This window comes from Geomesophilobacter sediminis, from assembly GCF_016458275.1.
In the GTDB taxonomy this organism is placed as follows: domain Bacteria; phylum Desulfobacterota; class Desulfuromonadia; order Geobacterales; family Geobacteraceae; genus Geomesophilobacter; species Geomesophilobacter sediminis.
This window is the reverse complement of record NZ_JAEMHM010000002.1, coordinates 1-57,671: the sequence shown is the minus strand read 5'-3', so window position 1 is coordinate 57,671 and position 57,671 is coordinate 1. Positions and strand designations below refer to the sequence as shown.

Annotated in this window: 45 protein-coding genes (1 of these 45 running past the window's edge); 11 read left to right on the top strand and 34 right to left on the bottom strand. The window is 61.4% G+C overall.

All coding sequences use genetic code 11. From position 1 onward, the window contains the following. The 9 genes from tsaB to rpsB all read right to left on the bottom strand — a co-directional run. On the bottom strand, positions 1-436 hold the 5' portion of the coding sequence (gene tsaB / locus JFN93_RS02025) for a tRNA (adenosine(37)-N6)-threonylcarbamoyltransferase complex dimerization subunit type 1 TsaB (protein WP_199382324.1). It extends 269 nt beyond the left edge of the window; 436 of the gene's 705 nt are visible here — the first part of the coding sequence; the start codon lies at positions 434-436; the stop codon falls past the left edge of the window. 161 nt (positions 437-597) lie between these two features. Continuing rightward, positions 598-1,662 (bottom strand): RIP metalloprotease RseP, encoded by a 1,065-nt coding sequence (gene rseP / locus JFN93_RS02020; RefSeq protein ID WP_199382323.1) that lies wholly within the window; start codon positions 1,660-1,662, stop codon positions 598-600. Positions 1,663-1,934: 272 nt separating this feature from the next. Beyond that, positions 1,935-3,089 carry a 1-deoxy-D-xylulose-5-phosphate reductoisomerase gene (locus tag JFN93_RS02015; RefSeq protein WP_199382322.1) on the bottom strand — a complete coding sequence of 385 codons (1,155 nt, stop codon included), beginning with the start codon at positions 3,087-3,089 and terminating at the stop codon, positions 1,935-1,937. Positions 3,090-3,189: 100 nt separating this feature from the next. Next, entirely contained in the window at positions 3,190-3,996 is an 807-nt protein-coding gene (locus JFN93_RS02010; protein WP_199382586.1) for a phosphatidate cytidylyltransferase, read from the bottom strand. Between the two features lie 24 nt (positions 3,997-4,020). Then, positions 4,021-4,761: an isoprenyl transferase gene (locus tag JFN93_RS02005; protein WP_199382321.1), complete on the bottom strand. Its 741-nt coding sequence runs from the start codon at positions 4,759-4,761 to the stop codon at positions 4,021-4,023. A gap of 106 nt (positions 4,762-4,867) precedes the next feature. Then, positions 4,868-5,425 carry a ribosome recycling factor gene (gene frr, locus JFN93_RS02000; RefSeq protein WP_199382320.1) on the bottom strand — a complete coding sequence of 186 codons (558 nt, stop codon included), beginning with the start codon at positions 5,423-5,425 and terminating at the stop codon, positions 4,868-4,870. 1 nt (position 5,426) lies between these two features. Then, positions 5,427-6,146 carry a UMP kinase gene (pyrH, locus tag JFN93_RS01995; protein ID WP_199382319.1) on the bottom strand — a complete coding sequence of 240 codons (720 nt, stop codon included), beginning with the start codon at positions 6,144-6,146 and terminating at the stop codon, positions 5,427-5,429. Positions 6,147-6,401: 255 nt separating this feature from the next. Next, the gene (gene tsf / locus JFN93_RS01990) at positions 6,402-7,052 is read right to left on the bottom strand and encodes a translation elongation factor Ts (RefSeq protein ID WP_199382318.1); all 651 of its coding nucleotides are present in this window, start codon (positions 7,050-7,052) and stop codon (positions 6,402-6,404) included. Between the two features lie 106 nt (positions 7,053-7,158). Then, entirely contained in the window at positions 7,159-7,929 is a 771-nt protein-coding gene (gene rpsB / locus JFN93_RS01985) for a 30S ribosomal protein S2 (protein WP_199382317.1), read from the bottom strand. A gap of 420 nt (positions 7,930-8,349) precedes the next feature. Between rpsB and JFN93_RS01980 the strand changes: the two genes are divergently transcribed. After that, positions 8,350-9,144: a DNA-binding protein gene (locus tag JFN93_RS01980; protein ID WP_199382316.1), complete on the top strand. Its 795-nt coding sequence runs from the start codon at positions 8,350-8,352 to the stop codon at positions 9,142-9,144. A 254-nt stretch (positions 9,145-9,398) separates the two neighbouring features. On the opposite strand, the gene JFN93_RS01975 is transcribed toward JFN93_RS01980, so the two are convergent. The 10 genes from JFN93_RS01975 to JFN93_RS01930 all read right to left on the bottom strand — a co-directional run bounded on the left by JFN93_RS01975 (position 9,399) and on the right by JFN93_RS01930 (position 18,101). After that, the gene (locus tag JFN93_RS01975) at positions 9,399-11,486 is read right to left on the bottom strand and encodes a methyl-accepting chemotaxis protein (protein WP_199382315.1); all 2,088 of its coding nucleotides are present in this window, start codon (positions 11,484-11,486) and stop codon (positions 9,399-9,401) included. Between the two features lie 246 nt (positions 11,487-11,732). Further along, on the bottom strand, positions 11,733-12,113 hold the full coding sequence (locus JFN93_RS01970) for a hypothetical protein (RefSeq protein ID WP_199382314.1): 381 nt from the start codon (positions 12,111-12,113) through the stop codon (positions 11,733-11,735). 75 nt (positions 12,114-12,188) lie between these two features. Then, a complete protein-coding gene (gene rplI / locus JFN93_RS01965) occupies positions 12,189-12,635 on the bottom strand; it encodes a 50S ribosomal protein L9 (protein ID WP_199382313.1) in 447 nt (148 codons plus the stop codon). 22 nt (positions 12,636-12,657) lie between these two features. After that, on the bottom strand, positions 12,658-13,596 hold the full coding sequence (locus JFN93_RS01960; protein WP_199382312.1) for a YybS family protein: 939 nt from the start codon (positions 13,594-13,596) through the stop codon (positions 12,658-12,660). A 24-nt stretch (positions 13,597-13,620) separates the two neighbouring features. Next, positions 13,621-13,902: a 30S ribosomal protein S18 gene (rpsR, locus tag JFN93_RS01955; protein ID WP_199382311.1), complete on the bottom strand. Its 282-nt coding sequence runs from the start codon at positions 13,900-13,902 to the stop codon at positions 13,621-13,623. A 2-nt stretch (positions 13,903-13,904) separates the two neighbouring features. Further along, positions 13,905-14,303: a 30S ribosomal protein S6 gene (rpsF, locus tag JFN93_RS01950; RefSeq protein WP_199382310.1), complete on the bottom strand. Its 399-nt coding sequence runs from the start codon at positions 14,301-14,303 to the stop codon at positions 13,905-13,907. A gap of 245 nt (positions 14,304-14,548) precedes the next feature. Then, entirely contained in the window at positions 14,549-15,643 is a 1,095-nt protein-coding gene (gene ychF / locus JFN93_RS01945) for a redox-regulated ATPase YchF (RefSeq protein ID WP_199382309.1), read from the bottom strand. A gap of 282 nt (positions 15,644-15,925) precedes the next feature. Beyond that, the gene (gene pth, locus JFN93_RS01940) at positions 15,926-16,498 is read right to left on the bottom strand and encodes an aminoacyl-tRNA hydrolase (protein ID WP_199382308.1); all 573 of its coding nucleotides are present in this window, start codon (positions 16,496-16,498) and stop codon (positions 15,926-15,928) included. 9 nt (positions 16,499-16,507) lie between these two features. Then, the gene (locus JFN93_RS01935) at positions 16,508-17,101 is read right to left on the bottom strand and encodes a 50S ribosomal protein L25 (protein WP_199382307.1); all 594 of its coding nucleotides are present in this window, start codon (positions 17,099-17,101) and stop codon (positions 16,508-16,510) included. 49 nt (positions 17,102-17,150) lie between these two features. After that, the gene (locus tag JFN93_RS01930; protein WP_199382306.1) at positions 17,151-18,101 is read right to left on the bottom strand and encodes a ribose-phosphate pyrophosphokinase; all 951 of its coding nucleotides are present in this window, start codon (positions 18,099-18,101) and stop codon (positions 17,151-17,153) included. A 391-nt stretch (positions 18,102-18,492) separates the two neighbouring features. Between JFN93_RS01930 and JFN93_RS01925 the strand changes: the two genes are divergently transcribed. Both JFN93_RS01925 and flgM read left to right on the top strand, forming a co-directional pair. Then, positions 18,493-18,873, top strand: a complete 381-nt coding sequence (locus JFN93_RS01925; protein WP_199382305.1) for a PilZ domain-containing protein — start codon at positions 18,493-18,495, stop codon at positions 18,871-18,873. A gap of 182 nt (positions 18,874-19,055) precedes the next feature. Further along, entirely contained in the window at positions 19,056-19,340 is a 285-nt protein-coding gene (flgM, locus tag JFN93_RS01920; RefSeq protein WP_199382304.1) for a flagellar biosynthesis anti-sigma factor FlgM, read from the top strand. Between the two features lie 9 nt (positions 19,341-19,349). Here flgM and JFN93_RS01915 read toward each other — a convergent pair whose 3' ends face one another. After that, positions 19,350-19,508 (bottom strand): hypothetical protein, encoded by a 159-nt coding sequence (locus JFN93_RS01915; protein WP_199382303.1) that lies wholly within the window; start codon positions 19,506-19,508, stop codon positions 19,350-19,352. Positions 19,509-20,566: 1,058 nt separating this feature from the next. Between JFN93_RS01915 and JFN93_RS01910 the strand changes: the two genes are divergently transcribed. Continuing rightward, a complete protein-coding gene (locus JFN93_RS01910; RefSeq protein ID WP_199382302.1) occupies positions 20,567-21,184 on the top strand; it encodes an ACT domain-containing protein in 618 nt (205 codons plus the stop codon). A 183-nt stretch (positions 21,185-21,367) separates the two neighbouring features. On the opposite strand, the gene pbpC is transcribed toward JFN93_RS01910, so the two are convergent. The 6 genes from pbpC to JFN93_RS01880 all read right to left on the bottom strand — a co-directional run bounded on the left by pbpC (position 21,368) and on the right by JFN93_RS01880 (position 34,205). Beyond that, positions 21,368-23,452 (bottom strand): penicillin-binding protein 1C, encoded by a 2,085-nt coding sequence (gene pbpC, locus JFN93_RS01905; RefSeq protein WP_199382301.1) that lies wholly within the window; start codon positions 23,450-23,452, stop codon positions 21,368-21,370. A gap of 169 nt (positions 23,453-23,621) precedes the next feature. Continuing rightward, on the bottom strand, positions 23,622-29,378 hold the full coding sequence (locus tag JFN93_RS01900; protein ID WP_199382300.1) for an alpha-2-macroglobulin family protein: 5,757 nt from the start codon (positions 29,376-29,378) through the stop codon (positions 23,622-23,624). 287 nt (positions 29,379-29,665) lie between these two features. Further along, positions 29,666-30,568, bottom strand: a complete 903-nt coding sequence (locus JFN93_RS01895; RefSeq protein ID WP_199382299.1) for a DUF6599 family protein — start codon at positions 30,566-30,568, stop codon at positions 29,666-29,668. Between the two features lie 6 nt (positions 30,569-30,574). Further along, the gene (locus JFN93_RS01890; protein ID WP_199382298.1) at positions 30,575-31,753 is read right to left on the bottom strand and encodes an aldo/keto reductase; all 1,179 of its coding nucleotides are present in this window, start codon (positions 31,751-31,753) and stop codon (positions 30,575-30,577) included. A gap of 269 nt (positions 31,754-32,022) precedes the next feature. Continuing rightward, a complete protein-coding gene (locus JFN93_RS01885; protein WP_199382297.1) occupies positions 32,023-32,511 on the bottom strand; it encodes an Hsp20/alpha crystallin family protein in 489 nt (162 codons plus the stop codon). Positions 32,512-32,672: 161 nt separating this feature from the next. Further along, positions 32,673-34,205, bottom strand: a complete 1,533-nt coding sequence (locus JFN93_RS01880) for a hypothetical protein (RefSeq protein ID WP_199382296.1) — start codon at positions 34,203-34,205, stop codon at positions 32,673-32,675. 1,054 nt (positions 34,206-35,259) lie between these two features. Here JFN93_RS01880 and JFN93_RS01875 point away from each other — a divergent pair. The 4 genes from JFN93_RS01875 (at position 35,260) to JFN93_RS01860 (ending at position 36,805) form a co-directional block, all read left to right on the top strand. Continuing rightward, positions 35,260-35,622 carry a DUF2750 domain-containing protein gene (locus tag JFN93_RS01875; protein WP_199382295.1) on the top strand — a complete coding sequence of 121 codons (363 nt, stop codon included), beginning with the start codon at positions 35,260-35,262 and terminating at the stop codon, positions 35,620-35,622. Between the two features lie 214 nt (positions 35,623-35,836). Further along, complete coding sequence (locus tag JFN93_RS01870; protein WP_199382294.1) at positions 35,837-36,286, top strand: SseB family protein; 450 nt, start codon at positions 35,837-35,839, stop codon at positions 36,284-36,286. Positions 36,287-36,417: 131 nt separating this feature from the next. Further along, positions 36,418-36,606: a hypothetical protein gene (locus tag JFN93_RS01865; protein ID WP_199382293.1), complete on the top strand. Its 189-nt coding sequence runs from the start codon at positions 36,418-36,420 to the stop codon at positions 36,604-36,606. Between the two features lie 49 nt (positions 36,607-36,655). Then, the gene (locus JFN93_RS01860; protein ID WP_199382292.1) at positions 36,656-36,805 is read left to right on the top strand and encodes a hypothetical protein; all 150 of its coding nucleotides are present in this window, start codon (positions 36,656-36,658) and stop codon (positions 36,803-36,805) included. A 215-nt stretch (positions 36,806-37,020) separates the two neighbouring features. Here the strand turns inward: JFN93_RS01860 and JFN93_RS01855 are convergent, their stop codons facing one another. From JFN93_RS01855 to JFN93_RS01820, 8 genes are all read right to left on the bottom strand, one after another. Beyond that, positions 37,021-38,502 carry a trypsin-like serine peptidase gene (locus JFN93_RS01855; protein ID WP_199382291.1) on the bottom strand — a complete coding sequence of 494 codons (1,482 nt, stop codon included), beginning with the start codon at positions 38,500-38,502 and terminating at the stop codon, positions 37,021-37,023. A 238-nt stretch (positions 38,503-38,740) separates the two neighbouring features. After that, on the bottom strand, positions 38,741-39,694 hold the full coding sequence (sppA, locus tag JFN93_RS01850) for a signal peptide peptidase SppA (RefSeq protein ID WP_199382290.1): 954 nt from the start codon (positions 39,692-39,694) through the stop codon (positions 38,741-38,743). Between the two features lie 155 nt (positions 39,695-39,849). Then, positions 39,850-40,692: an acid phosphatase gene (locus JFN93_RS01845; RefSeq protein ID WP_199382289.1), complete on the bottom strand. Its 843-nt coding sequence runs from the start codon at positions 40,690-40,692 to the stop codon at positions 39,850-39,852. A gap of 50 nt (positions 40,693-40,742) precedes the next feature. Next, entirely contained in the window at positions 40,743-41,879 is a 1,137-nt protein-coding gene (locus JFN93_RS01840; RefSeq protein WP_199382288.1) for an immunoglobulin domain-containing family protein, read from the bottom strand. 179 nt (positions 41,880-42,058) lie between these two features. Then, positions 42,059-42,502, bottom strand: coding sequence for a hypothetical protein (locus JFN93_RS01835; RefSeq protein ID WP_328753384.1), 444 nt, complete (start codon positions 42,500-42,502; stop codon positions 42,059-42,061). 137 nt (positions 42,503-42,639) lie between these two features. Then, on the bottom strand, positions 42,640-45,090 hold the full coding sequence (locus JFN93_RS01830; protein ID WP_199382287.1) for an AAA family ATPase: 2,451 nt from the start codon (positions 45,088-45,090) through the stop codon (positions 42,640-42,642). A 1,159-nt stretch (positions 45,091-46,249) separates the two neighbouring features. Beyond that, positions 46,250-46,498, bottom strand: a complete 249-nt coding sequence (locus tag JFN93_RS01825) for a hypothetical protein (RefSeq protein WP_199382286.1) — start codon at positions 46,496-46,498, stop codon at positions 46,250-46,252. A 180-nt stretch (positions 46,499-46,678) separates the two neighbouring features. Then, positions 46,679-48,703: an SPFH domain-containing protein gene (locus tag JFN93_RS01820; protein WP_236021495.1), complete on the bottom strand. Its 2,025-nt coding sequence runs from the start codon at positions 48,701-48,703 to the stop codon at positions 46,679-46,681. Between the two features lie 675 nt (positions 48,704-49,378). On the opposite strand from JFN93_RS01820, the gene JFN93_RS01815 reads away from it, so the two are divergent. The 3 genes from JFN93_RS01815 to JFN93_RS01805 form a co-directional block, all read left to right on the top strand. Then, positions 49,379-51,286 carry a tetratricopeptide repeat protein gene (locus JFN93_RS01815; protein ID WP_199382285.1) on the top strand — a complete coding sequence of 636 codons (1,908 nt, stop codon included), beginning with the start codon at positions 49,379-49,381 and terminating at the stop codon, positions 51,284-51,286. 21 nt (positions 51,287-51,307) lie between these two features. Beyond that, the gene (locus JFN93_RS01810) at positions 51,308-52,690 is read left to right on the top strand and encodes a hypothetical protein (protein WP_199382284.1); all 1,383 of its coding nucleotides are present in this window, start codon (positions 51,308-51,310) and stop codon (positions 52,688-52,690) included. Positions 52,691-53,476: 786 nt separating this feature from the next. Beyond that, on the top strand, positions 53,477-57,671 hold a 4,195-nt coding region (locus JFN93_RS01805; protein WP_199382283.1), incomplete at its 3' end, for a putative Ig domain-containing protein.

The window sequence follows — 57,671 nt, the reverse complement described above, 5'->3', positions numbered from 1 at the left end:
AGCTTTCCGGAGCGAGGACCGCGTCTTCGCGCAGCGGCTCCGGCAGATCGGTGACGCGGTAGAGGCCGGCGTAGACCTCCTTTTTCCTCGCGTCGAAAAGCGGCGCCACCGGAAATCCGCAGTAGGGGCTGTTCAGGGCGAGCATGGCCAGGGAGGAAAAACCGACCGCCGGCTTGGCGGCGGCCAGGGCGAGCCCCTTGACGGTGGCGATCCCGACGCGAACCCCGGTGAAGGAGCCCGGGCCGATGGCGACCGCGAAGGCGTCGAGGTCGGTGGGGGCAAGCCGCGCCGACTCCAGGAGCTTCGCGATCGAGGCGAACAGCCGCCCGGAGTTAAGGCGGTCCTCGCCGAGGAGGTACTCCCCCAAAAGAGAAGCGCCGTCCGAGAGGGCGACGCTGGAACAGTTACTCGAGGTATCGACGGTTAGTATCTTCAATTGCCGCTCTTCTATCCGCTTCAATGCTCCCCTTACGTCCCCTCCCCTTCAAGGGGAGGGACAGGGTGAGGATGGGGTTCTTTTCCGTGATCACCTAACAGTGAACGGTGGAACAATTCATGTCAGAGGGGGACTGGCACCTTGCGGAGCCAGTCCCCGGCTCAGTTCTTCGGCAGCATCCGCATGATGTCGTTGTAGAAGGCGAGCATCATCAGGCTGATCAGGACCATCATCCCGATCTGCTGGGCGATCTCCCGGCTCCGCTTGCTCACCGGCCGCCCGATCACCAGCTCGATCAGGAAGAAAACCAGGTGCCCGCCGTCCAAAATCGGAACCGGCAAAAGGTTCAGCACCCCGAGGTTGACCGACAAAAGCGCGACGAACGCGAGAAAGCTCACTCCCCCGGCCTGCGCCTGCTGGCCGGCCATCTTCACGATCATGATCGGACCGCCGATGGAATCGAGCGGCAACGCGCGCTGCACCAGACGCACCAGGGAGAGGTAGGTCACCTTGATCACGTTCCAGCACTGGGCGCTCCCGCGGACGAAGGCTTCCCCGGGAGGAAACCGGTCGATGAAGGTGTCGCCGGCAGCCACCACCCCGATCACCGGCGTGGTGACGGTGTCGCCGAGGAGGTTTTTGGCGGTGCGGGGCTCCGGGGTCATGGTGAAGGTCAGCGCCTTGCCGGCACGGTTCACCGTTACCTGGACCGGGGCCGCCTTACCCTGGGCAATGATCTTGGCGAAATCTTCCCAGCGCCCGACCGCCTTCCCGTTCACCGAGGCGATCAGGTCGCCGGCCACGATCCCCGCGCGGGCGGCCGGTTTGTTCGGCACCACCTCGCCGACCTTGGTGGTTACCGAGGGGACGCCGACCATGAACAGGATGATGAAGATGACGTAGGCGGAAAGAAGATTGAACAGCGGACCGGCGACGACGATGCCGATGCGCTGCAACGGCGGCTTGTGGGAGAAGGAAACCTTCTTTTCCTCTTCGGTCAGCTCGGTTTCCCCGTCCACCTCGCCGACCATCTTGACGTAGCCCCCCAGGGGGAGCGCGGAAAGGAGGTACTCGGTCTCGCCGATCTTCTTGCCGATCACCTTCGGGCCGAAGCCGAGGGAGAACTTCTCGACGCCGACGCCGAACGCCTTCGCGAACAGGAAGTGGCCGAATTCATGAACGAATATGAGTGCCCCGAGGGCGATTATGGCGAACAGTATGCTCATCGAATTCCCCTCCGGAAGCCAAGAACGACGGCAGGATAGGTTGGGGTGAATGCCTCATTATACTGCAGGCCGCAGAAACCTAACATTCTTACGTTGCCAGCGGGCACAACAACTGCTCCACACGGCATATTCCCTCCCCCTTCAAGGGGGAGGTCAGGAGGATGGGGTTAAGTGCCCCCAGAACCCCATCCTCACCCGGTCCGTCGCAAGCCGTGCTTGCGCACGCGACCCTTGAAGGAGCGGGGACGCAAGGATCGGCCGGGTTTATCGGTTTAGGCGATCCCCAACACCTCGCGGGCGGTCCGGCGGCCCCACAGATCCGCCTCCAGCACCTCCTCGATCGAGGTCAGGTTGTGCGCAACGTGGCGGTTCATGGTCTTTTCGATCGACTCGGCGATGGTCATGAAAGAGATCTTCCCTTCCAGGAAGGCCTCGACCGCGATCTCGTTGGCCGCGTTCATCACCGCCGGCATGCTCTCGCCGGCCTTGGCCGCCTGGTAGGCAAGCCCCAGTGCCGGGAAGCGCTCCAGGTCCGGGTTGAAGAAGGTCAGCCCGGAAAGAAGCGTCAGGTCGAGCGGCTTCACCCCGCTGGGCACCCGCTGCGGGTAGGTGAGCGCGTAGGCGATAGGCCCCTTCATGTCGGGCACGCCAAGCTGCGCCATCACGCTGCCGTCCACGTACTCGACCATGGAGTGGATGATGCTCTGCGGATGGATGTTGACCGCGATCCGGTCCACCTCGATGTCGAAGAGCCAGCGCGCCTCGATGACCTCCAGCCCCTTGTTCATCATGGTGGCGGAATCGATGGTGATCTTCTTCCCCATGCTCCAGTTCGGGTGATTGAGCGCGTCCTTGATGGTCGCCTGGGAAAGCTGCTCCTTGGTCCACTTCAGGAAGGGGCCACCGGACGCGGTAAGGATGACGCGGGCGACGTCCTCGTTGCGGTGGCCGACCATGGACTGGAACACCGCGCAGTGCTCGCTGTCCACCGGATAGAGGTTGACGTCGTGCTTCTTGACCAGGTCCATGACCAGGTGCCCGGCGGTGACCAGGGTCTCCTTGTTGGCAAGAGCCACGTCCTTGCCGGCCATGATGGCGGCCGCGGTGGGAGCAAGACCGGCCGCACCGACAATGGCGGCAACCACCATGGTGGTGTCGGCGGCGGTCGCGGCGGCGATCATCCCTTCCACACCGTGCAGGATCTGCGGCTTTTTGCCGGCGAGCATCCGGTCCAGTTTCTTGGCGTCGTCAGCGGAGACCACCGCGACCAGTTGCGGGGAGAAAGCCTCGATCTGCTTTTTGAGCAGGGTGAGATTGGAGCCCGCGGTCAGGGCCACGACCTCGAACTTGTCGCGATGAGCGGCGACGACATCAAGCGTGCTGACCCCGATGGAGCCGGTGGAACCAAGTATGGTGAGCTTCTTCATCGAAAACCCTCGTGAAACTTAATGGCACTTACATCGCCGAAAGGATCCGACCGATCAGTCGGATCCGACCGATCAGTCCGATCGGTCCGGTGCGGGCAGACTACCCTCCGCAGCACCCCTTGAAGAAAAACCAGGAATAGTAAAAAGCCGCCGGAGCGGCAAACAGGATGCTGTCCAGCCGGTCCAAAACCCCGCCGTGCCCCGGGAAGATCACCCCGGAATCCTTGACTCCGCAGCTCCGCTTGATCAGCGACTCGAACAGGTCGCCCAGTTGCCCGAGGACCCCGAAGATGAGTGCGGTCGCCACGCAATCGGCGATGGCAAGCTCGGGGAAAAAAGTAGCCCGGGCGATGAGCGCGCCGATGATGCTGCCGGCCAGGCCGCCGATCGAGCCTTCCACGCTTTTTTTCGGGCTGACTGCCGGATAGATCCGGTGCTTGCCGATGGTGGAGCCGACATAGTAGGCGGCGCTGTCGCCGGCCATGACGATGACCATGATGAGGAACAGCCACGCCACGCCGTGCGGCTGCATTCGGACCAGTACCAGGTGGGAGAGCAGGAGCGGGACGTAGAGAAAACCCATCAGGACCAGGGCGATGTCGGGGGCCGCCTGCTTGATGTCCTGGAGGCGGAACAACGCGATCAGGGTAAAAAGGAGCACCAATCCGGTAAGGGCGAAAAGCGGCAGGATCGGATTGGTAGCGAAGACGGTGAAGACCGAAGCAGCGCCGCAGATGGCGGCAAGCCACCCCTCCCCCCGGCGCCCCGGGAGAGTCATCCGGTAGAACTCGTCCAGACCGAGCAGCGCCAAAAGGGCGACCAGCAGCGCGAACTGGAACGGGGAACTTTTCAAAATGAAGATGATGACCAGCGGCAACAGCACCGCTGCGGTAGCTAGACGTTTGATAGAACCCCCAGAAGCCGTTCGGGTTTAAAACTCGCTTTTCAGCTGTTCGCTGGTCCGCCCGAACCGCCGCTCGCGGGCATGATAGCTGCGAAACGCTTTGGCAAGCTCGTCGCGGTCGAAATCGGGCCAGTTGACGTCGGTGAAATAGAGTTCGGTGTAGGCAAGCTGCCAGAGCAGGAAGTTGCTGATCCGCATCTCCCCGCTGGTCCGGATCAAAAGGTCCGGGTCCGGAATGTCCGCGGTAAAAAGCGACCGGCCGAACAGGTTCTCGTCGATCGCCTCGGCATCGAGCCGCCCGGCGGCAACCTCACCGGCCAGATGTTTCACCGCCGAGACCATCTCCTGCCGCGCCCCGTAGGAAAGGGCAAGGGTCAGGAGCATGCCGCGGTTGGCCGAGGTCTTTGCTATGGCAGCGTCGATCTCCCGGTTCACGTCTTCGGGAAGGTCGGCCCGGTTGCCGATCACGTTGAAGCGGATGTCGTTTTGCATCATCCGCGGGACTTCGGCCCGGATGTACTGCTTGAGAAGCGCCATCAGCGCCTTCACCTCGGTTTTGGGCCTAAGCCAGTTTTCCGCGGAAAAGGCGAACAGGGTGAGGTAGCCGATCCCGAGCCGGGAGCACTCCTCGACTATCACCCGGACCGTCTCCACACCCTTCTGGTGGCCGACGATACGGCGCAGCATCCTCTTCTTGGCCCAGCGCCCGTTGCCGTCCATGATAACGGCAAGGTGAACGGGGAGGTTCCCCGGCTGCAACGTTTTCATAAACACCCTAAAAACAAAAAATCCCCTTCAAGTGGGGGTCGCGACCCAGCGGGAGCTGTCGCCGGAGAGGTAACCGGGGGGCGTGCGCCCCCCGACCATCGGGTCCTTAGACCTCCATGACCTCTTTTTCCTTGTGCGCGAGGACCTCGTCCACCTTGGCCGTGTGGCTGTTGGTGAAGTCCTGGACCTCTTTCTCGGCGCGCTTCAGATCGTCTTCGGAGATCTGCTTATCCTTCTCCAGCTTCTTGAGTCCGTCCATCGCTTCGCGGCGGATGTTGCGCAGCGCCACCTTGGCTTCTTCGGCCTCGCGCTTGAGCTGCTTCACGATGTCCTTGCGGCGCTCCTCGGTCAGCGGCGGGAGATTCAGGCGGATCATCTTGCCGTCGTTGCTCGGGGTGAGCCCGAGGTTCGAGTTGAGGATCGCCTTCTCGATCACCGGGATCATCTTCGCTTCCCAGGGCTGGATGGTGATGGTGCGGGCCTCCGGCACGGCGAGGGTCGCGACGTTGGTCAGCGGGCCCAGCGAGCCGTAGTAGTCGACCTTAACCTCGTCGAGAAGGGAGGTCGAGGCACGCCCGGTGCGGACTTTCTGGTAGTCCTTGCGCAGCGACTCTACGCTCTTGTCCATGCGGACGTTCATGTCGGCAATGACGTCTTTGATCATGCTACTCTCCTTTCACGATGGTGCCGATCCTCTCGCCGTTGATGACCCGCACCACGTTGCCGTCGGTCGTCACGTCGAAGACGATGATCGGGAGATTGTTGTCCATGCAGAGCGAGGTCGCGGTCGCGTCCATCACCTGGAGCCCCTTCTTGAGAACTTCAAGATAGGTCAGGCTCTGGTATTTGACGGCGGAGGCGTCCTTTTTCGGATCGGCGGAGTAGACGCCGTCGACCTTGGTCCCCTTGAGGATCACGTCGGCCCCGATTTCCATCGCCCGCAGGCTGGCCGCGGTGTCGGTGGTGAAGTACGGGTTGCCGGTGCCGGCGCCGAAGATGACCACGCGCCCCTTCTCGAGATGGCGAATGGCGCGGCGGCGTATGTACGGCTCGGCCACTTCCTGCATCGCGATCGCGGACTGAACCCGGGTGTCGACGCCGACCTTCTCCAGGGCGTCCTGCATGGCCAGGGAGTTGATCATGGTGGCGAGCATCCCCATGTAGTCGGCGCTGGCGCGATCCATCCCCTTGGAGGAGGCGGCCAGACCGCGGAAGATGTTGCCGCCGCCGATGACCAGCGAAAGCTGCACACCAAGGTCGATGACCGACTTCACCTCGCGGGCGATGGTGGTGATGGTCTCCGGGTCGATGCCGTAGCCCTGGTTTCCGGCCAACGCCTCACCGGAAAGCTTCAGAAGTACACGTTTGTAGTAAGGTTCTGCCATCGTTTTCACCTTAGGGCTTTCGATCGCCGAACTTCGTAGGCGAGGCCACATCATCGTGGCGGCGGTACGGGCCGCCGAGAACAGGCAGAAATCGCGGCAGGGATGCCGCGCGGGTCGATTTCAGCTCGGTTAGCGGCACCATGTCTCTCGCCTGCCCAAAGGCCTGGGAATGCGGAGTCCGGTATCAGGTTGTCGGTTGAGAAATGGGTAAAAAAAGAGCCGCCCATTTGCATGGCCGGCTCTGTCGGGACTGCCTTAAGCGCCGACCGCCGCGGCTACTTCCGCCGCGAAATCGGATTCCTTCTTGGCCAGCCCCTCACCGAGGACGTACTTGGTGAAGCGCCGGATGCTGATGTTCTCGCCGATGGTGGCGATGGTCTCGTTCAGGTAGGTCTGGACGGTCTTGTCCGGATCCTTGACGTAAGCCTGCTCGAGGAGGCAGATGTCACCGTAGAACTTGTTGACCTGGCCTTCGATGATCTTCTCGACGATGTTGTCCGGCTTGCCGCTTTCTTTGGCCTTGGCGCGGTAGATTTCCTTCTCGCGCTCGAGGAGCTCGGCCGAGACTTCTTCGCGACGGACGCAGGTCGGGTTGGCCGCGGCGATGTGCATCGCGATGTCCTTCACGAAAGCCTGGAAGTTCTCGTTTTTGGCGACGAAGTCGGTCTCGCAGTTGACTTCGACGAGGACGCCGATTTTGCCGCCGGCGTGGATGTAGGAGCCGACCAGACCTTCGCTGGCCGTACGGCCTGCTTTTTTGGAAGCAGCGGCAAGGCCCTTCTTACGAAGGTAATCGATCGCTTTTTCGTGGTCGCCGTTGGTTTCGGTGAGGGCCTTCTTGCAATCCATAAGGCCGGCACCAGTGGCTTTTCTCAGTTCGTTTACCTGTGCAGCGGTTACGCTCACGTCATTCCTCCGCGTTGCCCCCGCCCGAAGGCGGGGACCACATATATTTTTTTGTTACTGAAAGATGCAAGCTTTCCGAATTCGACGTCGCACGTCGAACGGGTTGTTACGCTTCGCCGGCAGTCTCTTCCTCGACGACAGCTTCCTCACCGGCCGCGAACTCTTCCTCGGCGCCGGTCTGGAGGCGAGCCTGACGAGCCTGGACCCCTTCGAGGATCGCGTCGGCCATCTTGCTGGTCAGCAGGCGGATGGCGCGGATCGCGTCGTCGTTGCCCGGGATGACGTAGTTGATGTCGTCCGGATCGCAGTTGGTGTCGACGATGGCGACGACCGGGATACCGAGCTTCTTGGCTTCGGAAACGGCGATTTCTTCGTTTTTCGGGTCGACGACGAACAGCATGCCGGGGAGTTTGCCCATCCCTTTGATGCCGCCCAGGGTCTTCTCGAGTTTCTCACGCTCTTTGCCCAGCTTCAGAGCTTCCTTCTTGGTGTATGCCTCGATGGAGCCGTCGGCGAACATGGAATCGAGACGCTTGAGACGATCGATGCTCTGCTTGACGGTCGAGAAGTTGGTGAGCATGCCGCCCAGCCAACGGTCGTTGACGTAGAACATGTTGCAGCGCTGTGCCTCTTCGGCAACCGAATCCTGGGCCTGCTTCTTGGTGCCGACGAAGAGGATGGACTCGCCGGCCTGGGCCGACTCAGTCACGAAGCTGTAAGCGCTTTTGAAGAGACGAACGGTCTTCTGCAGGTCGATGATGTAGATACCGTTACGGGCGCCGAAGATGTACGGCTTCATCTTCGGGTTCCATCTCTTGGTCTGGTGTCCGAAGTGGACGCCGGCTTCCAGCAGTTCTTTCATGGTGATGTTGGACATGCGTTTCTCCTTTGGTTTTGCCTCCGCCGCCCGATCTGACGGAACCCACGTACTGTGGGCACCACCGGCAGGATGAAGACGGCGTGCGAATTTTAAACAGCAAATCTGTATAGCACAGCACTCAGTCATTGGCAAGGCAAAATCCAGCCCGACACAGTACCTGCTTCTTTAGATAGTAATGAGCTGAGGGGGAAATGACAATGAATATGGCTTAAGGATGAGAGCGGGGGGGCGGGGTCGGGGGCCACCCTTTTCTTCCGATCGCGCCGGCCGGTCGAGTTCCCCCTCAAGTTGTCCTGCTTCCTGCCGAAATAAAACAAAATGCTTGTCAATATCTCGCCAAGACAGTAGTCTGGCGTAGCCGCCGAAACCGGCCTGCCGGAGACCGCGGTCAAGTCCTCTTTAAGGAGCGTCGCCTTTATGACCCGTTCGTTTCTCGCCGTTGTTTTCATTGCTTGCCTTGCCGTGGTGTCAGTCGGTCACAGTGCCAGCGCCGCTTCGGACACCGCAGCCCCGAAACCGAAAGCTACCACCCTCTCCGGCAAGGTCGTCGAGACGATGGACGGTGGCGGCTACACCTACGTGCTGATCTCCGCCGGCGGCGAAAAGAAATGGGTCGCCGCACCGCTGATGAAAGTAACCGTCGGGCAGCAGGCATCGTTCATTCCGGGCTACGAAATGACCAATTTCACCAGCAAAGCCCTCAAGCGGACCTTCGACAAGGTGTACTTCAGCGCCGGTCTGGTAAATGACAAGCGCGAACTGGGGATGAGCGAAGAGGCGATCAAGAAATCGCACAAAAACGTCTCTCCCGACGTGATGAACCTGGCGATCAAGAAGAACGAAGATGCCGCGGCAAAGAAAGGCGGGAAGGACCAGCCGGCCAAAGTCGGCAAGGTGACCAAGGCCAAAGGGGCCAATGCCTACACCGTGGCCGAACTGTTCGCCAAGCGGAAGAGCCTGAACAAGAAGACGGTCGTGGTGCGCGGCACCGTGGTCAAAGTCTCCACCGGGATCATGAAACGGGCCTGGGTGCATATCCAGGACGGCACCGGCAAGGCGAAGAAGAAAAACAACGAACTCGTGATCACCTCCACCGAGACCCCCAAAGAGGGGGACGTGGTGACCGCCAAAGGAGTTCTCGCCAACAACAAGGACTTCGGCGCCGGTTACAAGTACGACGTCATCATCGAAGAGGCGAAGTTCTCGCACTAATTAAGGTCTACGCACCACAAAGGAAAAGCCCTTTCTCCGCCGGGAGAAAGGGCTTTTTTTATTTCGGGCTGACCGGCGCAGCATGCTGCGCCCCTACGCAGGTAATCGCGGCTCGGTGCAGGAGCGACATTGCGGTCGCGATTAAAGACCGTACGCGCCGGGAGAGGCGCTCCCACATGAGGCCACGATAGCCCCCTCACCGCCCCGCACCCGGAGGGGCAAGAAAGCCCAAGCCACCCGCTCATTGCTCATTGCTACAGGACGTACCCTACCCGGAACGCCCCCCAGTGCCGTCCCTGGACGTACACCGGCGAGGCGATGGCCCAGACCTTCTCCCCGGTGTCGCGCTGGTGGATCTGGATCAGCAGCGGCTCGGAAGTATTGCGCGCCGCCGCCATCTCGTCCGGATCGTCGAAGAACCGCTTGGTCCGGTTCCCGGCACGATCCTGCTCCGCGTCCCCGGTCAGCTCCTGCTGGTACTTGGAGTTGTGGGTCGGGCAGTAACTGTTGCGATCGACCAGGATGGCGTAGATGCAGTTCTTGTCCCGCTCCAGGATCTGGTCCTCATAGGTGACGATCCGTTCGTCAAGCAGGCGGTCGTACTTGGTGTGGTACTTCTGCGGCGTGGTACCGGGGATCGGCTCGTAGTTCTCGTCGAAAAGCTCATCGAGGGTGATGTCGCCGCTGGTCACCATTTCGGTCAGCATCTGCTCCATCAGCTTGGCCCCCCGGAGGGCGTCCGCCTTCCCTTTGGAACGGACCTCCTCCTCGATCATCTCCTTCAAATCGCCGGTCAACTCCCTGAGCTCGGCCACCGCCTGTTCGGTCGCCTGGGCGCCCGAGGCCACCTGCCGGGCGACGTCACGCACCTCGCCCATCGTTTCCGCCATCTCCTGGCAGGCGGTGGTCTGATGCTGCGTGGAGAGACTGATCTCCTTCGCGGCCCAGGCGGTCTTGTCCACCATGTCGATGATGGTGCCGAAGGAGCTTTGCACCTTGTCCACCATGGAGGCCGCATAATCGGCAGCCTTGGTTCCTTCTTCGGTCACCATGATGGTGGAATTGGTCGATTTCTGGATTTCTTCAATCAAACCGCTGATCTGGCGCGTCGCCGCGACGGTCCGTTCCGCCAGGCGCCGGACTTCCTGGGCGACGACGTTGAACCGCTTCCCGTATTCACCGGCACCGGCCGCCTCGATGGCGGCGTTGAGCGCCAGCAGATTGGTCTGCTCACTGATCTCGTCGATGATCTCGACGATGCCGCCGATCTTCTGGCTGTTATCCCCAAGATGCACCATCGCCCGGGCGATCCCCTGGACCTGAGATTTGAGCTGCACCACACCGGCGGCCGCATCGGCCACGTCATTGGTACCGGACTGGCAGCTCTTGCTGCTTTGCTGGGCCAGCGACTCGACGATCTGGGCATTTTCCATGATCAGGCGGGCGGTGACGGCGATCTCGTGCGAGGTGGTGGAGACTTCCTGCACCGCGCTCGCCTGCTGCGCCGATCCGGAAGACTGCTCGGTGCTGATCGCCATCAGATGGCTCGCCGAACCGGAAAGGTGGGTGATGGCACCCCGGATGGAGGAGAACAGGCGGCTGCTCTTGTCCACCTCATCGCGCAGGTTTTTGGCGATGACGCCGGTCATCTTGTTGAAGGCGTCCGCCAGAAGGGCGATCTCCCCATCCCCGCTCACCGGCACCCGCTCGTTGAGGGCGCCTACCGAGATGCGGTTGGCGGTTTTGGCCACTTCACGCAGCGGCCGGGAGATACTGCGGATGATGAAGAAACTCGCCAGCGCAAAGAGCGCCATGATGACGATGCCGCAGGTAAGGTTCCACTTCAGGAGGCTCTTGTTGAGCTGGGCGAAATAGTCCGCCTCGTTCACCCCGGGGACCACCCACACCCCCCACGGGTCGATGTAGCGGTACGCCGCGATCTTCTTCTGCTTGGTGGTCGTGGAGACGTATTCGATGACCCCGTTCCCCCGGTGGGAGCGGATGGCATCGATATGCTTCTCCCCGGCGAGGTTCGCCCCCTCCTTGGAAGGATGGACGATAAGGGTGCCGGATTCGTCGAGGAGGTAGACGTAGCCGCTCTCCCCGATCTTGACGCTGTTGATATAGCGCTTGAAGGAAGGGTCCTTGTACCCTTGCGGATGCCGTTCGGCGATGTATTCGAGCGTCTTTTCCAAGGCGTCGGCGGTGCCGCAGATATCCGCCTTCATGATGGAGCGGATTTCGTTTCGGGCCAGCAGGGAGGAGACCCCGACCGAGACCATGAGCGCGCAAAGCCCGAGTACCGAAAAAAGCAGTAATTTTGACCGGATCGTGGTGAACATTTGGTCCGCCTACCCTGTGGGAATTTGTGCCATGGTTATAATGTGAAGGGAGGGGAAAGTCAATTAATGATAAGGGGTTCCGGGTGATATGACCGCGGGGACGGCGACGGTGGGAGCGGTCGGCACCGAGGGGAGAGCATTACCTGGGGGAGCGCCTATCCGGGCGCAAATAGCTTTGATGATCGCGCCGGAAAAGGCGCGCCCACCTTTTTGGCAGAAGAAACGAAGAGAACGCCCCCCCGCCCCTTACTCCGGGGTGCGGACGCTGGTGTTGAAGCGGAGCATGTCCGGGGTCAGGGTGCCGGAAACCTGCTGGTATTCGTCGATGGCGCGGCCGAGCAGGAACACGGCATCCTGGTACGGGTCCATGTGCACCAGTTCCTCGTCCTCGAAGTTGAAGTGGCGGTCGTGATCCCGGTTGCGCTTGATGCGGAGGATTTCGAAGATGGAGGTGAAGGCCCGCTTGATACCGGCGGGGCCGCCCCCCGGGAGCTGGGCGAGGATCTCCTCGGCGGCAGCGGCCAAGGTGATGACGGAGAAGAGGTCCCCCTGGGCGAAAAAGATGCCGAGGGCGGTCTCGATCTGTTTGAGGGCGATTTCCTGTTTAAGGTAGGCGCGGATCTGCATGGCCGCTCCGAAAGAATGAAAAAAAGGCCGGACTCCTCTGCGAAGCCGGCCTTCTTATTTGCTACGGAAAACCGATTACTCGGCGCGGGTTACCGCGAACTTCAGGGTAGCGGCAACTTCCGGGTGGAGTTTCACGGTAGCGGTGAACTCGCCCAGGTGCTTGACCGGCTCGGCCAGGATGATCCGCTTGCGATCGATTTCGATCCCCTTCTCCTTGAGCTGCTCGGCAAGTTCCATGTTGGTGACGGAACCGAAGAGACGGTCGTCGGAGCCGGCCTGATGAGCCAGGGTAAGGGTGATGGCTTCGATTTTCCCGGCGAGGAGCTTGGCGCCTTCCAGGACTTTGCCTTTTTTGTACTCGAGGTGACGCTTGGCGTGCTCGAGAGCCTTCGCGTTCTTCTCGGTAGCCTCGATGGCGAACCCTTTGGGGACCAGGTAGTTGCGGGCGTAGCCCGGAGCGACCTTGACGACGTCGCCGATGTGACCGAGGTTTTCCACGTTTTCTTTCAGAATGACTTTCATGACATGCCTCCTAGCCTGATTGCTACAGGTTTTTGGGTTGCCTGGGGGCACGGAAGTTCCCCCAGAGATCGAATATTCCTAGCGCCGCCACCACGAGGGTGAGAAACGGCTGCAACATGATAATCGCGATGAACACGGCCCGCGCCGCCCTCGGGACCCGGTAGCGGCTGAAGTAGTGGCTGATGATCGCGAATCCCTGCACGCAGTAGAGCGCACAGAGGATGACGGTCGTGTTCAGCGCGGTCAGGTAGACCATGGTCTGCGGGATCAGCAGCGTGAACCCGGAAACGATCAGGAGCCAGATCATCGGCTCCGGATTGCGGTACTTCCGGAAATCCCCGATGTAGACGGGAACCCGGAACCTGGCAGCGATGCGGGAAACCAGCGAAACGTTCCACGCGCCGATGCATCCGAGCGCCACGGTGATGAGCGCCGGATAGATGGTGACGATCAGGGAAGCGGCCTGGCGCATCGAGTCCTGCAGCCCCTTCAGCTCGTCCCCTTTCACCCCCATCTTCTCGTAGACCTGCCCGGTCTGGTTGATGCTGGCGTTGACCCCCTTGATGATCTTCGCATGGAGGTCGGTCCCGGTGATCATCCCGAAAGCGGCGGCCACGACGAGAACGACCGCCAGGTTGACCGCCACCGCGTAGACGATGGAGCGGGCACCCCCCTTGTTACGTTTGAGGAACTCGGGGAGGGTCAGGGTCATCACGCCGGCCTGGAGCAGGTAGATGATCAGCGCCGCCGGGTCGCGCAGGGCAACCAGCAGTGCCACCGTCATGAGGACGATGGCGATCCCGGTCATCCGTCCGCTCTTGAGGGAGTAGTACACCCCCGGAGTGGGGACGCAGAAACCCGGAATCAGACCGATCACCGGCAGCGAGATGAAGGCAAGGAAAAGCGCCGCTGTGGCGACGCTTCCCTTTACTACATCTAACGCCTGTGCCTTCAGGGGCACCGGATGATTGCTTTCCGGCACCGGTTACGCGCTGGCGTGGCTACCTGCGATCGGGAGGAGCGCGATGTTCCTGGCGCGCTTGATCGCTTCGGTGATTTCACGCTGGTGTTTGGAGCAGTTGCCGGAAATACGGCGGGGAATGATCTTGCCGCGCTCGGAAACGAAGTAACGGAGGGTGCGGGGATCTTTGTAATCGATGCTCACCTGCTTGTCGGCGCAGAAGCGGCAGACTTTGCGGCGCTGGAACGGCCGTTTCTTCCTCGGGCCGGAGTTACTGGGTCTCTGATTCGGTCTTTCGTCGCTCATCTCTATCCCTCCGTAGTAGTTTCAGCAGCCTCAGCGGCAGCTTCGGCCGGAGCAGCAGCCTCTTCGGCACCTTCTTCAGCAGCTTTCACCGGAGCAGCAGCCGGGACCACGACTTCCTGCTCGAGTTTCACGCTCTGGTAGCGGACGACTTTGTCGTCCAGGCGCAGACGGCGCTCCAGTTCGGCGATCAGGGCAGCATCGGCGTCGAAACGGAGATAGAAGTAACGGCCACGGGGGTTCTTGTTGATCGGGTAAGCCAGTTTGCGGACGCCCCAGTCCTCAAGCCTTTTGAAGTCGCCCTTGCCTGCGGCGATGATTTCCTGAACCTTGGCGGAGAGAGCTTTGAGCTCCTCGTCACCCAGGTCCGGCTGGACGATGTAAATCGTCTCGTACATCCTCATGGTATTGCCTCCTCACGGTTTATTAGCCCCGGATCCGGTCCGGAACAAGGAGATACGGCCCTCGGGGCCGCTCTGTAGAACGCTGGATAGTACATCACATTAAAGCGGGTAGCAAGAAAAAAGAGATCGGGCAGGAGCCAAAACATTCGCGCCAGGAATGGCGCTCCCACAGCGAGAATCAGCGGCTTACCCGGTGGGAGCGCCATTCCTGGCGCGAACCCTTGCTATTTTCGGTGCCTCGGCGGCTAGACGTTGAACCGGAAGTGCATCACGTCGCCGTCGTTGACGACGTATTCCTTCCCTTCCAGCCGCATGAGCCCTTTTTCCTTGGCCCCGGACTCGCCGCCGGAGGCGATGAAATCCTCGTAGGCAATGACCTCGGCGCGGATGAACCCCTTCTCGAAGTCGGAGTGGATCACGCCGGCCGCCCCGGGGGCCTTGGTCCCCCTGGTGATGGTCCAGGCGCGGACTTCCTTCACCCCGGCGGTGAAATAGGTGATGAGCCCGAGGAGTTCGTAGCCGGAACGGATCAGCCGGTCCAGACCGGATTCGGCAAGCCCCATCTCCTGCAGAAACGCCAGTTTCTCCTCACCTTCCAGCTCGGAGATCTCCGCCTCGATGTTGCCGCAGATGGTAACGACCCCGGCCCCTTCGGAGGCGGCGAGCTGACGCACTTCCTCGACGTAGGGATGGGTTCCTTCCAGGTCGTCCTCGGCGACGTTGGCCACGTAGAGGACCGGCTTCGCGGTCATCAGGTGCATGTCGCGCAGGATCAGCCGCTCGTCTTCGTTTTCCGGGAGGTTGCGCGGGGATTCCCCCTTCTCCAGGGTCGATTTCACCCGCAGGCAGAAATCGACGTCCTCCTTGGCCTTCTTGTCGCCGCCCCGGGCCTGCTTTTCGGTGCGCTGGATCCTTTTCTCGACGGTGTCGAGGTCGGCCAGGGCGAGCTCGGTCTGGATCACCTCGATGTCGCGGCGCGGCGAAACGCTCCCGCTCACGTGGACCACGTTCTCGTTCTCAAAGCAGCGCACCACGTGCAGGATGGCGTCGACCGAGCGGATGTGACCGAGAAACTTGTTCCCCAGCCCCTCCCCCTGGCTCGCCCCCTTCACCAGGCCGGCGATGTCGAGAAACTCGATGGTGGTCGGCAGGATACGCTCCGGGTGGACGATCTCGGCGAGCTTGTCCATGCGCGGATCGGGAACCGCCACGATCCCGACGTTGGGATCGATGGTGCAAAACGGATAGTTGGCGGACTCGGCCCCCGCGGAGGTGAGCGCATTGAAGATGGTGGATTTCCCGACGTTGGGGAGACCGACGATACCGCAGTTAAAACCCATGACTAAAACCTCTTGAGAACCATTCGACGTTCAGCGTCGACGCTCGACGTGACTGTTGTTGCTCGTAGTTTCTCGTTCCCAAGGTCCACCTTGGGAACGCACCGCAGTTCAAAGCTCCAGCTTTTCATACCTTAGCGGTAACCCATCCTCACCCCGTCCGTCGCAAGCTCGCGCTGGCGCGCGACCCTTGAAGGAGAGGGGACGCGGTGGGAGGCGTCCAGCATCAGGTCATCCATTCCTGCGATATTACAGGGTTTTTCATTTCAAAAGAAGGCAGATCCGCTACGCGTAATCCTTCGCGTGAAAGATGCTCATCGCCTTGGGGAGCCCTTCCTTCATGATCATCTCGATCGCATCGATGGCCCCGTCCAGGATACCCAAAAGCGAATCCATCTCGTTCTTGGCGAAGTTCTGCAGGACGTAGTTCACCGTGTCGCCGTGCACCGGACGCCCGATGCCGACCCGGACCCGGACGAAGTTCGCGGAACCGAGTTCCTGCCCCAGGGAGCGCAGGCCGTTGTGGCCGCCGTGCCCTCCCCCTTCCTTCAACTTCAGCTTTCCAAAGGGGATGTCGAGGTCGTCGTGAATGACGATGAGGTCCGAAAGCGACAGTTTGTAGAAGCGCAGCGCCTCGGCAACCGACCGCCCGGAAAGGTTCATGAAGGTCTGCGGCTTGAGAAGGAAGAGCCTCTCCCCGAGCCAGTTCCCGTCACCGCAAAGGCCGGAGAAGGCCTTCTTGGTGATCGGGATACCGGCCTGGCTGGAGAGGCGGTCTAAAACCATGAAACCCGCGTTGTGGCGGGTCCATGAGTATTGCGGGCCGGGATTCCCCAGCCCCACGATCAGTTTTGGCATAAGTGGAAATTATTCAGCCGGAGCAGCAGCCTCTTCGACGTCGCCGGCTTTACGGCCGAGGATGCTGACCACCGGGGTGCTCGGGTCGGTGAGGATGACCGAGCCGACCGGGGCGACGATGTCGCCGACGTGGATGGAGTGGCCGATGTTGAGCTCGGTGATGTCGACGTTGATCTTCTCCGGAATGTGGACCGGGAGGCACTCGACCTCGATCTGGTGGCAGGCGAAGTCGAGGAAGCCGCCGCCTTTCACGCCGACGGAGGTCCCGACCAGGTTGAGGCGGACGTGGACCTTCACCTTGTCGGCCAGGTTGATGCGGTGCAGGTCGACGTGGAGCGCGGTCCCTTTGATGCAGTCCTGGTACAGGTCGGCTACGATGACGTTCTCGCCATTGAGAGCGCCGCCGCCGCTGACGGTCAGGATGTGGTTACGCCCGCCGACGCCGGCGACCGCTTCGGTGAATTCCTTCAGGTTGAGGGTGACGGGAACCGGCTCCATCCCTTTGCCATATACGACAGCCGGCACTTTGCCTTCGGTGCGCAGGCGGCGGCTGATCCCTTTCCCGGTTTTCTCTCTCAGTTCAACAGTAAGCGTCTTGCTCATACATCCTCCGATGCAATTTCAGAATTTAAATCCGTAGATCTATCAAAGACTAGACGAAGAGCGAACTGACCGATTCGTCTTCGTGAATCCTGCGAATGGCTTCCGCCAAAAGATCGGCGACCGAAAGGACGCGGATCTTGTCGGTTTTGGCTTCCTTCTCGGCCAGCGGCACGGTGTCGGTGATGACCACCTTCTCGATGACCGACGCGTTGATGCGGTCGATGGCCGGACCGGAGAGGACGCCGTGGGTGGCGGCGGCGTAGACGTTGGTGGCGCCGTGGTCCTTGAGGGCCTGGGCGGCCTGGGTCAGGGTGCCGGCGGTGTCGACCATGTCGTCGAGGATGATCGCCGACTTCCCTTTGACGTCCCCGATCAGGTGCATGATCTCGGCGACGTTGGGGCTGGTGCGCCGCTTGTCGATCACGGCCAGGGTGCAGCCGAGCCGCTTGGCAAAGGCGCGGGCGCGCTCGGTCCCGCCGGCATCCGGGGAAACCATGACCAGGTTCGCGATCTCGTCGGCAAAGCGGCTCTTCAGGTGAGCCAGCAGAACCGGGGCGGCATAGAGGTTATCCACCGGGATGTTGAAGAAGCCCTGGATCTGCCCCGCATGCAGGTCGATGGTGACCACGCGGTCGGCGCCGGCGGTGGTGACCAGGTCGGCGACCAGCTTGGAAGTGATCGGGGTACGCGGAGCGGCCTTGCGGTCCTGGCGGGCGTAGCCGTAGTACGGGATCACCGCGGTGATGGTCGCCGCCGAAGCACGCTTCAGCGCATCCATCATGATCAGGAGCTCCATCAGGTTGTTGTTGGTGGGAGCGCAGGTGGACTGGACCACGTAGATGTCCCTGCCGCGCACGTTCTCGCCGATCTCCACCATGATTTCACCGTCGGAGAACGTCTTTACCTTCGCCTTACCGAGCGGAACCCCCAGCGCAGCACAGATCTTCTCTGCCAGTGCCGGATTCGAATTGCCGCTGAACACCCTGATCTTGTCTTCCATGCCCAATCCTCTTCCCCCTGCAGCTGATTGACGAACGCCTTCCGCGGCCCGACGCCGGGCTGCCGAGACGGCGTTCCCGCGAAACGCCACTTAATACATCACCTGCGCTTTGAAGTCAACGTAAAAAGGACGCCTCGGCCCGCAAGCCCGCCTGTCCCAATCCTGCACCGGTTGATCTTTTTTCGCACAGATTTGGGCAGCTTGTAGCCATCCGCGACACCGGGACCACCGGAAACGGAAAAAGGCGCAGGGAGACATACCGATTCCGCTATATAACCATCATCGTGTCTTAACGAGAACCTCTAAATTTCTCTTTTAATCTTGCGGGCAATTGGGGTAAAATCCCAGCCACAGAGCGGATCATCGACCATACCAGAGCAAGGAGTCCTCCATGGAGCTTCGGCGATTTCACCGAATGACCTATACCGCCCCGGCCCTTTTGACCTGTAACAACCTCACCTACGAGGGGAGGCTCGGAAATATTTCTTTACAAGGCGCACTGGTAAGTGCCAACGAAGGATTAATGGTCACCCCCGGCGATCGCTGCACGGTGGAGATCCACCCCGAGGACGCGGAAAAACCGCTACTTATGTATGCCGAGGTAATCCACTCTTTCTACTCGATGGTGGGGGTAAAGTTCCTCCTGACCGAGGAAGAAGAGGAACGACTCTACCTTCTTTTGCAGGGCATCACGCCGGAACCGGACAAATTGAAACACGAATGGGAACACGTGTTGCATGGTGATGGCCAGCAGGGGGAAAGCTCAGCCTAATGGCGCAGGCGCTGACCGCGCCCAACGGAATACTCCCCCAGCGGATGAAGGACCAGGAACCGCCGCCGCAGCACGAAACGGATCAGCCGGAAGAAACAGGTGACAGCCGGTGGCGACAACCTTTATAATTCGCACAGATGGGGCTGCACGATGCAGCCGGCAGCAGGGGGAGGGATTCCGTCATGAAAGTCGCAGAGATCGCAGCAGGAAGCAACGTCCAGCCGGTGCAGACAGTAGCAGCCGATAAACACGAGGCTGCCGCCGCAGCACAGCGCGCCGACGCACAAAAGGCCACCGACAAGGTGGAGCTTTCCAAGAAAAGCTTGAAGGTCGCGGAAACGGAGGCGCCCAAAGAAGCCTCCCCGGAGCGGTTGGCGAAGCTCAAGGCGCTGATTGAGTCCGGGAAGTACCATGTTCCGGCGATGGAAGTTGCGGCGAAGATGGTTTCCTACGCCTCCCACGCCTGATCGTCACAGCTAATCTACGTCGATCACGTTCCGGCGTGCGGCCCGGGCTCTCCCCCTATCGCGAAGGATCTGCATGATCTCCTCGCTGGAGAGTTCCTCCGAGCGCCGCGAACGTCGTTCGGTGTGGATGATGACCGGTAATTCTTCTGATTTTTCTTCCCGATCCATGACCTGCCTCAACACAGTCGGATCAATCGGCAGCTGGTAGCGCCCCTCCTCCCTTCAGTACATCGCATTCCAACCCAATCTTCCTACAATTTAGCATTTTGAGAATTTTGCAGCAATGGCTGTGACAGACGCACCAGGCCTGTGACAGTGGCAGGATTACCAGGGCTGTAAACAACCACGGCCTATGCTTTCCGAATTGAGACCGAGCAGCCACTGTGGGAGCGCCTTTCCAGGCGCGAACGGCGCAGCCGTAAAGCAAAAAGACAAATCGCGGCAGCAATCCCGCTCCTACCGCACGGATTCACCCTCACCGGTAGGAGCGACATTCCTGTCGCGATCGACTGCCTTGAAATAAGCAAGGTAGTTGCCCCCCTTGGGAGCCCATTTCCCTGGGAGATCAGCCACTATCGTTGTCACCGCCTCCGGCGGTTCGCGCCAGGAATGGCGCTCCCACAGAGAAAGGTCGCTCCTCGTCACTTGTACGAAGAACACCATTCCTTTCACGATGATCTCTTTCCGGATTGAGACCCCGCCCCTACTGTGGGAGCGCCTTTCCAGGCGCGAACGGCGCAGCCGTAAAGCAAAAAACAAATCGCGGCAGCAATCCCGCTCCTACCGCACGGATTCACCCTCACCGGTAGGAGCGACATTCCTGTCGCGATCGACTGCCTTGAAATAAGCAAGTAGTTGCCCCCCTTGGGAGCCCATTTCCCTGGGAGATCAGCCACTATCGTTGTCACCGCCTCCGGCGGTTCGCGCCAGGAATGGCGCTCCCACAGAGAAAGGTCGCTCCTCGTCACTTGTACGAAGAACGCCATTCCTTTCACGATGATCTCTTCGGTATCCTTCCTGCACTATCCCCCTCTGTCCTGGCGGAAGCTTTCCATGCCCCCCCGGCACTACCGGCAAAAGCGACGCATATTCGCTCCCTTGCCAGCGGCAAGGCGCCTGCGCCCATCCGCCCAGCCGCCGGCACCAGCCCCAGAAAGCATAATCATCAGGCACAGTTGCCCAAAAATTCGACAGCAGCGCAGCTGTCCCAGCAGCGAGGAGGTTGCATGGTCCCGACCAGATCAATGAAAAAACCGATCACCGCCCCGAACACCCCCGCCCCCGGTGAAACCATGGTGGACATCCAGCCGATCGCCTACCGGCCATCCTGCTACAACCTTTCCCTGCACGGGTACCTCACCCCAGGCTGGACCGGAAGACTTGCCGCCGGCCTCGCCGAAAACGGCATCGACATCGTGCGCGCCGACGCCGAAAAGGCCACCAACATCTCCTGGCGTTCCAACTTTGAAATCACCTCCGGGAAACCGGAACAGCAGATCCTGGAACTCAACTACCTGTCGCTGGCCCGTAAGGAGCACCCGCTGCACCAGACCGCCCCGAAGATCGCCCTTCAGGATTACCGCATCAACCCGCACCGCGAAGAGGGGAGCATCTTTGTGGAAATATGGGCCGTGGACCGGACCGGCTTCCTGCGCGACCTGCTGGACTTCTTCAGTCTGAAGTGCCTCTTTCCGGTAAAGATGAACATCGAAACCATCGGCGAGACGGTTGAGGACCGTTTCTGGCTGAAAGGAGTCGGCGGCCTCCCCCCCTCCCCCGCCATCGCCGAATCCCTGAAGCAGAACCTGGACAACCTGAGCGGCTTTGACTGCTACGCCATCTAAACAATGAGGAAGCTGATTAGGCTCATTCTCATGTGATCCCCTCTCCCTTCGGGGGAGGGTGCCCGGAAGGCGGGTGAGGAAAGGTTCTTTGCGGCAACGCCCCTCACCCCGGTCCTCTCCCAGAGGGAGAGGGAGGTACCGGTCCCCTGGTATGACGATTGACGCTAATCGGCTGTTCATTGCTCATTGATTTTGCCCTCTCACCTCAAACGACACCGCATCCTGCACCTTCCCCCCGTTGTCCACCAGGGCCAGCTCATACCTTCCCACCCGCGGCGCCCAGCGTCGTCCCTCCTCACCCGGCGGCAGCAGCTCCCCGTTGAGCCTCCATTTGAGCCCCGGCGCCTCATTTTCGGTCTCGAAAAACACCCGCTGGTTCGGCTCCGGGATGTCCGGATCGATGACGATGATGGTCCCGTCAGGGGGATAGGCGATCCGGGCAATGTGCCAGGCTTCCCCGGCCGGTCGCGCCGCGGGCACGGAGGGGGGCTCGGTCCCGGCGAGGAAAAGCTCGCCTCTCTCAGCTTCCCCATGGCCGGCAGGGACCCGGGCCGCCACCACACCGCGCGGCCGCGGCGGTGGAGCACTCCGGACGTTGCCGTGCAGGTAGTTCATCACCTCCAGCCAGACCGGCGCCGCTCCGGAAACGCCGGAGACGTTCCACATCGGGTCCCCGGACAGGTTCCCGACCCAAACGCCGACGGTGTAGCGGCGCGAGAAACCGATGCACCAGTTGTCCCGCATGTCCTTGCTGGTCCCGGTCTTGACCGCGGTCCAGTAGCGGGTGGTAAGCGGGTTGTCCAGCCCGAAGGTGACGCTTCGGGAGCCGGGGTCGGAGAGGATGTCGGAGACGAGGTAGGCGACCTTGGGGTCCATGGCCCGGAGGGTCCGGCCGGAGTGCCCGGGGGTGAGGTGCAGCGGGCTCACGATGCCGCCGCGGGCGATGCAGCGGTAGGCGTTGACCAGCTCCTTGAGCGAGACATCCGCGGTGCCCAGTGCCAGGGAAAAGCCGTAGAACTCGGCGGAACGGCGCAGGTCGAAGCCGACGCGCCGCAACCGGTCCGCGAAAGGCTCGGTCCCCACCAGCAATTGAGTCCGAACCGCCGGAATGTTGAGCGAGGCGGAGAGCGCGGTGCGGACGGTAACCGGGCCGCGCGGACGGTGGTCGTAATCGTGAGGCATGTAGATGCCGCGTTCGGTTGAAATGTGCAAGGGGGTGTCGTCCAGGACCGAGGCGGTGGTGAGCAACCGCTTTTCCAGGGCCAGGCCGTAGAGAAACGGCTTCAGCGTCGAACCCGCCTGCCGCTTGGCAACGATCCCGTCCACCTGGCTGTCGCCGGAGTTCCCGACATAGGCCAGGATGTTTCCCGTTGCATTGTCCACCACCAGGACCGCCCCGTTCCCCACGTGCCTTCCTTGCAAAAGATCCAACTGCTGGCGCAGCGACTGGAGGGCAAAGCGTTGCAGGCGCAGATCCAGGGTCGAATTGATGGTCTGCGCCGACAGCTCCCCCTGCCCCGCGCCGGCGGTCAGGATCTTCGCCACCTGGGGAGCGAGCGCAAGGTAGGGACGCAGCCGGTAGGGACGGGAGAGCGCGTCGATCGCCGTGCGACGGTAGGCCTCGCCTGGCTCGCCGGGTGATAGCGATTGCGCCAGAAGAGCTGCCCGCTGCCCCACGACGGCGGGAAGGGCATTGGGGGATCGGATCAGTGCCGCCAGGGTGCAGGACTCCTTCAGGTCCAGACCGGATGGCTCCTTCCCGAACAAGCCGCGCGAGGCGGCGGCGATCCCCTGGAGCTCGCTTCGGAAACTCACCAGGTTCAGGTATGCCTCGAGGATCTCGTCCTTTTTCCAGCTCTTTTCCAGCTCGCGGGCCGCCGCCATCTGGTCCCATTTCTGCCGGAACGTCTTGTGCCCCAACGGCCGGCCACCCCGCTGCACCATCACCGCCACCTGCATGCTGATGGTGCTGGCACCGCGGGTCTTGGAGCCGAAGAACCGGTCGATGAGCGCCGCACCCACCGCCTTCCAATCCACCCCGCCATGCTCATAGAAGCGCCGGTCTTCCGATTGCAGGACCGCCTTCACCAACGCCGGCGAGACATCCTTCAGTTTGGTCCATTCCAGGCGGCGGCCGGTCTTGTCGACGCGGAGTTCGTGGATCAGCTCACCGTGGCGGTCCAGGATAAGCACGTCGGAGCGGCGGTGGGCTTTCTGGACCTCAGAGAAGGTGGGAAGGAGAGCGGCCTGGGCCGATATGGTGGACAAGAGGAGCAGCAGGATGGCAGTGACTTGCCATCTGAGATCGAAACAGCCTCGATTTCGGGCGGCGGCTTCCGTGATTTGGGCATGGTATTCGCGCCTGGAAAGGCGCTCCCACCGTTTGACGGGGCGCCATTTTCTCCAAACGGATCTATCTCCTGACACGGGGCGCATGCTATTTCTCCACCCATACCGCGGCGTTCGGGGACTCACCGAACATCTCCGGCAGGTAGAGGGCCTCGACGCGGGTCGGGGGCAGCCGGAATTTCCCTTCGTTGTTGAAGCGGACCGTGTACTCGACCACCAGCTTTCCTTTGGGAACGAACTCATAGTAGGCGCGGTAGGTGTCGAGGCCGCGCTCGTCAAAGACCGGCCAGCTGCGGTTCTTTTCCCCGGCGGTCAAGAGGTCGGAGTCGCGGCCCAGTCCCGAGCCGAGGATGGTCGCTCCCGCCGGGATCGGGTCACTCACCGCCACCCAGGTCATGTCGCTTTGCGCATCGATCTCCAGGCGCACCCGGGCCACGTCGCCGCGGCTCCAGCGGTTCTTGATCCGCCGCTCCACGGCCACGACGCTCTTCTTGATGTGGTAGCCGCTGGAAACCTGTTCCTTGAGCGGGATCGCGGCGAGACTCAGCACCGTCGCCCACGGCTTGCCCGAGCCTTCGTGCTGCAGCACCAGGGTGGCCGCCTTGTCCGGCCACCCGAAGCTTAGGGTCTTCCCTTTCTTGTCCTTGCCCCAGTCCTCCGTCTTGCGGGTCCCGGCCAACTCGGCCGTGGTGGCCCCGGCCACCGGCGCGGCTTCGAATTTTTTGGAGAAGGCATCCAGCGCCACTACCCCCCAGGCATTGGCAACGGTCGTCTCCCAGTGTCCCCGCGTCTGGCGGGCCACCGCGCCCCGCGCCAGCCGGGGCAGATCCTTCTGCCACCCTTCCTCGTCCAGCAGGGTAAGGAGGGCGCGCACCGCATTGGCATCGGTGGAAACCATGAGCCACCAGAGCTCGTCGGAACGCTCGGTCGAGAAGGTCAGCGCGCTCCCCTGAAGGTTGAGCCGGGACCGAAGCAGCTCACCGGCCTCCTTCAGCCGCTGGCTTCGGTTCGGGATGTCCCTGGTCGTTTTCAGGATGCTCAGCCAGTCGAGAAGGGCCGAGGTCGGCCAGAACTTCGGCTCGATGGTCACCGTCGCAACCAGATCGTTACTCGCCCGCCCCCGGCGCCCCAGCGCCTCGATCGCCGCAAGTTTCTGGAGGGATCGGTCCGCGGTGCGAAAGGCGCTCTCCCGCCGGATCTTTCCTTCCACGAACAGCCGCAGTCCCTCCAGCATCTTATTTGTCTGCGCCACCGGCAACTCCCGCCCGGCCGCGTTGGTAATGGAAAGAAGGTACGCGGTGAGGGTGGGACTGCCGTTGAGCCAGGAGGAGGGGAAATAGCGCACCAGTCCGTCGGAATCAAGGTACGACGGAAGCACCTTCAGGACCTGCTTCCAGAGCGCGTCGTCCTTAAGGGCAATGGCGCGGGAAACCATCTGTTCCATGCAACTGTAGGGATAGTTGCGCATGTACCGGGTCACCCCGTCCAGCCCGCCGGCCAGTTTCGGACGCAGGGTGACGTTGAGCCCGCCGCGCCCTTTGAGGGCCTGCTCGGGACGGCGCACCCCGACCTGGTACGACCGGTCCACCTGGGCCAGCGTCGCCTGGTAGACCTGGACCGGGACCGCCGGGAGCACCTGCTGGGTGACCTTGATCGTGTCGCTCTCGGGCCCCTTTTCCTCCCGGGCCCGCACCTCCCAGGTCGCCTTTTCTATGCCGCCGGGAACCTCCACGGGGAAGGAAAGCTCCTTCGCCTCGCCCGGCGCAAGCTCTACCGCAACTGGCGCCCGGGCGCCCTCCGGCTCCCAGGAGGGACGCGCGGCAACCGAAACCGACATGGCCCGATTCGAGGCGTTGCGGACCGTGAAAAGCGCCGTCAGCCAGTCCCCCTGCCGGACCACCGGCGGAAGTCCCGAGAGGACCATCAGGTCCTGGGTGGTGCGGATCGTGGTGCGTCCGGTGCCGAAGAGCGAGGGACCGGCATCGGCGACCGCCACCACGGCGAAGCTGGTGAGGGAGTCGTTGAGCGGGATCTCGACCGTCGCCTCGCCGTTCTCGTCCAGCTTGACCCGCCCCTTCCAGGCCAAAAGCGTATCGAAGAGCTCGCGCGCCGAGCGCATCCCCCCGCCGCCACCGGCGGGAAGTGCCTTCAGGCCGAAATGGCGCCGCCCGACCACCTGGGTCTGGGCGGTCGCGGTTTCGACCTCGTAGCCGCGGCGCCCCAGCATCGCCTCCAGGAGCTTCCAGCTGTTGTTGGGCATGAGCTCCAGGAGCCCTTCGTCCACCGCGGCCACCGCAACCTCCGCCCCCTTGGGGAGCCTGCCGCCGTCGGCCCGGACCACCTTGATGGCGATCTGCGCCTTGCCGCGCACCTGGTAGCTTGGGCGGTCCGGGGTCACCTTCACCTGCAACTCGTGAGCGAGGCTCCCCACCCGGACCTCCGCGATTCCCAGGCGATAGGACGGCTTGCCCGGATCGAAGAGGGCGGTCGGCTTGGTTCCGGAGAGCCGGCCCCGAACGCAGAGGGCGGAGACGAAGACATTGGGGGCATAGCTCCCCTTGATCGGGACCGAGACGATCGGCTGCTTGCCGCTGATCTGCTGTACGTGCGCTTCGATCACCCCTTCCCGCTCGACCGCGACCAGCACGGTTGCGGAGCGGAACGGGGAGCGGACCTGGAACTTCGCCACCTCGCCCGGCTCGTACGCCTTTTTCTCCGGCAGGAGGTCGATCCGGTCGCTGTCGCCGGTCTCGAACCACCACTCATCCTTCCCCGCCACCCAGACGTCCTGGTTGGCGGAGGCGACGTTGCCGGCATCGTCGACCACCGTCGCCTGAAGGATGAGGTTTCCGGAGCTGGCGGGCTTGCCGCTGCAGTGGAGGAGCCCCTTGCCGTCGGTGGTCCCCGAGCAGATGGCGCCGAGCCCCTTGGTCTCGGTCACGTGCTCGTAGGAATAGAAGCCGCCGACCAGGCGCTTGCGGTGGGAGAAGTTCTTCCGGCGGAAAAGTTCCACGTCCACCTTGGCCCCCGGTACCGGGCGTCCCTTCAGATCCAGCACCAGCGCGGAAAACTCGAGAGAATCGCCCGACGCGGTCCAGGATTGCGGCTTGATGCCCACCAGCAGCTTCGAGGACCAGAGCGGAATCCGTCCGGTCACGGTCTGGATTTCCCCGTTCGGGTCGCGGAACTCCAGCTCGGCGAGAAGAGTCTGCGGCGACGCAGTGGTGGGGAGCGCGCCGATGCGCGCCCGGTAGGCGCCGGACTTGTCGAGCACGAACTCCTGGGTTCGGTACTGCGGCGTGCCGGAAAGATCCTCCCGGAGCTCCTCCCCCTCCGAAGCGGGGTCCTGATAATCCTCCTTGACCACACCGGTCTGCACCTTGCCGTTGGCAAAGGTGTACTCCTCGTAGTCATCGAAATGAACCGAGCGCGGGGCGACCCGGGTCCGCAGCTTCACCGGCGCCCCCCCGGCCCCGCCGCCGGAAAGATGGGCGACGTAGAGGTCGACGTCGACCGCGGTGGCGTTCACCGCCGGTTCCTTAGGCGGCTCGACCACCCCTCTCATGAGCGGGACCCGGAACGCCTCCACCCGGAAGAATCCGGAATTCCAGCCAACGACATAGCTCCCGCCCCGCTGCGAATCGGACTCTTCCCCATTCGCCGGAGCCGTGGATTTTTGGGTGAGATAGACGTCGTAGAAGCCGAGTTCCGCCCCCTTGGGAACGGTCATCGTGCTCTCGGCGCTGTTGTCGGCGTGCCAGGAAAGCGGGAATTCGTAGGTCTGCCCGCTGCCGCGGTGCTGCACCACCACCGCCTGCGGCAGTTCGGACGGCTTGCGCAGCGCGAACCCTTTCATGACATGGTTGCGCATGAAGTGCTTCATGTGCACCGTCTCCCCGGCGCGCACCAGGGTCCGGTCGAAAACGGTATGGGCGATGGTGTGCTCCCGGTACTCCGCACCGGGGAGGTTGAAGCGCCAGCTCTCGATGCCGCGGTCCCAGCTGGTGTGGACGAGGGTCAGGTCGTCGTTTCGGCGCGCAAAGACGAAGAGTCCGCCCGAGGTTCCCTGCAGCATGGAGCCGTTGTTGTCGCTGTAGGAGTCCTCTTCCTCCTCGGCCTCCTTCTCCTGGGAGCAGTACGGGAGCTGCTCCGGGAACTTCTTGCCGATCCGCGCGATCCCTTCGGCGTCGGTAGTTCCCCGCCAATAGAGCTTCCCCTTGCAGTCGCGCACCGTGACGGCGGCCCCGGCCACCGGCTCTCCCTTATCCAGCGAGGTGACCCACACCAGGGAGGATTCGTGCCCCTTCTTGAAATGGGCGGAAAGATTGGTGACCAAGGCCGCCGAGGAGACGAACATCGGCCGCTTCTTTTCCAAAAGCGCCGCCCCGAGGATGGGGCTTTCCAGTTCCACGACATAGAACCCCGGTTTTTTGACCGGGATCCCCACCACCTCGAACGCCTTCTCCCCGTTGGGTTTGGGGACCACGATCCGATCCGCCCCCGCCCCCTTGAGAAGCGGCTTCTCCCGGCGGGCCTCCCGGACCTTGCGCAGCCACTGGATGATCTGCTCCTCGCGGCTGTCGTCCAGGCGCCGGGTCTTCCCCTTGATCCCCTCGGCAGGGGTTGCCGCCGGCTGGGCGGGCACCGCGGCCTCAGCGGCCGGTGCCGGAAGGGCGGAGAGCTGCCGCCCCTTCACATTCGGCTCCAGGTTGCGCAGGGTGACCGGAATGGCGGCATCGGCGCCCCATTCCACGATGCCGAAGGGCGCGGCGAATTTCGCCAGGGGAGGATAGCCGTCGGTCGTCACCTTAAGGGGAAACTTGTCGGCGTTGGCCGGGCGACGTCCCGCCTCGTCGGCAAAGCCGGCGGGAAGCTCCAACTTCAGCGACTTGTGCTCGGGAAACGGCCCCTCGAACTTGACCGCCCGGACCGTCGGCAGAGCCGTGGCGCTCTCCTCCGTCGACTCCTCGTCTTCGGCGATCGCCTTGGGACGATAGGTCCGTTTCCCGGATTTGAGGACGATCTTGCGCGCCAGGGGGGTCGGGACCGGCGCCGAGAAGCGAAGCTGCATCGGGGTCATGGGAAGGCAGGCGGCATCGGCACGGGTCCGCTCGCATTTGAAGGTGACGGTGAAGGAATCCTGTACGGTGTAGTTCACGACCTGTTCGTCGGACACCAGGCCGGTGACCGAGCGCACCCCCGCGCCCCAGATCAGCTTCACCGCGGCCTTGCTCGGAAAGCGCTGCCGGCAGCGCAAAAGCAACGTGGTGTCCAGGTCCTTCTCGCCAGCGGCCTTGAGAACGGTGGCCCGCTCCGTCCCCTTCACGATCTCGGCGCCGACCGGCTCGGCCAGCCCCTCGACGGCAAACCGCACGTTGCCAAGGACCGACGCCTCATCAGGCGCGCCGTCCAGGTCCAGGATGAAGATCTGATCCTCCTCGATGGTCTTGCCGTCGGAGGGACGCGCGTGGAGGATACCGGGACCGCCGGTGCTGAAGGAGAAGCTCCGTTCACCGCCGACCGGGAGGCCGGAGGCGCTCTTGAGACCATCTTTGAGAGTGAAGAGGCAGGAGACCCCGGCGGGAACGTCCCGGTCGAAGTCGAAGACCCAGTTGGAGACGTCGACCCAACGGCCGGAACCTTTTTCGGGGCAGGAGATATCGAAGGGACTGTCGTTGCGCGGGTCGCCGAAGGTGGTCATGGGCTCCGAGAAGAGGACCGCGACCTGCCGGACCCCCTTGGCCCTCCCCGTGGGCGAAAACCGTTCCACCCGCGGCGAATCGGCCCAGGCTGCGGTGGCGGCAAAAATGAGCAGCATGGCCAGCCCGACCAAGGAAAGTCGCATGAGTCCCTCCACTGTCATAGAAAATGACCGCATTGGCAAAAATACCATCAGTGCATATCACAAAAGCTGGATTAATAAAGACAGGCCGAGGATATTTTGGAGTTGAAACAACGGGGAAAAGAACAGAAAGGAAGGAAGGAAGGAAGGAAGGGATTACCCTGGGGGAGCGCCCTTCCGGGCGCGATTGACCGGTAGCGCGGTTACCGCCTTCGGCGGATCGCGACAGGAATGTCGCTCCTACAGGAACAGCGGCCCAACCACAGGAATTGTTTCATTGTTTCATTGTCTCATTGTTTATTGGATAACACCTTCGTCCTAAGCTTCTCCAGGACCGGGAGTCCCGCCGAGGCGTCCTTCACCCGGGCGATCCCCACCAGGTAGCGACCCGCCTGCTGGACGAGCACCCGCCCGTACAGCGGATCCAGGGTGATCAGCGGGAGCTCCTTGGCCCCCTCTTCTTCCTCCACCGGAGGCTCGATCCCGTTTTGCCTGAGGTAGCCCCGGTACGCGGAAAGGGCCTGCGCCGCAGCCTCGGGGGTGGCGCAGAAAAGAACGAATACCCGCGCCGGTTCCTTCTCCACCAGCGCGTCGGCCATCATCCCCTTGGGGAAAAAGTCGTAACCCAGCAGGCTCGTCGCGCTGTAACGGACGCTGCCGGCAACCACTTCGGGGATCGCTAGAAGCTGCAGCTCCCGGGGCGGCTCTCCCCCCATCGGCAGCCGCTTGGCAACCGCTTGGGCGCAGGCGGACAGGGCGCTCTTGCCGGCATCGGGATTGCCCGTGGATTGGAGCCGGACAAAATAACGGTCCTGGTAGAAGAAGAGCTGGGCATCGCTCACCGCCCCTTCGGTCCCGGTGCTGATGGGGGCGGCCTCACCGGGACGATAGTTGGCGAACATCCCGTAGGCATCGAGGGGCGAGCCCATCCGGTAGACCTCGAGGTCGAAGGAGCGCGTCCCCTTCTTAAACCGGGCGCAGGCCATGAACTCGAACCCGTACGGGAAGAAGAGCTCCGCCTCGCCGTCGATATGCTCGGAAAGGTTCTCCTTGTCGTAGGCGGCGGTCTTGCCGTCGAGCTTCCAGTCGGGTCCGCACTCGGGCACCGGGAGAAGCTCGGTCGGCCCGGCCGCGGCCGCCAAAGCGGGAACCATCAAAAGCAGCAGTAGGAGCAGGTTCGGAAGGATTCGCATAATCACCTATCCCAGGAGCTGGCGCGCCCGGTCCATTTTCACGGGGATGTCGAGGCCGTTGACGCACCGTGCGGTGCAGGAGGCGCAGTCGACGCAAGAGGCGGCGTTAGCCGACGGGGAGAGTTCGGCGTACGTGGCCCGCGCCAGGGCGTGATCGCGGTAGCCCCCCTCGGCATACATCAGGGCACGGTTGACGGTACCGATCTCCACGCCGCGCGGGCACCCCTTTTCGCAGGAGCCGCAGAAGCTGCAGTAGAAAGGTTCGACCGCCTCGGCATAGCGCTCCAGAATCCTGCGGTCGGCGTACTTGAAGGACATCCCCATGACCGCGATGTTTTCCCGAAGCTGGGACATATCCTTGATGCCGGGGATGGCGTTGGAGACGTGGGGATTCTGGAGCACCCATTTCAGGGCGGCCTGATGAGGACTGATCTTGCCCAGGGCGTCGGTCTGGTAGCCGCCGGCCTGGCTTTTCATGGCGACGATCCCGATCCCGGCCGCGGCGGCGCGGGCAATGGCCTCACCTACCACCGGATCGCTCTTGAAGTTGTAGGCGACCAGGCAGGTGTCGAAGAAGCGGTCCTTGTCATCCACCAGGGCGTTCAGCACCTCGGCCTGATTTTTGTGGGTGGTCACGCCGAAGAAACGCACCTTCCCCTGTTTTTTCAGGGTGAGCAGCGCCTCCCGCGTCTCGGGAACGAAGATGCGGTCCCGTTCGGTGAGGTTGTGCAGCTGGATCACGTCGATGTGGTCGGTGCCGAGTGCCTTGAGGCTGGCCTCGACGTCGCGGACGATGTCGGCGCGGCTTTTGGAATCCGGGAGGGTCTTGGTCGCCAGGAAGACCTTGTCGCGGCGCCCCTTGATGGCGCGGGCCACGATCTCCTCGTTCTTGCCGCTCATGTACTTGCGGGCGGTGTCGACGTAGTTCACCCCGTGCTCCAGGGCGACCCGGATCACTTCCGGCTCCGGGGTGAGCATGGCGCCGAAGCTGACTACGCTGACCTTGAGCCCGGTCCGTCCCAGGGTCCGGTAGACCGGTTCCGGAAACGGCGCCGGCTTGGTCGCGGCGAGGCTCTCCGCCGCCTCGGCCAGGGCGCGCCCTCCCAACAGGGCCGAGGTGGTACCGACCAGCCCGACCTTGAGAAAATCCCTCCGTCCGATCCCCTTCCTCGACCTGTCCGTCATGACCCCCTCCTCAGTTTGGAATCGCGTCACGTCACCGGCTGCAGCAATCAAAGCTGCCTACCAATAGCAGATCATGAGAGTGTTTTCAACGAGAGAAGTTTCACCGAAGGGGGGGCTCATCCGACCGATCCGACCGATCCGACCCATCCGACCGATCAGGCCGGTCGGCCGGTCAGGCCGGTCGGCTGCCGCGAGATGCTGCCTCAAATGCAAAAAAGGCCGCGGCGATATTTCGCCGCGGCCTTCAACTCAGCGCCAGTGTGGAAGCGTTAGTCGATGGTCACCTTTCTTACCCGTTCCTGAGCATGTTCGCTCTTCGGTATCCGGACCTCCAGGATACCGTCCTTGAACGTAGCGCGGGCCTTGTCAACCAAGGTCTCGACCGGAAGGTCGAAACGCCGGGTGAAGCTGCCGTGCGAACGTTCGAGCCGGAGATAATTTTTCCGCTCCACCTTTTCTTCACTGTCCCGGTGCCCCGAAATGGTGATGCTGTCCGGGGTCAACTGCACGTCGATATCTTCCTTCCGGATACCGGGGATTTCCGCCTTGACCACGATGGATTCCCCATCTTCGAAGATGTCGACCGGCAGGTAGAGTTGGTCGGTGGCGCCTCCGGTACGAGTGGACATCAACGAGAAGAACGGGCGCTTGAAGACTTCGTCAAAGAGACGGTCCATTTCGGCAAAGGGCGACTGCCTACGCCACTGATCCAGCGGCTGGTCCGATCTTTTCTGAACGTCCCTTTCTTTTTCCAACATGGCTACGTGCCTCCTTGTGTTGGATTTAGACTCCCACGCCATCATTTTAGCATTTACTAATGCTCAATATCAACAGTGTGGCGTCACGGGAGCACTCACAAGGAGAACCGGGTCATGACATTGGCAGGAAGCTCAAGCAGACGATTTGGCGCGCAATGCCATCATGCTTTACCGATGATGTCATGCGAGGCGCCGGCTTCACCCGCTTCGGCTTCCTGCTGGATCTGCCGGTAATTGTCGATGTGCTTTTTGGCGACCACCTTGGTCACCGGTGCCGGCTCGATATCCGGCTCCTCGCCACCGTCGGGAAGTTGGAGGCTCGGGGGCTCCGGCTCGGTCGCTGCAGGCTGGACCACCGGTTCCGGCGTGGCCTCTTCCGGCGCAGGAGCGGGCTTTTCCTCGATGAAAGGCTGGAACACCGGCTTGGGAGCGGCGGGCTTGGCACCCGGTTCCGCCGGCGGGGCATCCTCGATGCGGATCACGCGGGGGTTTTTGGGGCGGGGTGGAATCGGGGCCACCAGCTTGGGCGCCGGTCGGGGAGCCGGCTCTTTTGGCTTGAGCTCCGGTTTGGGTTCGGGCTTGCGCTCGGGTTTGGGTTCTGCTTTCAGTTCGGGCGTTGGTTCCGGCTGGGGCGGCGGGGGGACCAGTACCCGCGGCGCCGGAGCTTCCGCTACGATCTTTACTTCGACCGCCGGGCGCGCGTCGGCTTCCGGGGGCAACGGCACCGAGATCGGGGCGGCGGCTATCGGCTCACCCCCGATGTGGATGGCAGCGGTTTGCCGGGTATCTCCAGGTTCCGTCTCCGTGGGCGGGTTCTCGAAGCGGAAATGCGCCCCGGCCAGGGCCGCACCGGGGGCAAAGAAATCCCCCCCCGACTCCGGCACGGTCTCGGAAGCGACGGCAACGATCGGCTCTGGAACTTCCGCAGCCAAGGCAAAAGCCCCGGCTGCCGGGGCTGGTTCGGCGGCAAGGTCCGGCTCTCGGGCCGGCTCGGGCACCGGTTCGGGCATCAGTTTGGGCATCAGTTCGGCGACCGTGAAGGTTTCCGGGAAAAGCTCCTCCGCGTCGGGCTCCAGCACCTCCTCCCCAGCCTCCGGAGCTTCCTCGACCAGTTCGAGCGGCTCTTCCAGGGCCACCGCCTCCGGCGCGGGTACCGCCGCCTCGAGAACCGGTTCGATCGGCCCGGCAGCGGCTTCCGGCACGAGTTCGACGATTTCCTCGGCAACCGCCGGCACCACCACCTCACGCTCGGCGTGCCGGATCGCCCTGGGCGCTTCGAGCTGGCTCTGCAGCCGGGCGACGATCACCTTGAGCTCGTCGTTTTCAGAGAGCACCGCATCGAGGGTGCACTCCGCCTCGTTGAGCTGGGCGGTCAGACGGGCGACCTTCATCTTCAAGGCGTCGTTTTCCGCCTTCAGGCGCCGGTTGTCGCTGCGGGTCTGCTGGGAACCGAAGTGGATGACGCCATCGACAATGGGATTGCCGGTCGGGGTGGTTTCTTCGGGGGTGTAGTCGAAAGGGATGTCGTTCAGGTTGATTTTGGGCTGGGGCGAGGTGAGGATCGCGCTCAAGTAGTCCAGAAGCTGGGCGTTGTCCTTCACGAACGGGTCCGCGGTGGGACCTGCTTTGGTATCTTGGCGATCAAGTGTCGTGCCGACCTTCGTTGCGTCGTCCGGGCAGGTGATCTTGCTCATTACGGGGAAACCTCGACTCAAGGTGCGCATTTCGTGACGGTCGAACCGTCTTGCAACAATATGTACTTTTTCCCGCTGCAATACCATCTATTTTTCCGACCGCGCCGGTCAAGGAATCCAATGTCACAGGAAAATCACAGATTGTGACACGGCTAATGATAAATCAACAAAAAAGAATCAACGAGATAGAGAACCTGCTGTTTGTTTTAGCCAAAACACTCGTGTTATCTGACAGTTAGCCAAGCAAGCAACCCACCGGGTTTCTTCCCGCTTACGCGCAAACGGTGCGAACTCACTACGAAAAGGGAAAACCCAGCGAAATGACCGGACACCATAAACGTCAAACTTCCGTCTCCCGTGCTCCACAACACCCGTTTTTTAACCCATTATTTCGGCAACTTAGCCGCTTTAAAACAGGGGCAGCCCCCTCACTCGTTACGTTAAGGCTTGCACACATTCACTAATATTCCCAGGCAGTTAGCGTTGTACCATTCCCCCACTTATCCACTCAGCGTCGCAGTTTACCGTCTCTTCCGCGATACTGCGGATAAATGGGAAAAGCCGGGTAGCAAACTTTTGGTTCTTGACACGCAATATCAACCACTTAAGCCATGCGCCTAATCCTTGTGCAAGATGCTAAAATGCGCAGAAAATCGTTGCATTCTTGTGAAATATCCACAGGCATAGCCAAATTATCCACAGGCACAGTGGATACTTTCAAACTCCCACAAAGATTAATTACCACAAACATTAACATCAATAACTCTTTTCGTTACTGTCGGTCCCATTTCTGTTACCGCTGTAGGGAATTTATCCACAGAAAGGCCGCAAGGCGATCCAGCTTTTCGCCCCTGAAAACAAGCCGGCCCGCAGCAAGATACTCAGGGCGTTTCAGCACGGGTCCACCTCCTGACCTGGGCAGCCCTGACTTGGGTCGGCCACCGGTTGGTGCTGCGAGCCGGGGGCATACAAAGGGGGTTCTCGGAATTTTATTAGATCTATATAATGATCCCTTAGAGGCGACCGGAAATGCCGGTTCTAGGAGATCAAAGACATGAATATCGACTTCATCGGTCAGATCATATTCAGCCAAGAGGTACAGGCGAACAGGCAGGTTTGGGTGGTTAAGGGGAGAAACGAGAACATCTATGCCATGGAGCTGGACCAGGCCGGATTCTCCCTGCCGGTTTGGTCGGCCAAAGAACGGGCGGTGGAATTTTTAAAAAATACGCAGCTCCTCGACGGCGAGCTGGAACCGCATCCTATCGGGCTGGACCTATTCATCAACATCTATCTTTCGGACAAGATGCTCGGCATCAACGAACTTTTGATCAACATGGACGGCAACTCGGCGCAGGCGCTGGTACTGTCGCTGGACGAGTTCCTGGATGCACATGACATCAGGAAAGCCGGTTAGCCAGTTGAGCAAACCCGGCATCCGGAGCGCACAAAGAGGGGGGGACGGCGAGCATCCGTCCCCCCCTTTTCTATTGGAAACGCGCCCCCCTGCCGCTGTGCCCGAAGGACCTTTTTTCCAAGGTCCCTGTCGTATTGGCTTGTAATGAGCGGGAAGGTTATTGTATCCTGCAGTTTTTGGCCGCGACCGCGGCACCACACACAAAGGGCATTGAATGAGCAAACTTGACGAGGCGCTGGACGGCATGCGCCAGAACCTGACCGACGGCCGGAAGGCTTCGGCGTTCTACGATCTTTTCCTCAACTCCACCTTTTTCGTTCCGGTCCTAGCCAACCCGCAGGGGAGCGATACCGAAGACCGCCCCCGAGAAATCCTTCCCCTGATCACCGAATCCGACGGCAAGGATTACCTCATGCTGTTCAGCTCCTTCGAGCGGTTGCGGGAGTGGGTCCCCGCCGAGGAAGAGGTGCCGTACGTCGAGGTGGCGGGGCATCTTCTGGCCCTCACCACGACCGACTCCTTGTACTGGGCCTTGAATGTAGGGACTGAATACTCCAAACAGTTCAACCCGGGGGAGATCGCCTGGCTGCGGGAAGCAGTGGAAAGCTGCAACGCCGACGCCAACGCCGAGGCGGAGGCGGAGCCGACCGGCTGCTGCGGCTGATCTCAGGAAACCAGTTCCCCACGACACGTTTCACAATGGTAACGTCCCCGCCCACCGGCTGTCATCTGGGGATGCTATAACATCGCATCAAAGATTCATCATCAGAGAGAAGGAGCAGAAGGTAAAGAATCATGAAGAAGCACCAGCATTGCGTTGACTGTAACAGCGAAGCAGTATCGTACACGATCAAGAGAAAGACCCGCTACGTAACCACCACCGAGATCGCTTATTCCTGCGGCGCGCGCCGGAAAGAGTACAGCGACCTCGAGCGCAACACCGGCAGGGCCGAATTCGAGGGGTGCGGCTGTGGGGCCCCGTGACCCTAAGATGCCGAAGCACCGCAATCCGGCACGCAGAAGAGCAGTCCATATGGCGAACGACCAGTACCGGGAACTGCGGGAAAAGCTCGCCGAGACCGATGACATCGCCGAGAAGAACCTCATCTTCCGACGGCTGATCAACCTTTTGGACGTGATGCAGTACCTGAACACCGGCCACTCCGATACCTACGCGGAGTGAGCGCGACCGGTCTTACATGCAGCAGTAAAAGAAAGAGGCGCCTGGGATTTCCCAAGCGCCTCTTTTTTTATCTCCAAGACGAACCCGAATTTCTGCAACTTGCGGGGCGGACCTGCAGCTTCCCCTGCGGGGGCGCCAGGCGCCGTTCCTGGCGCGGCGCGAATTACCCCAAGGCGCGCACCAAACCGCAGAGAAAGCCGGGTCGGAGCCGTTAGCTACCGTACCCCCATGGCATGCTGGTAGTTTTCGATGAAGAGCTTGGTTCCTACCGTCGAGTTGGGGTCGTCGTGCAGCCGGGACAAAAAGGACGCCAGACCCTGGGCCGAGACCGCCCCTTTAGAGTTGAGCCACAGCTCCGCATCGGCGACGTACACCCCTTCGATCGCATAAACCGGATCGCCGCTGTAGTTGGCAACGTAATCGGCAACGGATTGCCCGCCGTAGCCCATGATGTTGAATTCGGCCAGGTAGGAGGCCACCTGGAAATCGAGCACGGGCTTAGTCTGCGACACCGCCTGCGCCAGGGCCTGAGCCCCGGCAGTGTAGCCCTGCGCCTTGGTAGACTGCAGCTGGGCAATGGCCCCGGACACCGAATAGAGGTCCATCGCGCCGTTCATCGCAATTTGTGCCTGGTTCATCTTGTTGAACCGGTTCACCCAGGCGGCAGTTTCCGAAGCTGGCGGGCACATAACCCCCGCCTGTCCCTGGCCGATATCGGAGCGGCAATCGATCCAGGCCTGGGCGTGATGGCAGGGCTGGAGGGCCGCACTGAGGTCCTCCGGGGAGAGAAAGTCGTTGCGGGCCAGAGCGCTGTCACAGGCCTGGGCGAGGACGGTGAGCGGGCTCTGCGAGGTTCCATCCACCGTGACGGTGGTGACGTGAGCATTGAGGTAGACAAGATCGTTGTCGAGAAACTTTTGCGTGGTGGTCGGTGCTGAGACGGACAGCATCGTCGAGGGAAGCGGGGCGTTCAACGCCGCAATAAGCGGGGCAGAAGCCGTTCCGACCGAGTAGACGCTGGCGCCGGTGAGGGTGAAGACGTCCTCCGAGGCCGAACCGCGATGCACCAGCCCGACGATGTGGCCGGCGTCGTTGAGGATGGGAGAGCCGGAGTCGCCGGGGAGGATATAGGTGGAGCTTCGGATCCAATCGCCGTCGATATCGACCACCGTTCCGTCGGTCCATTTCTTCAGGTACCCCTCAGGGTGCCCCACGATGGTGACATGGGTCTTCAGCAGCGAAGCGGGGGTCTGCGTCTCCAAGGAAAGATAGTTCGGCGTCTGGATCATTGGCCCGTTTCGGTACTGGTAGATCTGCACCACCGCCATATCCAGCCCGGCGTCCACCGCCTTGGGAACTGCGTAGTAGATGCGGGGAGAGGAATAGGGACTGCCCGCCTGCCAGTCGAAGGTGAGCTCGACGTAGCACCCCTCGGTCGGGCAGACCTCGTTGCCGAGCACGTGGTTGTTGGTCAGCATGAGCCCGGTCGAGCTTATGAACGAGCCAGAGGCGGCGCCGCCGGCAACCTGAACTCGTACCACCGCTTTCGCGGCCTGCTGGATTGCCGCCGGAGCGGAGGTGATGTCGTTGAAGTTGGGGAGGTCAGCGCTGCTGGCAGAGCCGCCGGAAGAACCACAACCGGAAAGAGTGAACAGAGAAAGGAAAACCAGGACTGCCAGATAAAACAAAGACTTCAAAACCACCCTCCCGAGGCCAATCGGCCGAATGCATCGATTTGAAAATGAATACGCAAACAAGCACACCGCAGAGGTCGCTAAGGCGCGCAGAGAAAAGCTGTCAGTCCCCCCTTTACTCAGATGAAGGGCCAAATCGTCAGTCAAATCAGCTTTGGCAAAACGCGACTTCAGCTTCCGGTAAATAGATTTTCCTCTGCGTCCCGCCGCGTCCTCTGCGGTGCGCTTAAACAATCAAAACCTATGGCTTCCAAAGATAGGCAAAGCCGAGATCCGGTAAAAGCTCCATGACGTCCGGCCCGAGGGAAAAGGGTCCCACCATCTGCGCGCTCGCCTCGGCATCGGCGTAGATGCTCCCCTGGTAGTTGCCGGCCCGATAGTAACTCACCACCCGCGCCTGCTTCACCTTGGCGGCCATCTTCAGGTCGTCCAGGGCCTCGTCCAGATAACAGACCCCGTCGATCAGATGCGCCGCCAAGGCTTGGTCCGCGGTGTAGACCCGGCCGTCGGCCAAGGTCGTCAGCGCCTTGCGGTCCAGCGTGTTCCCGGGGCGAGCCAGGACGACCTCGAGAAACCTTCCGTACAGCCCGTCGATCACCCCCATGGCGATCTGCTTCTCCTCGGGCGTCGCGGCACGAAACGGCGTCATCATGTCCTTTTTGTCGCCGGACTTGGCGCTCCATTCCACGACCCCCAGCTTGTTCATCAAACCATCCACCTCGAAGTGCAGGAAGATGACCCCGATGCTCCCGGTGATCGCGGTCTTGTGGGCCGTGATGCGGTCCGCGGCGCTGGCGACGTAATAGCCGCCCGAAGTCCCCAGCCCGACGATCGCCGCATGCACCGGGACCTTCTTGCGCTTTTTGAAGGCCATCAGCTCATGGTAGATGATGTCGCTGCCGGTGACCGTTCCCCCCGGCGAGTTGATGCGCACCAGGACCGCGACGACGTCCGGGTCATCCTCCGCTTTCTTGAGCGCCTCCTTGATCTCGCCGACCATGGAGGGGCGCTCCCTAAAGGAGGTTCCGCGCTTTTTCTCCGAAATCGTTCCCGAGACGTCGAGGAGCAGGATCTTCGGCGTCCCCTCCCCTTCCAGCACCTTCTCCTGGAACGGCGCCACCGGCGGAATCACCGATACGTGGATGCAACCGTTGAGAAAGAATGCGACCAAAACCAACAACCATTTCCAGTTCATCTAACCTCCTCCCGGCCTGAATCGGCCCAATCCTGCGGCAAAACCGAAGTCGTTTTGCTGTTACTAACGGCCTAGCCGTTTCGGTTCATCCGGTTGAAAACCTGCCCAGAAGTCCCCTCCCCTTCAAGGGGAGGGACAGGGTGAGGATGGGGTCCTCAATGTTCCGCCAGCGCCGCAGCCTCGGCAGCGCAGTCGCGCTGGGGCTGGAGCCCTTTGTTCCGCGCCTCGGCCACCTCTTTCTGCGCCGCCTCCAGATCCTTCCGGAATTCGCCGTTGTTATGCAGCGCCGCCACCGAGCCGGCCCCCATGATCCGTCCCGCGTTGACGTCGCTTTGCCAGTGGGCGTTGCAGATCACCCGGCTCTGCCCGAAGGCGAGCCCGCGCGCCAGGAGCGCATCGATCCGGTCCGGGGCCACCTCGCTCAAGATCAGCGCCCAGGCCCAGCCGATAGTGGCATGCCCGGAAGGATAGGACCAACTCCCGCGGAGAAAAGGCTCGTCATTGGGGGTGCAGGACGGTTGACCGTTCACGGCCAACGGGCGCAACCGGCGGTACTCACCTTTGGCGCTGTCGGCGGAATGCGCGGCGTCAGCAAGAGAGCGGTGCAGCAAGGTATAGAGATGCGGGGTGTCCTTCTCGGTCACCGCCACTCCGAGCGCGCAGGCAAAGGTCCCGGCTGCCGCGGGGAACTTGAGATCAGCATCCTGTGCGGCCAACTCCCAGCGCTTGGTGCCGCGCAGCTTGAAAGTATCCAGGTTAATCGCCTGATCGGCCGCAAAAGCGGGCAACCCCGGGTCCGGCCGCGGCGGCGCCGGCAGCAGGACCTTGCCATTAGGAAGCGCCTCCGAATGGGCAGAGAAATAGCCCACCGAAAGATCCGGCCCCGTTCCGGTCCCCGTCCCCAGCCCCGACATCGACTGACTCATGCTCTGCGAGTTCGCGCAACCCGAACCGACCGAGATGCACAACAAGATCACGCACATCATCAGCTGCTTCATGGTGGTTCCTCCTCGCCGGTCGACGCCGGCAGTTTTTCGTTTGAAGTCAGTTACTGCTCGAAAAAGTAGGTTGGTAAGACAGCACCGGTGTAGATCGTACCGACCGGGGTGTATCCCCGTTCCAACGCAGGCGTATTTTTAACCTGGAAAGGACGTGGAGTGGCGTCACCGGAAACGCGCGTTCCCACCAGGAGGAACCCTTCACGAATATTTCCCCCAACGGCGGTGATGATCCACCCCTGTGCAGCCAGATCGGCCGCGGCGTTACTCACAGAGTCGACGGTAGCCGTCACCACCTTGGATTCGTATATCCGGAGGTCACCCTCCCTGCCGTAAGCAAGGTAGTAGGCGATCCCGCCGCTCAAAGCGACGGCCGTCACCACCCTCCCCGCCTGAGCCTCCGCGGTGGCGACAGCCTGCAGGCCGTCGGCAGACGCGGTCCCGGAGACGTAGGATGGGTAGCGATCGGCACCCGCCGTTTTCACCGCACGAACTGCATATGCGTTCTGCCCGGATGAAACGTCAAGTGACGTTATGACCGTTTGTGAATCAAAGAAAACGTCGAGATCGGCGGCCAAGTCGGTGAGTATACCAACCTGGTAGGTATTGGTCCTCCCGACGGCACCATTGGGCATCGACTCTACGATATAAAACCAGCTGGCGAGATCAGGATTATTGGTCGGCACCTGGGGTCCCGGATCACCGACCACGAGCGGGAACCCGAAGGAATTTTCGTATGACGAAGAACCGCGCATGACATTGGTGCTGGCACCGCCTGCTGCAAGCATCGGAACGGTATCCAGGTCCTTGAAACGCAGGTCGTTGATTTCCGGATGCCGCGGGCTGCCCGGAACCGACAAGGTAGCAACGGCAGCCGAGGCGGAACCGAGGTCGTTGGTCACCGTGACGGAGATGGTCGATTGATCGTCGGAAGAAGCGATGGGCGGGGCGGTGTAGGAAGCACCGTTGCCATCAACCCGCACCCCGTTCCAGAACCACTGGTAGGTGAAGGGCCCCGTCCCGGTAGGAGAGACGGTGAAGGTAGGAGTATCGCCGGCAGCGACGGTCTTAGTGACCGCCTGGGCAGTGATGGCCGGAGGCCTCGGTTTGGTGACGGAGTCGGAATCACCGCAACCAGAAAAGAGCAAAAACAGACTGAAAGGGACTAACAGAAAGAATTGGCGCATGCTCCCCCCTCCAAGATTAAACAAAAAGCATAAGAACCGTCATATTCTAGACAGCTGTTTGTCAAATGTGTAGGCCTGGCCCTCAGCAGGCCCCTTTTTACCTTCTTACCCGCCAACGGGGTCAGGAGATCACCTGACGGCTTCTTGGTCAGGTGCATCTCTATGGTTGGGCATGTACCCTATTTCGCGTCCACTGCTTGTGTGCGTGGGAACTCTGCATAAATTACAATGGAATCGATATCCGACAATTCAATTTCTCTTGTCATGCCCGGAACGAGTCTTGAACGCAGGCCCGTTAATTTGCTGCCTTCGAAAAAGACCGTATCGAAATACATCTTTACAACGTCCTTTGTTGATTTCGAGGTTATTTCTAATTGTGTATTCCTGTCTGGAATGAGATAGACATTTTCCCCGTTTTTGTCCCTACACAGTATCCTTCTAATGTTGTTCGCATTGTATCGAATTGGAAAGAAAACTGGGACTGTGCCAACGAGGTTAAATTTTTCGGTCCTTTGTTGATTGGCAGCCACTTCCTTAATAAAATCGTCTGGTTTCACGTAATAATTGGCTGTACATCCAGCCATAAAAACTCCAAGCAAAATCAAACAGAATCTTTTCTTCACAGGACCCTCCTCATCATTTTTGGTCGCTCAACGGCTCGGCGGGTGAGCGGCGGCGAAGCCGTCCGGCTCTACCCGTCTTGTTGGGATTTGTCTTCTCCTTTACGGAGTAATCCACTTCTCCGTCGCCTCTCTCCGTGTTAAGGACTGCCCCCTTCTCCCTGATCTGGTGTCCTCGCAGGCTCTCCAATGCTCTTTAGCAGGGCATTGTATTGATGAGGGTCTGACGCATAGATCTTGTCCAAGACGAAGTTCGCTACCTTGGCGATCTCTGGAATCTCTACAGGCTTGAACCCTCGATCTGGGATTGACTCAAGGTGAGAAAATTCATTGTTGAGCCGGTTCACCAGTGCGATTGCCGTTGCGTCTTCATCGCCAAAGAACTTCTTAATTCGTTCAAACGCATCGTTCTTGTCATCGTGGTAAGGGAACTTGAAGAACAAGAAGGCTTCTAGAAACTTGCGAAGGTTGTTCCCGAAGCCATAAAACGGCTCATGTGCGCCTTGTGCGGCGTCCTGGTTCCTGCATTTGTAGATTTGGTGGAAGAGGTAGTTGAACTCAGTGATGTAGTCCTTCAGGTAGGACGGCATCAGCATGATGTTGCTTGTGGGGCCGTTCCGCTCCACCATGAAATGCTCATTATCATCCACGTTTTTGGTCTTGCCTTCCCCCGCTGGCACCTTCTTTTTGGGTACCGATAACCGCTTTAGATACTTCAGGAAATCCAGGTTGTGCGTGGAGATGAAGAGCTGACTGTAACGATAGCCGTTGGAGCCGTCCGCATTCTTGAACGGCTTGGCTATCAGGCTCTCGATCAGGCTGAACATGAAGAAGATGTGGTTCCCGTCCAGACTGGAGATCGGATCGTCGATGTAGATGATCAGATCTTTGCCCTTGCTGTCAGGCTCTTCCAGCTTGGCTATGAAGTAACAAAAGGCTATCAGGCTGCATTCGCCTTCACTCAAATTGTAGGCTGATTTGCCATCCCGCGTGATCTCAAACTTGACGGCATTTTTCTCCGCGTTTTCCTTGGCTTCAAGCTTAATGCCGTCGTGACCGAAGAAGTGATTGAGCAAGGAATTGACCCGCTCCGCACCTTTGCGTTCATCCTTCTGTTGGCCTTGCAGGCGGGTGACATCCGCTTCAAGCTTGAGGATCTCAGCCTCGGCATCGGTATAGGCCGTGTTGGCAGTGTCGGCGTCTGTTTTAAGACCAGCAATGCGGGTCAATTCCGTGTCGTAGGTGATGTCACCAATGAAGGAGGCCACATCAGTGAGTCGCAATGCCTCGCGTGCGGAGCCTTTATCCTTTTCCAGTGAGTTGGTGCGGCCATTGTTCTTGACAATCAGATCGTTTATCTCGTCGGCACATTTCTGGATTGCCGCTGAATCGTGCGTAGGGGCCGGCATGGGAACGGGCTGGAAGAGAGAACTCTTCCTTGACTCCAGTGCGGTCTTCAGTGCCTCCAAGTCTTGTTTGTAGACCTTCAGGCACTCGGTAAGAGATTTCTTGTTGGCTTCAAATGACACTTTTTCTTCGGCATAGAACTTGTCCCCGGTCAAAGTCAGGAAGCCAGCAATGGCCTGAATTTCGCCGTTGACTGATGTCAGGCATGAATCGATGGACGACTCCAGATCCGAAGATTCCTTGCTGAAGTGAGAGTCCAGAACCTGCCATATATCGTGGGGCAGTTCCTGACGGCAGAAGGCGCATGTATTGCGTTTGTCCTTGTGCAGCGGGATGCCTTGCTTCACCCACGCTTGAAGAGCTGTCTCGCTCAACAGCTCTTGAATTGCCTGCGTCGGTTTGATCGATCTTGAAAGAAGCTCCTGGGCCTCCGTCTTGATTGAATCAATTTTTAGGTTGATCGAAACGGTATCGGTGATGTCAGGAAGGGCCTCTTGCTTCAAGAGGCTGACCTTGGTGGCCTGTTCGTCAGTGGTTAGAGGCGTGAATCCCGCCTTCTTTATGGTGCCGATGTCCTTCTTGATGCTTTCAATGTTGTAGACTGCTGGGCCATAGGTGCGATTCTGTTTGATCTTATCGTTGGCATGAGAGCGAAGCTTGCCTTCCAGAGCATCAGAAGCGTTTTTATGGTTGTTCTTGGTCCGATCTCTTTCCTTCTTTTTTGCATCCCGATCGTGCCGAAGACCTGCCTTGGACTCAAGGCTGCCAAGTTTCGCTTGGATGGCAGCAATTTCATCCTCGATCTCCTTGTTCTTCTCCCCGACGATGGCGAAGGTCTTTATTTCCCCGCCCATGGCCTGATTGATCAGGAAGCTGAGGTTTTCACTGACGAAATCACGGTTGTAGACCCGGATGTCATAGCCATGAGCGGCAATGGCAGCTTGGGTCACATCTCCTTTGACGCCATGAACGGTGAAGGTTGATCCCACATAGTTCAGCGGAATGCGCCCTGTCTCCAGCGCACGAAAGATTCGGGAAAGAGTAGTTTTCCCCGAATAGTTGCGTCCATAAAGGATGTTCAGGCGCTTGAAGTCCTGAACATTGTTGCCGCCGTCACGAATGCTCTTCTTCCAGTTCAGGTCATTGAAGCTGCCAAAGCTGGCAATGTCGATCTGATTGATCATTAGTTCACTCCCCTCATACATAGCTGGAGGTCTGGGATGATGGACTATACCATTACCCACTCACGGCGACGAAGAGCCCTCGCAGATATGGCAGGCTGACTCCTGCAACATTCCTTCTGTATTTTCAGTCGTTATTACTTCTAGAATTTCTTCAATTATTGCTTTGGCTTCTTCTGCATTTTCTTCAGGTACATTTAGCTTCACTCTGCACAAAGCAATCGAGTAGAGCCAATTGGCACCGACAGTGTACTCATTGTCGATGAAGCATATGATTCCAGCAGCTTAAAGTTTCGACTTGGCAAGTCCTGCTTCGATCAGATTTCGATATTGTGCAATTGTTCCAAGTCCACCTGCCATTTCTTTTCCTTGTCCTTTTTCATCACACAACTACACAACTACACGGCCTTGGGGCCTGGCCTACACATTTGACAGGCCTTGTTCTATAAGGTCTCACCCGCACGCTTACCTCCCGAGGGCCGTCTTCTTCCAGCAAGACCATTTCTATTGGTGTGATAGTGACGATCTCGTCGTCGGTCACGGTGCCTACCGGTAAAATGCTGGGGTTGCTGGATTCGGTGGCGGTCATGATCAGGTGGTTTCCGTCTATCTTCCAGAAGCCTTTCACTACCATCTGCCATTCTCTTCCTAGGGCACTGATCTTTGATTGCATGATCGCAGTGCCGTCGGCTCGATACTCCGTGACTCCTCGCCAGACTTGTATGCCTGCTCGTCAAACTGGTATGCCCGCTCGCCAGACTGGTGTGTCCGCTGGCCAGACTGGTATGCCAGGCCTGACTGGTATGCCCGGCCTGACTGGTATGCCTGCCCGGCCTGACGGGTATGCCTGCCCGGCCTGACTGGTATGCCTGCCCGGCCTGACTGGTATGCCTGCTCGCCAGATTGGTATGCCTGCTCGCCAGACTGGTGTGCCCGCTGGCCAGACTGGTATGCCTGCTCGCCAGACTGGTATGCCTGCTCGCCAGACCGGTATGCCTGCTCGCCAGACCGGTATGCCTGCTCGCCAGACCGGTATGCCTGCTCGCCAGACTGGTATGCCTGCTCGCCAGACTGGTATGCCTGCTCGCGAACTGGTTCATCGCTTGTAACGGCCTTCATCAGCCGACGGATCTTGTGAGCCTGAGTGTCCCTAACCTTCGCTTCACCCAACGGTCCGGAAGTACGCCGTCGTGCCGTCGTTGAAGTGCTCTATCTCCCCGCTGGCCTCTAGCATGCGGGTCAGGCGGCGGAGGAACCAGCTCTTGGGGACGCGGAAAAGATGCAGGTCGAGGTCCTTTTCAATCCGGACGGACGGGACCCAGCGTTCCTGGTACTGCGTCTCCTTTTCCTTCAGGTATTCGAGAAATTCTTCGGCCATCTCACCGACTACTCTTCTGATTACTTTGTTCACTGGCACTGCTTGCGGCTCCTTGGTTCGAAACGATCGGAACATTGAGTTAGCTATTTTTTGTCCTGAACAGCTTAAAGGCAAATCCCCCCCGGCCCCCCTTTTTCAAAGGGGGGAGGAGTAGGATCCACCTTATCAGCATTCATCAGCATTTATCAGCGTTCATCTGCGGACGGTTTGTGGTCACGAGACCGCCTGCTCGGTGACCACTTTGGCCGGCGGTTCGGCCACGGTCATGGTCGGAGTACCCTTCTTCACCATCTGGGCGATCAGAACGTCGAGCAGCCCGCCTTTTTCGCCGGAGACCAGGATGTCGGGGGTCACCCGGATGTTCCCTTCGGCGATCTTCTTGATCACCTCGATGGCGGTGATGGCCTGCTGCCCGAGCGCCGCATTCTGCTTGCGGTAGGCCTCGGCGGTCGCCTGGCCGATCGCCTCGATCTTCTTCGCCTCCCCCTCCCCGCGCAGCCGCACGCCTTCGGCATCCCCCTGGGCCAAAACAATCGTCCGCTGCTTCTGCTGGTCCGCCACTTTCACCCCGATCTCGGCCTTGACCAGTTCGCCCTGCTGGTCGGCGGTGGCGCGGGTCTTCTCGGTCGAAATGCGCGCCGCCTCGGCCTCCTGCTGCATGGCGAACATCTCTTTTTGCTGCTCTGCGATGATCCGCTTGGTCTGGGTCTCCATGAGTTCCTGGGGCAGGTTGATCTGGCAGATGAGCACCGAGACGCACTCAACGTGGTACTTCTCCAGACTCAGCCGCGCCCGGTCCTCGGCCCGGGTCTGCTCTTCCTGGCGGTTCTGCAGGAAGTTCATCGCGGAGGTGGAGGACGCCTGGTTGCGGAAGGAGGAGTCGATCATCGGATGGATGACGTGCAGGATCAGGTTTTCGATGGAACCGACCTTCGCCACCATGTACGGTGCCTGGTCGGGACGCACCCGCACCACGACCTTGACCGAGACGTCGATGGGGAAGCCGTCCTTGGAAATCACCTTGAGGGGATCGAAACGGGTCTCGGCGGAATTGTCCCAGTCGATGGTGATGTTGGTGGTGTCGATGATGTAGGGGATGAAGGCGCGCTTGTTCAGGTAGTAGCGTCCCGGCCCGGCGACCTCCTCCTGAATGCCGCGGTACCCCTTGGGAACCACGTAGCGCTCGCGTGCCTCATCGGCGTCGGCAACCTCGCCGGTCTGCGACGCGGTGAGCCGCCGCTTCATCTCCTCGGTCGGCTCCTCGCCCACGTTGGAGATCACCACCGCGACCTGGCCGCGCTCGACCACCGCCACGTCGTCCGGCTCGACCTTGAACATGAGGGGATTGACGTAGTAGGTGCCGGGTCGCAGCACGTCGAGCTGCGGGCCGCGCTGGCCGCCGGCGACGAGGAACTTCTGGGCGTCCTGGTAGTCGTCGTGACCGGCCACCGCCTTGGCGATGTATTCGCTTTCCGGAAGGGCGGCGCCGTCCAGCGCGGTAACCAGCCCGATCTTGCTGGCCGGAACGACCGTCGCCTCGTGGATCTCCACCCGAAACAGGTTGGTGTTGATCCGGTAGGTACCCGGCTGGAGGATGTCGATCTGCGGCCCCTTCTGCCCTCCCTTCTCAAGAAAGCCCTGTCCGTTTTCGAAGTTGGAATGTCCCTTCACGCTCTGCCCGAGCAGGCGGCCGGCAGGGATGTTGTCCCCGTCCATCGCGGTCACCACCCCGACCCTCCCCTTGTCGATGAAGACCGCACTGGCAGTGGTCACCTGGAACTGGAAAGGATTTATCCGGTACTTGCCCGGAGGGAGGATCTGGATCTGCGGCCCCTTCTGGCCCCCGTTTTTCAGAAAGAGTTCGCCGTCCTGGAATGCGTTATGCCCCTCGACCACCTGGGCGAAGATGCGCCCCGGCGGAATCGGGATGCCGTCGATCGACTCGACCATGCCGACCTCGCCGTCCTTGATCTCCACGAAGGGATGCTTCTGCGCGGTGTAGAGAAACGGGATGAGAAAATGGAGTCCCGGCCCGAGGGTGCGGGCCTGGATGCCGACCTCGTCCTCCATGGCGACCACGCGCCCCTGGGGCATCTTGCGGCCGAACCAGCGCCGCTCCAGGATGGCCATGTCGGTGCCGGGAACGTTGACTATCGAGTTGTAGAGAAGGATTCCGACGATGATGGCGAGTACTACGAGCGGGACGATGGTGGTGTAGTGTGCTGCGAGGAATTCCAAGGTAAGGCCTCCTTTTGTTACCGAGCCGGTCCCGGTCCGGCCGACTCGCCCAAAGCTGCAGACGCGGCGAAGGTGGAACCGAACCACCGACGCTGCTCCAGACCGTAGGGCATTACAAAAAGGATGCCTTTGTAAGGATTTCAGAAGTGGCGATTAATCAAGAGGTTAGCAATGGCAAGCATTTCCCTGAATCAGGCCTGGGGTGTCCATTTCGTTACTACAGAAAGTAGAATGCCAGTAATTGTGACAGTGAATCAGGTGCTTAACCAGAAACTGTAACATTTTGGACATGTCCATTTTTTTACAGTTTTATTACAAGGCACCAATGGTCATTGAGAGGTGCTATGAAGCATCCACGCACGAAGCAAAATTATTTAGCACTAATCCACAGGCTGGGGCCCAATCCGTCTTGGTTCTGTCGGCACCCGTTCGCTGCGCTCATTCGCGCCTGGAAAGGCGCTCCCACACCACGCCCGGAACCGGTGCCTCGAACCGGCCGCGCCGGCGTTTCCCGTCTGTTTATTTTTCGCTCGCTTACGGTTTCGGAAGGTCTGTCACAGACGGTACCCAAAGCTCACAAAAAAAGCGACAAAGCTATTGATAATTATCAAATATAGTTATATTTTACTGTCCTACCGGTCTCCACAGTCTCTACCCGCCCCCAAAAGGAATGCTATGAGGGTACTTGTTACACTTTTACTCTTGCTGACGCTCGGCTGCTCCGGGAAGAAGGTCACTATCGTCGACGAGGGTGACGCGCTTCTGGGCAGCGGCAAGTACTGCGAGGCGTACCAGAAGTACCGGAAAGCGGAAACGGAAACCCCGGACCTCTCCAACGACCAACAGTTCGGCACCAACCTCTATTTCGCCAAGAAAGAGTGCGTCACCGCCTCCTACCGAAAGGGAACCGAGCTCGCCGCCAAGAAGGAGTACGACGCGGCGATCTTCCAGTTCAAACGCGCCCTTTCCCTGGACCGCAATCACAAGAAGAGCCTCCAGGCCCTGCAGTCCGCGTTCAACCAGCGGGCGGAACTGCTGAACCGCAGCGTGGACAGCTTCAAGGAAGCCGAGGAGTACGCCGCCAAGAAGCAGTGGCGTCTCGCGGCGGCGAGCTACCAGGCGGCGCTCAAGATCAATCCCGATAACGAGAAGGCCCAGAAGGGGCTCGATGAATGCCAGGCCCAGGCGAAGCGGACCCAGGAGTTCCTCGATTCCGCGGGCCGATCCCTTGCCGATAAGAAATGGCGGGCCGCCATCGACGACCTGAAGTCCGCGCTGGACAACGATCCCGAGGACCAGGAGGTCCAGGCGAAGCTCGCCGAGACGCAGAAGATCCTGGAAAACGCGAAGGCGCTCTACCAGAAAGGCCAGGCGGAGATCGCCGCCAAGAAAAACCGCGCCGGGGTGAAGCTTTTGAACGACGCGCTCGCCCTGGACCCGGAACAGCCCGAGGCCCGCGAGGCGCTGGTCGGCTACTATGCGCGCTGCGGCGGCGAACTCGAAGAGCAGGGAAAGCTCGGGGGCTCGGTCTGCTACCTGAAACGGGCGCTCGGACTGGCCCCGGCCAACGAGGCACTGAAGAAACGGGTCGCCTCCCTGGAACAGGGGATCCGGGACCGCAGCGTGGTCACCCTGGCCATCCTTCCCTTCAAGGAGTACAGCCGGGACAACGAGCTCTCCGAGAAGCTGCAGGAAGTGCTCAAGAAGCGCTTCACCGAGGATGACCAGCACCTGCTGCGGGTGGTGAACAACAAGCCGATCGAGCAGCTCTCCCAGGAGAAGGACATCCCGATGGAGAAGCTGGTCGACCCGAAGGACCCGGCGGTCTTCAAGGGGCTCAAGGGGCCCCAGGCGATCGTCGCGACCAAGGTCGCCTCGTTCAAGGTGTCCACCGAGAAGAAGGCGGAAAGCCTGACCAAGAGCTACCAGTCCGGATCGGTTCCCAAGCCCAACCCCGAGTACCAGGCGGCCAAGGAGAAGCTCGCGGCGGCCGAAGCGGCAGACGCGGCGACGCGGCAGGTGGCCGGCCAGTTCGGCGCCTTCGGGAGCCTGCTCGCCAAGGGGGTGAGCGGCGGGACCGTGGCCGCCATGCGCTCGGCGCTGGCCAACACCCCGGAATACATCGACGAGCCGACCTTTGCCACCTGGCGTTACAAGGTGATCCACCACATCAAGCACGGCACCCTCGGGGTCAGCTTCCGGCTCTTCGACACCGCGACCGGCACCCTGCTCGGCGAATCCACCGTGAACGCCGAGGCGGAGCTGACCGGGGAGTCGGTGGAACACGCCAACCCCGAAATCGGCATCGAAGAGAAGCCGATCCCGTTCGAGTCCGACGACGAGATCCGCGGCGCGATCATCGGCAAGGGAGTGGACGCCCTCTTCAAGGGGATCACCCAGGCCCTCAGCAAGTACGCCGTCGCCCGTTTCAACAACGCGGAGAAACTCGCCGCCCAGGGCAAGCACCTGGAAGCGGCGGAAAACTACTGCGACTTCATCTATTCGGTCTCCGAGGCGGACACCGACCTTGCCGCCCTCCTGAAGCGGTCCAGGGAGTTCGTCGAGACCGTAGAATTCGATTAAATCCGGCAATGGAGGAATAGTATGCATCACCTGTATCGCTTGTTTATTGTCCTGATCCTGTGCTCTGTTTTGCCGACAGTTGCCACAGCCGGCTGGTTCAGCAAGGATCCCTTGAAGCGCGAGATCATCTCAACCCCGGCCGGCGCGAAGGTTTCCTACTCGCTCAAGGGTGAGGACCAGTGGGTAGCGCTGGGGACCACCCCCTTTGCCGACCAGTTCGAGCCGGACAAGTTTCCCGCCGGGTACTACCGCGTGGAGAAAGAAGGGTACAAGTCGGAGACCCGGCTGCAGCCGGCGCCGCCGGCCAACGGGAAGCCGCAGAGCTTCAAGCTCGCCTTCAGCATGCAGCCGATCACCACGATCCGGCTCACCGTCACCTCCAAACCGAGCGAGGCGATGATCCTGTTCGGGACCGACAAGAACAACATCACCAAGCAGCTCGGACCGACCCCCTACAAGGAGTCCAAGACCGACGCCGCCTCCGAGGAAAAGCCGTCCTGGGAGAAGGGTTACTACCTGGCGCGCCTGAACGGGTACCGCCCCAAGATGATCGCCACCGAGGCGAGCAGCAGCGACGTCGAGCTCCATTTCGACCTGGAGCCGCTCCCGACCGCCCCGGCCCCGCCGGAGATCGAGTATCCCGACGCCGATGCGGTCGCCTACAAGCCGGTCTTCATCGACGCCTTCAAGAACCCGGACGAGGAGATCCCGACTGCGGCTGCCGTGGCGGTGATGGATTTCAACGGGGTGCCCAAGGACGTGCAGACCACCATCACTGATTCGCTGATCCTGAAGCTGCAGCGTAAGGGCTTCCCGGTCCTGGAGCGCGAATATCTGGAGAAGGCGATTGCCGACGTGAACGGACCGGCTCCGGCTCCGGTTGCCGCCGGGGCAACGGAGGCCGTCGGCAGCGTCGCGGTGCCGGCTCCCGCCGCGGGTCTGGACGCCCGCAAGCGGCTGTCCGGAATCGAGCTGATCAAGAACATCGCCGACCCGCTCAAGACCCGCTACTTCCTGATCGGCAGCATCACCGAATACAGCTCCGCGAAAGAGGACGTGACCATCGCCCCGACCATCTCCGCCAAGGAGAAGACGCGCTACCAGAAGGATTACGACGCCTACGTCGGTTACTTCAAGGCCGAGAACCTCGCCTTGCCCCAGCAGCCGAAGACCCTGCAGGAGTGGGAGCTCGACTACGGTTCCAAGGGACGCTCCGCCAAGATGCACGTGGCCCGCGTGGCGGTGACCGCGAAGCTTCTCGACGTGAAGACCAGCAAGACCGTCTGGACCGGGATGCTGAACATCTCTGACAGCGGGCTGCAGCGGGCCCTCAACAAGGTGCTCGACGCGATCGCCGAGAGCATCGCCAAGGGCGAAACGACCGAGGGAAGGAAGAAGCAGTAGCCATTCCTACGGATCGACAGTGAAAAAGGCACCCGGCAAACTGGCCGGGTGCCTTTTTTTGTGGCTCTTCCTGGATTTCCGGGAAAACCGATAGGTAGTGTTGGAAACGGCAGCGGTTCTGGATGAGATTGGTCGGATGTGCCGACCAAAGGCAAATCCCCCCTGCCCCCCCTTTGCCAAAGGGGGGAACCAATAGTCACGCCGTCTTTCGAGCGAGCATTAACCTGGTTCCCGGAAATCGACAGGTAGTGTTGGAAACGGCTGTGGTTCTGGATGAGATTGGTCGGATGGGCCAACAAAAGGCAAATCCCCCCTGCCCCCCCTTTGCCAAAGGGGGGAACCAATAGCCACGCCCCCCTGCCCCCCTTTTGCCAAAGGGGGGAACGCACTGGCTGGCGGCGCTGCCGCGATCTCCAGCGGCCCGGTTTCGCTGCCGGTAGTGTAAAAGGGGTGTTACACCTCATCGCGGCGACGGTGCCGCCGCAACACCGCATTACTGCAACCTCCTGCCACCGAACCCCCGAAACTTCCCGAGAACATTACCGGCAGCGCTTTTGCGCCGCGGTTAAGCGAAGTCTCATTTTTGTTACACTTCGCCGGACTCCCCCCCGACAAAGACGACATTCCACCTGAAAAATCGAGCAGATACCCATTGGTGTGCAATTTGCTACGGTGGCTGGCATTTGGGCTGCGCTCTGCCGCTGGAGAGGATGCGGCCCCTGGCTGATCCGGAACACCTGGAAACGAGGTGGGATTTGTAGCGCTTTGAAAACACAGGGGGACACCATGGAGAACCGGGTTAAGTGGCTGTGTTTTTCCGCTGCCTTCTTTTTGATGTATCTCGCCAGTGTCCCCGCGATGGCCGTCACGGTCTGGGAACCTACGGGCGGTCTGCAGAGGGCACCGGTAAACGCCCTGGCCGTTTCCCCCACCGACAGCCAAACCATCTACGTCGGATCGACCAACGGCGTGGCCAAATCCACCGACCGGGGCAGTTCCTGGATCGCGGCGAACACGGGGCTGGGCAACAGCCAGGTGTTCGCCCTGGCGATCGACAAGGACGGCCGCATCTACCTCGGCACCGACAACGGCATCTTCAAGTCAACCGACGGAGCGCAATCATGGACAGCTATCAACACAGGGCTCAGCAGTACGCATGTCTGGGCGCTTGCCATCGACCCGAGCAACAGCCAGATCATCTACGCGGGATCCAGCCGTGCCTATCCGACGGATACCGGCGGGGTGTTCAAATCGACGGATGGGGGGAACTCCTGGACCGCAACGAGCAATGGCCTTACCTCTACGGACGTAGCCTCGATAGCCCTCGACCCGACGGCTCCGCAGACCGTCTACGTCGGGACCGGTAGCAACGGCGGGGCAACCGGGCGGGGGATTTTCAAAAGCACGGACGGCGGGGCCTCCTGGAGCGCGGCCAACACCGGGCTTTCCTTCAGCCCGGATTTCACCGTGGTCACCGCGCTCGCTTCGAGTAGCGGCCGGCAACGGCTCTTTGCCGGCACCTGGTGGGGGAGCAAGACCAACGGCGACGGCGGGGCATACACCGGGGTGTACCGCTCCACCGACGGGGGGAGCTCCTGGAGCGAGGTCTACAGCGGACAGGTCTCCGCGGTGGCGATCGATCCCGCCAACGAGGACACGATCTACGCCGGGACCTGGAACGGGGTGTTCCAGTCGACCGACGGCGGCGACACCTGGAACGCGATCAACACCAACCTGAACAGCACCAACGTCTATTCCCTGGCCATCGACACGGCCGGCCAGATCGTCTACGCCGGGACCAACGCCGGCTCGGTCTACAAGGGAGTTGCCGCGGCCATCGGCGGCATCCCCGCTACGAGCGTCATGGCCGGCAGCACCTACCGCTTCACCCCGGCCGCCCCCAACGCCACCAGCTTCTCCATCACCAACATGCCCTACTGGGCGAGCTTCGACACGGCCACCGGCACCCTGACCGGCACGCCGACCACCGGCAACATCGGCGCCTACAACAACATCGTCATCTCAGCCACCTTCTACACCACCAAGGTGTCGCTCCCCCCCTTCTCGATCACCGTGCTGCTGCCGCTGCCGCTCATTTCCGGCACCCCGGCGACCAGCGTCACCGCGGGGAATACCTACAGCTTCACGCCGACCGCAAGCTACGCCGCGAGCTTCTCCATCGCCAACAAGCCCTCCTGGGCCTACTTCACCACCGCCACCGGGCAGTTGACCGGGACCCCCACCAACGCCGACGCCGGAGATTATTCCGGCATCACCATCTCCGCGGTCAACAGCACCGGGACCACCGCGCTCGCTCCGTTCACGGTCCGGGTCAACCTGCCGATGCCGATGATCTACGGCACCCCGGCAAGTACCGTGGTGGCCGGGTCGAGCTACAGTTTCACCCCGTCGGCCGCCAATGCCACGAGCTTCACGGTGGCAAACCGGCCGGCCTGGGCCAGCTTCAACACCGCGACCGGCGCCCTTTCCGGCACCCCGGGGCTCGCGGACGCCGGGGTGTACCAAAACATCGTGATCAGCGCGGTCAACGGCACCGGAACGGCCCCCCTCCCGGCCTTCTCGATCACGGTCACCGTGCCCGCCCCCTCCATATCCGGCACCCCGGCCACCACCGTGACCACGGGGCAGCAGTACCGCTTCACCCCGTCGGCAAGCAACGCCGCAAGCTTCACCATTGCCAACAAACCGGCCTGGGCGAGCTTCGACCCCGCCACCGGGACCCTTTCCGGCACCCCGGCAGGCAGTGACATCGGCGCCTATTCGAACATCGTCATCAGCGCGGCAAATACCACGGCAACCGCAGCGCTCCCCGCCTTCACGATCACCGTGCTCCCGCCGCTCCCCACCATCTCGGGGGTGCCGGCCACGAGCGTTACCGCAGGGCAGCCCTACCGTTTCACCCCGACCGCCGCCAACGCGGCGAGCTTCTCCATCACCAACAAGCCGGCCTGGGCAGGCTTTGACAGCGGCACCGGCACCCTTTCCGGCACCCCGGCGGACGCCGACGCGGGCACCTACGCCAACATCGGCATCAGCGCGGTGAACGCAGCGGGGTCGGCGGTGCTTCCCGCCTTTTCCATCGCGGTCGCGCCGGCGACGAACCCGGTCCCGGTCCTGGTCATTTCCACCCTGCCGGACGGCTCGGTCACCAGTAACCGCACCCTCAACATAACCGGCGTCGTCACCTGCGCCAACGGACTGAAAAGCCTCACCATCAACGGCGGTGCCGTCCCGGTGAACGGTGACGGAAGCTTTGCCTGGGCGGTCGTCCTCGCCGAGGGGGCGAACACCATCACCGTCGCGGCCACCGACTTCCTCGATTACCGCACCGTGGACAGCCGGACCATCACCCTCGACAGCACCGGGCCGACCATCACGATCGCGGCCCCGGCCGATACCAGCATCACCGCCGCGACCGCCATCAACGTCACCGGCACGGTCAGCGAGCCGTGCACGGTAACCGTAGCGGTCAACGGTGCAGCCGCGGTACCGGCGGTCATGAACGGCAACGACTTCTCCGCCGCGGTGAACCTCGCCGCCGGGACCAATACCATCATCGTCACCGTGACCGACCGGGCCGGCAACGTGAGCGTCGCCAAGCGGACCGTCGTCTGCGACCCGTCCAAACCATCCCTGGCGATCACCGATCCGAACCAGGACATCGTCACCGCAGCATCGTCCTACCTGGTCCGGGGGAGCGCGGGAGACGCCGACACCGCGGCCACGGTGGTCATCGCGGTGGACGGCAAGGTCTTCACCCCGGCGCTGACCGCCGGGGCCTTCGCCCAGCAGATCGACCTTCCCGATGAAAAACAGTACGCGGTCGTCGCCACGGCAACCGACCTGGCGGGGAACGTCGCCACGGTGCAGCGAAACATCATCGTTTCCCGGCCTACGAGCGGTGGGGCGACCATCCCGACCATCTCGGGCACCCCGGCAACCGGGGTGACGGTCGGCTACGCCTACCGCTTCACCCCGACGGCAACCGACGCCACCGGCTTCACCATCACCAGCAAGCCGTCCTGGGCCGCCTTCGACGCCACCACCGGCACCCTTTCCGGGTCCCCCAGGCTTGCCGACGCCGGCATCTATTCCAGCATCGTCATCAGCGCGGTCAACGCGGCCGGGGCGGCCACCCTCCCCGCCTTCGCCATCACGGTGACCGTGCCGCCGCTGCCGACCGTCTCGGGGAGCCCCGCCGCCGCCGTGACCGTCGGCCAGAGCTACCTTTTCACGCCGACCGCAACCGACGCGGCGAGTTTTGCCATCACCGGCAAACCTTCCTGGGCCGCGTTCGACAGCGCGACCGGCACCCTGTCCGGCACGCCGCAGACAGCCGACGTCGGGAACTACCCGAGCATCGTCATCAGCGCGGTGAACGCCGCCGGCTCGGCGGCGCTGCCGGCCTTCGCCATCACGGTCGCCCTGCCGCTACCGCCGCTGCCGACCATCTCCGGGACCCCGGCCACGACCGTGACCGCGGGCCAAAGCTACCGTTTCACCCCGAGCGCCACCAACGCCGCAAGTTTCTCCATCACCGGCAAGCCCTCCTGGGCGGCCTTCGATTCCGCCACCGGCGCGCTCTCCGGCACCCCGCAACGTGCCGACGCCGGGAGCTACCCGAACATCGTGATCAGTGCGGCGAACGCCGCCGGCTCGGCGGCGCTGCCGGCCTTCGCCATCACGGTCGCCCTGCCGCTACCACCGCTGCCGACCATCTCCGGGACCCCGGCCACGACCGTGACCGCCGTCCAAAGCTACCTTTTCACCCCGAACGCGACCGACGCCGCAAGTTTCTCGATCACCGGCAAGCCCTCCTGGGCGGCCTTCGATTCCGCCACCGGCGCGCTTTCCGGCACCCCGCAACGTGCCGACGCCGGGAACTACCCGAACATCGTGATCAGTGCGGCGAACGCCGCCGGCTCGGCGGCGCTGCCGGCCTTCGCCATCACGGTCGCCC

Excerpts from the sequence above, each read along its gene's own strand:
- JFN93_RS02015 (WP_199382322.1), bottom strand. The coding sequence starts at position 3,089 with ATGAAGAAGCTCACCATACTTGGTTCCACCGGCTCCATCGGGGTCAGC.
- JFN93_RS01875 (WP_199382295.1), top strand. The coding sequence starts at position 35,260 with ATGAATATCGACTTCATCGGTCAGATCATATTCAGCCAAGAGGTACAG.
- JFN93_RS01840 (WP_199382288.1), bottom strand. The coding sequence starts at position 41,879 with ATGCGCCAATTCTTTCTGTTAGTCCCTTTCAGTCTGTTTTTGCTCTTT.
- JFN93_RS01845 (WP_199382289.1), bottom strand. The coding sequence starts at position 40,692 with ATGAAGCAGCTGATGATGTGCGTGATCTTGTTGTGCATCTCGGTCGGT.
- JFN93_RS01815 (WP_199382285.1), top strand. The coding sequence starts at position 49,379 with ATGAGGGTACTTGTTACACTTTTACTCTTGCTGACGCTCGGCTGCTCC.
- sppA (WP_199382290.1), bottom strand. The coding sequence starts at position 39,694 with ATGAACTGGAAATGGTTGTTGGTTTTGGTCGCATTCTTTCTCAACGGT.
- JFN93_RS01980 (WP_199382316.1), top strand. The coding sequence starts at position 8,350 with ATGACCCGTTCGTTTCTCGCCGTTGTTTTCATTGCTTGCCTTGCCGTG.
- JFN93_RS01895 (WP_199382299.1), bottom strand. The coding sequence starts at position 30,568 with ATGCGAATCCTTCCGAACCTGCTCCTACTGCTGCTTTTGATGGTTCCC.
- pth (WP_199382308.1), bottom strand. The coding sequence starts at position 16,498 with ATGCCAAAACTGATCGTGGGGCTGGGGAATCCCGGCCCGCAATACTCA.
- JFN93_RS01810 (WP_199382284.1), top strand. The coding sequence starts at position 51,308 with ATGCATCACCTGTATCGCTTGTTTATTGTCCTGATCCTGTGCTCTGTT.
- JFN93_RS01885 (WP_199382297.1), bottom strand. The coding sequence starts at position 32,511 with ATGTTGGAAAAAGAAAGGGACGTTCAGAAAAGATCGGACCAGCCGCTG.
- rpsF (WP_199382310.1), bottom strand. The coding sequence starts at position 14,303 with ATGAGGATGTACGAGACGATTTACATCGTCCAGCCGGACCTGGGTGAC.
- ychF (WP_199382309.1), bottom strand. The coding sequence starts at position 15,643 with ATGGGTTTTAACTGCGGTATCGTCGGTCTCCCCAACGTCGGGAAATCC.
- JFN93_RS01865 (WP_199382293.1), top strand. The coding sequence starts at position 36,418 with ATGAAGAAGCACCAGCATTGCGTTGACTGTAACAGCGAAGCAGTATCG.
- JFN93_RS01975 (WP_199382315.1), bottom strand. The coding sequence starts at position 11,486 with ATGTTCACCACGATCCGGTCAAAATTACTGCTTTTTTCGGTACTCGGG.
- JFN93_RS01860 (WP_199382292.1), top strand. The coding sequence starts at position 36,656 with ATGGCGAACGACCAGTACCGGGAACTGCGGGAAAAGCTCGCCGAGACC.
- JFN93_RS01890 (WP_199382298.1), bottom strand. The coding sequence starts at position 31,753 with ATGACGGACAGGTCGAGGAAGGGGATCGGACGGAGGGATTTTCTCAAG.
- JFN93_RS02005 (WP_199382321.1), bottom strand. The coding sequence starts at position 4,761 with ATGAAAACGTTGCAGCCGGGGAACCTCCCCGTTCACCTTGCCGTTATC.
- pyrH (WP_199382319.1), bottom strand. The coding sequence starts at position 6,146 with ATGGCAGAACCTTACTACAAACGTGTACTTCTGAAGCTTTCCGGTGAG.
- JFN93_RS01925 (WP_199382305.1), top strand. The coding sequence starts at position 18,493 with ATGGAGCTTCGGCGATTTCACCGAATGACCTATACCGCCCCGGCCCTT.
- JFN93_RS01900 (WP_199382300.1), bottom strand. The coding sequence starts at position 29,378 with ATGCGACTTTCCTTGGTCGGGCTGGCCATGCTGCTCATTTTTGCCGCC.
- JFN93_RS01910 (WP_199382302.1), top strand. The coding sequence starts at position 20,567 with ATGGTCCCGACCAGATCAATGAAAAAACCGATCACCGCCCCGAACACC.
- JFN93_RS01935 (WP_199382307.1), bottom strand. The coding sequence starts at position 17,101 with ATGAGCAAGACGCTTACTGTTGAACTGAGAGAGAAAACCGGGAAAGGG.
- JFN93_RS01880 (WP_199382296.1), bottom strand. The coding sequence starts at position 34,205 with ATGAGCAAGATCACCTGCCCGGACGACGCAACGAAGGTCGGCACGACA.
- rplI (WP_199382313.1), bottom strand. The coding sequence starts at position 12,635 with ATGAAAGTCATTCTGAAAGAAAACGTGGAAAACCTCGGTCACATCGGC.
- JFN93_RS01830 (WP_199382287.1), bottom strand. The coding sequence starts at position 45,090 with ATGATCAATCAGATCGACATTGCCAGCTTTGGCAGCTTCAATGACCTG.
- frr (WP_199382320.1), bottom strand. The coding sequence starts at position 5,425 with ATGATCAAAGACGTCATTGCCGACATGAACGTCCGCATGGACAAGAGC.
- JFN93_RS01915 (WP_199382303.1), bottom strand. The coding sequence starts at position 19,508 with ATGGATCGGGAAGAAAAATCAGAAGAATTACCGGTCATCATCCACACC.
- JFN93_RS01930 (WP_199382306.1), bottom strand. The coding sequence starts at position 18,101 with ATGGAAGACAAGATCAGGGTGTTCAGCGGCAATTCGAATCCGGCACTG.
- JFN93_RS01870 (WP_199382294.1), top strand. The coding sequence starts at position 35,837 with ATGAGCAAACTTGACGAGGCGCTGGACGGCATGCGCCAGAACCTGACC.
- rseP (WP_199382323.1), bottom strand. The coding sequence starts at position 1,662 with ATGAGCATACTGTTCGCCATAATCGCCCTCGGGGCACTCATATTCGTT.
- rpsR (WP_199382311.1), bottom strand. The coding sequence starts at position 13,902 with ATGAGCGACGAAAGACCGAATCAGAGACCCAGTAACTCCGGCCCGAGG.
- rpsB (WP_199382317.1), bottom strand. The coding sequence starts at position 7,929 with ATGTCCAACATCACCATGAAAGAACTGCTGGAAGCCGGCGTCCACTTC.
- flgM (WP_199382304.1), top strand. The coding sequence starts at position 19,056 with ATGAAAGTCGCAGAGATCGCAGCAGGAAGCAACGTCCAGCCGGTGCAG.
- JFN93_RS01970 (WP_199382314.1), bottom strand. The coding sequence starts at position 12,113 with ATGCAGATCCGCGCCTACCTTAAACAGGAAATCGCCCTCAAACAGATC.